At 47.8% G+C, this 53,618-nt stretch carries 41 protein-coding genes and 1 rRNA gene; 25 read left to right on the top strand and 17 right to left on the bottom strand.

Features of this window, described 5'->3' with window-relative positions; genetic code table 11:
- The 5 genes from T495_RS15995 to T495_RS0100840 form a co-directional block, all read left to right on the top strand.
- Positions 1–284: hypothetical protein (locus T495_RS15995; protein WP_197020315.1), on the top strand; the 284-nt coding region annotated here is incomplete at its 5' end.
- Positions 256–474, top strand: a complete 219-nt coding sequence (locus T495_RS15695; protein ID WP_073046360.1) for a hypothetical protein — start codon at positions 256–258, stop codon at positions 472–474. The genes T495_RS15995 and T495_RS15695, both read left to right, overlap by 29 nt.
- A gap of 49 nt (positions 475–523) precedes the next feature.
- Positions 524–838: a hypothetical protein gene (locus T495_RS0100850; protein WP_155993356.1), complete on the top strand. Its 315-nt coding sequence runs from the start codon at positions 524–526 to the stop codon at positions 836–838.
- 17 nt (positions 839–855) lie between these two features.
- Complete coding sequence (locus tag T495_RS0100845; RefSeq protein ID WP_033147274.1) at positions 856–1,482, top strand: hypothetical protein; 627 nt, start codon at positions 856–858, stop codon at positions 1,480–1,482.
- The gene (locus T495_RS0100840) at positions 1,479–4,142 is read left to right on the top strand and encodes a BT4734/BF3469 family protein (protein ID WP_033147273.1); all 2,664 of its coding nucleotides are present in this window, start codon (positions 1,479–1,481) and stop codon (positions 4,140–4,142) included. Before T495_RS0100845 ends, T495_RS0100840 begins: the two co-directional genes overlap by 4 nt.
- A gap of 337 nt (positions 4,143–4,479) precedes the next feature.
- On the opposite strand, the gene T495_RS0100835 is transcribed toward T495_RS0100840, so the two are convergent.
- Positions 4,480–6,921 carry a GH36-type glycosyl hydrolase domain-containing protein gene (locus T495_RS0100835; RefSeq protein WP_033147272.1) on the bottom strand — a complete coding sequence of 814 codons (2,442 nt, stop codon included), beginning with the start codon at positions 6,919–6,921 and terminating at the stop codon, positions 4,480–4,482.
- Positions 6,922–7,172: 251 nt separating this feature from the next.
- Between T495_RS0100835 and T495_RS0100830 the strand changes: the two genes are divergently transcribed.
- Together T495_RS0100830 and T495_RS0100825 are read left to right on the top strand one after the other, a co-directional pair.
- Entirely contained in the window at positions 7,173–10,445 is a 3,273-nt protein-coding gene (locus T495_RS0100830) for a SusC/RagA family TonB-linked outer membrane protein (RefSeq protein WP_033147271.1), read from the top strand.
- A 32-nt stretch (positions 10,446–10,477) separates the two neighbouring features.
- On the top strand, positions 10,478–12,004 hold the full coding sequence (locus T495_RS0100825) for a RagB/SusD family nutrient uptake outer membrane protein (RefSeq protein ID WP_028902595.1): 1,527 nt from the start codon (positions 10,478–10,480) through the stop codon (positions 12,002–12,004).
- Here T495_RS0100825 and T495_RS0100820 read toward each other — a convergent pair.
- Positions 11,961–13,148 (bottom strand): NAD(P)/FAD-dependent oxidoreductase, encoded by a 1,188-nt coding sequence (locus T495_RS0100820; protein ID WP_033147270.1) that lies wholly within the window; start codon positions 13,146–13,148, stop codon positions 11,961–11,963. The genes T495_RS0100825 and T495_RS0100820 overlap by 44 nt on opposite strands.
- A complete protein-coding gene (locus T495_RS0100815; RefSeq protein ID WP_028902597.1) occupies positions 13,145–15,226 on the bottom strand; it encodes an acetate--CoA ligase family protein in 2,082 nt (693 codons plus the stop codon). The genes T495_RS0100820 and T495_RS0100815 overlap by 4 nt, the downstream gene beginning before the upstream one ends.
- Before the next feature lie 124 nt (positions 15,227–15,350).
- Between T495_RS0100815 and T495_RS0100810 the strand changes: the two genes are divergently transcribed.
- Genes T495_RS0100810 through T495_RS0100790 form a run of 5 tightly spaced genes read left to right on the top strand, consistent with a single transcriptional unit; the run spans position 15,351 to position 24,456 of the window.
- The gene (locus tag T495_RS0100810; RefSeq protein ID WP_033147269.1) at positions 15,351–20,720 is read left to right on the top strand and encodes an alpha-2-macroglobulin family protein; all 5,370 of its coding nucleotides are present in this window, start codon (positions 15,351–15,353) and stop codon (positions 20,718–20,720) included.
- Between the two features lie 2 nt (positions 20,721–20,722).
- Positions 20,723–21,796 (top strand): DUF1573 domain-containing protein, encoded by a 1,074-nt coding sequence (locus tag T495_RS0100805; RefSeq protein ID WP_051651789.1) that lies wholly within the window; start codon positions 20,723–20,725, stop codon positions 21,794–21,796.
- A gap of 19 nt (positions 21,797–21,815) precedes the next feature.
- The gene (meaB, locus tag T495_RS0100800; RefSeq protein ID WP_028902600.1) at positions 21,816–22,910 is read left to right on the top strand and encodes a methylmalonyl Co-A mutase-associated GTPase MeaB; all 1,095 of its coding nucleotides are present in this window, start codon (positions 21,816–21,818) and stop codon (positions 22,908–22,910) included.
- The gene (locus tag T495_RS0100795) at positions 22,907–23,788 is read left to right on the top strand and encodes a 4-hydroxy-3-methylbut-2-enyl diphosphate reductase (RefSeq protein ID WP_028902601.1); all 882 of its coding nucleotides are present in this window, start codon (positions 22,907–22,909) and stop codon (positions 23,786–23,788) included. The genes meaB and T495_RS0100795 overlap by 4 nt, the downstream gene beginning before the upstream one ends.
- The gene (locus T495_RS0100790) at positions 23,788–24,456 is read left to right on the top strand and encodes a B3/4 domain-containing protein (RefSeq protein WP_028902602.1); all 669 of its coding nucleotides are present in this window, start codon (positions 23,788–23,790) and stop codon (positions 24,454–24,456) included. The genes T495_RS0100795 and T495_RS0100790 overlap by 1 nt, the downstream gene beginning before the upstream one ends.
- A 97-nt stretch (positions 24,457–24,553) precedes the next feature.
- Here T495_RS0100790 and T495_RS0100785 read toward each other — a convergent pair whose 3' ends face one another.
- The 6 genes from T495_RS0100785 to T495_RS0100760 are packed head-to-tail and all read right to left on the bottom strand — an operon-like array spanning position 24,554 to position 34,556.
- Positions 24,554–25,816 (bottom strand): hypothetical protein, encoded by a 1,263-nt coding sequence (locus tag T495_RS0100785; protein ID WP_033147268.1) that lies wholly within the window; start codon positions 25,814–25,816, stop codon positions 24,554–24,556.
- A 43-nt stretch (positions 25,817–25,859) separates the two neighbouring features.
- Positions 25,860–28,373, bottom strand: coding sequence for a TonB-dependent siderophore receptor (locus T495_RS0100780; RefSeq protein ID WP_033147267.1), 2,514 nt, complete (start codon positions 28,371–28,373; stop codon positions 25,860–25,862).
- Positions 28,370–29,188, bottom strand: coding sequence for a sensor histidine kinase (locus tag T495_RS0100775; protein WP_028902605.1), 819 nt, complete (start codon positions 29,186–29,188; stop codon positions 28,370–28,372). The genes T495_RS0100780 and T495_RS0100775 overlap by 4 nt, the downstream gene beginning before the upstream one ends.
- Positions 29,185–31,839: an ATP-binding protein gene (locus tag T495_RS14980; protein ID WP_051522940.1), complete on the bottom strand. Its 2,655-nt coding sequence runs from the start codon at positions 31,837–31,839 to the stop codon at positions 29,185–29,187. The genes T495_RS0100775 and T495_RS14980 overlap by 4 nt, the downstream gene beginning before the upstream one ends.
- Before the next feature lie 12 nt (positions 31,840–31,851).
- The gene (locus tag T495_RS0100765; RefSeq protein WP_028902606.1) at positions 31,852–33,393 is read right to left on the bottom strand and encodes a hypothetical protein; all 1,542 of its coding nucleotides are present in this window, start codon (positions 33,391–33,393) and stop codon (positions 31,852–31,854) included.
- Positions 33,390–34,556, bottom strand: a complete 1,167-nt coding sequence (locus T495_RS0100760) for a PP2C family protein-serine/threonine phosphatase (protein ID WP_028902607.1) — start codon at positions 34,554–34,556, stop codon at positions 33,390–33,392. The genes T495_RS0100765 and T495_RS0100760 overlap by 4 nt, the downstream gene beginning before the upstream one ends.
- Positions 34,557–34,819: 263 nt before the next feature.
- Here T495_RS0100760 and trmB point away from each other — a divergent pair, with 263 nt between their 5' ends.
- Positions 34,820–35,590, top strand: a complete 771-nt coding sequence (trmB, locus tag T495_RS0100755; RefSeq protein ID WP_028902608.1) for a tRNA (guanosine(46)-N7)-methyltransferase TrmB — start codon at positions 34,820–34,822, stop codon at positions 35,588–35,590.
- Between the two features lie 4 nt (positions 35,591–35,594).
- Positions 35,595–36,722, top strand: coding sequence for an Mrp/NBP35 family ATP-binding protein (locus tag T495_RS0100750; RefSeq protein ID WP_028902609.1), 1,128 nt, complete (start codon positions 35,595–35,597; stop codon positions 36,720–36,722).
- A 37-nt stretch (positions 36,723–36,759) separates the two neighbouring features.
- Here T495_RS0100750 and T495_RS0100745 read toward each other — a convergent pair whose 3' ends face one another.
- From T495_RS0100745 to T495_RS0100725, 5 genes are all read right to left on the bottom strand, one after another.
- Positions 36,760–37,293: a DUF805 domain-containing protein gene (locus tag T495_RS0100745; protein ID WP_028902610.1), complete on the bottom strand. Its 534-nt coding sequence runs from the start codon at positions 37,291–37,293 to the stop codon at positions 36,760–36,762.
- A 17-nt stretch (positions 37,294–37,310) separates the two neighbouring features.
- Positions 37,311–38,327: a branched-chain amino acid aminotransferase gene (locus T495_RS0100740; protein WP_028902611.1), complete on the bottom strand. Its 1,017-nt coding sequence runs from the start codon at positions 38,325–38,327 to the stop codon at positions 37,311–37,313.
- A gap of 88 nt (positions 38,328–38,415) precedes the next feature.
- Positions 38,416–38,607, bottom strand: a complete 192-nt coding sequence (gene xseB, locus T495_RS0100735; RefSeq protein ID WP_028902612.1) for an exodeoxyribonuclease VII small subunit — start codon at positions 38,605–38,607, stop codon at positions 38,416–38,418.
- A gap of 1 nt (position 38,608) precedes the next feature.
- Positions 38,609–39,913: an exodeoxyribonuclease VII large subunit gene (xseA, locus tag T495_RS0100730; protein WP_028902613.1), complete on the bottom strand. Its 1,305-nt coding sequence runs from the start codon at positions 39,911–39,913 to the stop codon at positions 38,609–38,611.
- A 6-nt stretch (positions 39,914–39,919) separates the two neighbouring features.
- Positions 39,920–41,371, bottom strand: a complete 1,452-nt coding sequence (locus tag T495_RS0100725) for a S8 family serine peptidase (protein ID WP_033147266.1) — start codon at positions 41,369–41,371, stop codon at positions 39,920–39,922.
- A gap of 235 nt (positions 41,372–41,606) precedes the next feature.
- On the opposite strand from T495_RS0100725, the gene T495_RS0100720 reads away from it, so the two are divergent.
- From T495_RS0100720 to T495_RS0100675, 9 genes are all read left to right on the top strand, one after another.
- A complete protein-coding gene (locus tag T495_RS0100720; protein ID WP_231495025.1) occupies positions 41,607–42,986 on the top strand; it encodes an MATE family efflux transporter in 1,380 nt (459 codons plus the stop codon).
- A 6-nt stretch (positions 42,987–42,992) separates the two neighbouring features.
- Positions 42,993–43,610 (top strand): AAA family ATPase, encoded by a 618-nt coding sequence (locus T495_RS0100715; RefSeq protein WP_028902616.1) that lies wholly within the window; start codon positions 42,993–42,995, stop codon positions 43,608–43,610.
- The gene (locus T495_RS0100710; protein ID WP_033147265.1) at positions 43,607–44,104 is read left to right on the top strand and encodes a metallophosphoesterase; all 498 of its coding nucleotides are present in this window, start codon (positions 43,607–43,609) and stop codon (positions 44,102–44,104) included. Before T495_RS0100715 ends, T495_RS0100710 begins: the two co-directional genes overlap by 4 nt.
- A 180-nt stretch (positions 44,105–44,284) precedes the next feature.
- Complete coding sequence (locus tag T495_RS0100700; RefSeq protein ID WP_028902619.1) at positions 44,285–45,421, top strand: dTDP-glucose 4,6-dehydratase; 1,137 nt, start codon at positions 44,285–44,287, stop codon at positions 45,419–45,421.
- Positions 45,408–45,713, top strand: a complete 306-nt coding sequence (locus T495_RS0100695) for a hypothetical protein (RefSeq protein ID WP_033147264.1) — start codon at positions 45,408–45,410, stop codon at positions 45,711–45,713. The genes T495_RS0100700 and T495_RS0100695 overlap by 14 nt, the downstream gene beginning before the upstream one ends.
- Entirely contained in the window at positions 45,710–46,915 is a 1,206-nt protein-coding gene (purT, locus tag T495_RS0100690; protein WP_028902621.1) for a formate-dependent phosphoribosylglycinamide formyltransferase, read from the top strand. The genes T495_RS0100695 and purT overlap by 4 nt, the downstream gene beginning before the upstream one ends.
- A 17-nt stretch (positions 46,916–46,932) precedes the next feature.
- A complete protein-coding gene (locus tag T495_RS0100685; RefSeq protein WP_028902622.1) occupies positions 46,933–47,346 on the top strand; it encodes an FdtA/QdtA family cupin domain-containing protein in 414 nt (137 codons plus the stop codon).
- Complete coding sequence (locus T495_RS0100680) at positions 47,334–48,269, top strand: GNAT family N-acetyltransferase (protein ID WP_033147263.1); 936 nt, start codon at positions 47,334–47,336, stop codon at positions 48,267–48,269. The genes T495_RS0100685 and T495_RS0100680 overlap by 13 nt, the downstream gene beginning before the upstream one ends.
- On the top strand, positions 48,266–49,369 hold the full coding sequence (locus T495_RS0100675) for a DegT/DnrJ/EryC1/StrS aminotransferase family protein (protein ID WP_028902624.1): 1,104 nt from the start codon (positions 48,266–48,268) through the stop codon (positions 49,367–49,369). Before T495_RS0100680 ends, T495_RS0100675 begins: the two co-directional genes overlap by 4 nt.
- Here the strand turns inward: T495_RS0100675 and T495_RS0100670 are convergent.
- The 3 genes from T495_RS0100670 to T495_RS0100660 are packed head-to-tail and all read right to left on the bottom strand — an operon-like array spanning position 49,356 to position 52,112.
- Positions 49,356–49,949, bottom strand: coding sequence for an LUD domain-containing protein (locus T495_RS0100670; protein ID WP_028902625.1), 594 nt, complete (start codon positions 49,947–49,949; stop codon positions 49,356–49,358). The genes T495_RS0100675 and T495_RS0100670 overlap by 14 nt on opposite strands.
- 23 nt (positions 49,950–49,972) lie before the next feature.
- Positions 49,973–51,343, bottom strand: coding sequence for a lactate utilization protein B (locus tag T495_RS0100665; RefSeq protein ID WP_028902626.1), 1,371 nt, complete (start codon positions 51,341–51,343; stop codon positions 49,973–49,975).
- A 31-nt stretch (positions 51,344–51,374) separates the two neighbouring features.
- Complete coding sequence (locus T495_RS0100660) at positions 51,375–52,112, bottom strand: (Fe-S)-binding protein (protein ID WP_028902627.1); 738 nt, start codon at positions 52,110–52,112, stop codon at positions 51,375–51,377.
- A 186-nt stretch (positions 52,113–52,298) separates the two neighbouring features.
- Here T495_RS0100660 and T495_RS0100655 point away from each other — a divergent pair, with 186 nt between their 5' ends.
- Positions 52,299–53,018 (top strand): Bax inhibitor-1/YccA family protein, encoded by a 720-nt coding sequence (locus T495_RS0100655; protein WP_028902628.1) that lies wholly within the window; start codon positions 52,299–52,301, stop codon positions 53,016–53,018.
- A gap of 401 nt (positions 53,019–53,419) precedes the next feature.
- Positions 53,420–53,618: ribosomal RNA gene (locus T495_RS15690) — 16S ribosomal RNA — on the top strand; the annotation flags it as partial.

The raw sequence follows: 53,618 nt of genomic DNA, 5'->3' as shown, positions 1-53,618 counted from the left end.
AGTTCCTGGTTAAGGCATTGCGACGCAAGCTAAGTCCAGAGTTGGTTAACCTGCTGATAGAGCAGATGCTGGGCTTTAACGAGTGGATGCAGCAGGAGATGGCCTACGACTTTGAACTGTTTATCAGAGAACATGAGGTTCGCACCACGGGATGCCCATCGGTGGATTATGTGCTGGATGTGTGCTATACGTGGATAGCTGCCGAACTGAAAGAACTGAAACCGAACAATAAGAAAAAGAAAGGAAAACCGAAGCATGAAGAACCTTTACGGTATAGAAATTAAGTGCTGCTGTGCATCGTGCGAGCATAAGGTGATAGACTACGAAGGGGAGCGCACCTGCAAGCTGATGGGACTGAAAGTACAACAAACTTTTAAATGCAGCAAGTGGCAGATAAGCTACGGTATGAGCAAAGCCGGAAGTGCTCAAGGTGTAGTACGCCACATCATAACTAAAGAGATAATCATAGATTAGTAACTAACCGAGTCAATGGGCCCAACGACTCACTAAAAACAAAAGAATTATGCGAAAATACATTGAGATTAACGAAGAGGTGCTTAAAAGCATCATGGAAGGAAAGTTTGTGCAGGGTTCATTGCACTATAACGAGCAGGCCAAGCGTATCGACTTTAACCACTATAAGCGTAAGAAACGCTTAAAGGATAAGGTAATAGCTATCCTGGAGCACGGCTGGCTGAAAGAGAGCCCTAAGAGAGTGAAGTACTACATCTCGCTGAAGAAATCCATCGGAACAGCGCGTATGATAGCTGCCATGGAACGTGAAAACCGCGTGGCCAGCAGTCATCTGATGGATCGTGAGATAGTAGATAGAGTTTAACTTAAAAATTGGAATACATGGAAAAGAATTTAGTAGTAGTATATGAATCGGAGGTGGGAACACCTTTCGTAGTGAAGCCTGTTGGTAATCAAGTGTTACTGCTGTCGCCTGGTATGGAACTGACAAGGCTTGATGTGAGAGAACAGAACTGGAACAATCCTGTTGGTATGCGCCCTCTCGAAGGCGAGAGTAGATTCTGCTACTTAGGCATGACTGGCGAGGAGGTGAGTGGCGAAACCATGTTTGCATTCTTAATCAAGCTGTTTGATGCGGATTGTTACGATAAGAGCAACTATAAGATACTGTTGGATACGTTCACGCTATGGGGTATCAGCTGCCCCTATGAGCCTTTGAATGTGAGGATTCTTCTTTATAAAAGAGAGAAAGACTCACTAACGAAGTACCATTTTATGGGCCACAATTTTAATGATTATATGTGTGGTAGTAGTGTAAATATGGCAATACTCTTGGGCGAAACGTTGCAGCTGATTGCTATGACAGGATTGTTCCCCGAGATAAATATCGAGGTGAGACAAGGCGATTTGGAATCCTACGAGTATGGGGGGGTAGAAACCATGCTTTCGGAAATGCTGGAGGATTATAAGTCGATAAGTTTGAACTTTATAAAAAAGGAGGTTGAATGAGTTTTTGTTATCAAGAAAATACACATTTCTCTCAGGCTGCTCAGTGCAGCCGAGAGAACTTCTGGAAAGAGATAAAAAAGAGCTCTACCAGATGGAAGATTGAAAGCCGCAGAAGCATACTGGAGGCTGTGGCCAAGCAAGACGAGGCTGCCATTAATAAATGGCTGAAGAATGAGGACTACCAGAAGTTCCTGGCTAAGAAGTGCAGCATGAAAAAGGAGGCTGCCAAGCAGAAGTTTATGGCTAAAAGCAACGAGGAGAAGTTGCTGGCCTATGCTCAGGAACTGAAGGATAACCTAACAGCCTTTATCTTCAGTTGTCGCGAATTTGATGCGAATGTAACGGCTAAAGGAACACCTTTCAGACATCGTAGATTGGCTGGCTGTCATCTGAACGGATTGGTGATGCTGGATATTGATCATGTAGAGAACCCCATGGAAGTGTGGGAGAAGCTACAGCAGAACGAGACGCTGATGGCAATCACCAAGATGGTACATATTACCAGCTCGAAGAAAGGTGTGCGCATTGTGTTTGCCGGCAATGCAAAGATTGGAAACCTTGCAGATAACCAGATTTGGTTTGTAAATGCCCTTGGTGGCTATAAACCCGATGCATCGTGCATCGATGCCACCCGAAACTCTTTTGCTCCCTTAGAGGAGGATATTCTATACATTGCTGACTCAATATTTGATTATTATGACGAAGAATTTGACAAGAAATACACAGCTGATTATCGCGCCAAAAAGACGCAACCCTTACATTATAAATTTCCTGTTGGCGATGGCACTGACAGCAGTAGTAACCCTGAAACTTCTGTTGTGGCCCACCAAGATGGCCAGCAAGCAGCTGAGCAGAGTGGGGACCTGGATAATCATGAAGTGGAAATAAAGTGGCGAGGGTATGATATACAGCGTATTATTGATGAGCGCTATCGTGCAAAGCTGCCCTGTGCAGACGATAGTAACAGACACAACGAGAGTCTTAAACTGGCAAGCGACCTGCTGGTACTGTTTGATGGCGACCGAAAGCTGGTGCAGCGGATACTGGAACGACAATCGTGGGTGCAGGAGATCATCGCGGAGCGCGACGAGAACGTGGCACAGACGGTGGCGTCGGCTGCAGAACGCATGTCGGAGCGCGAAAAGAAGTACCTCACCCAATGCCCCTCAAAGGCTATGCAGGAGGCAATTCTGCAAGCGTGCGGCCTGTCATGGAAACAAATCACGCAGGTCGAAGCGACCGACGCCGCCACCATAGGCGAGGAAGAGATAGATTGCTGGCTGCTGGACTGGGGCGAGAAGATCGAGGCGCTGTTTCCTTATTATCCTGCGCTGCAGGATGCCTGCAAGGGATTGAAGCGCAGCCAGTATCCTGCTGCGTTGATAGTATCAGGAGCCCTGATGATGACGTTGATGACACGTTGTACGTACCGCTTTTATCATCGCCCCTCAAAACTGCGACGCTTGAATGCATCGGCATTGATTATCGGCGATCCTGCTAGTGGAAAATCGTTCGCCACCCGCCTGTACGAGTTCTTAGCAGCGCCCATTGTGGCAGCTGACAAACTGGGCAAGGACACCATCAATCGCTACCGTGAGGAGATGAAGACCAAGGGTGCCAACAAAGAGAAACCTAAGAAACCTAAGGTTGTGGTGCGTGTTCACCCCTCGCGAACTAGTAATGCCCAGTTTATTCAGGACATGGTGAATGCTGTGGAGAATGTGGATGGGCGCGACATGCAGCTACACATGCTCACTTTCGATACCGAGCTCGACAACACCCTCGCCGTGCAGAAGGGTGGTAGCTGGATTGACAAGCAGAACCTGGAGCTGAAAGCTTTCCACAATGAGGAGGATGGTCAGGCGTACTCGAACATGGATTCTATCATGCAGGATTTTAACGTGACTTGGAACTACGTTTATACCGGTACGCCCATCGCACTCAAAAAGAAGGTGAACGAACAGAACTTCGGTTCTGGATTGGCAACCCGATTAACCTGCATCCCTCTGCCCAGCACGCACTTTGAAATGATGGACTTGGATGAAGAGGTAGATGAAGACAGCGACAATCGCCTGCTGGAATGGGCCAAGAAGCTGGATAAAACCAAGGGTGAACTATCCATTAAACGCATTGTTCGAACGATGTACGACTGGACGGCACGCCGCATGGCCGACGCCAAGGACAACGAGAGCAAGGCCGACGAGATGCTGCTGAAGCGCTGCGCCTACCACGGAATCAACTACTCGGCGCCCTTTATCGTGATGCGCCACTGGGGCGAGCTGCACCAAGAGGGTGAGTACTGGTGCGGTGAGTTTGAGACGGACGAGATCGACGACCAGTTGGCTGAGTTGATTGTGAACATTCAGTTCGCCTGTCAGCGCCACTACTTCGGATCATTAGCTGAGAAGTATTTCGACGATAAGTTGCGTGATGCATCAACCAATCGTCGCCATCATCAGCGAACGATTGAGGACTTTAACAGACTGCCCGAGGAATTCTCAATCGATGATGTGATCAAGGGCCTCCGCATGAATGTGAATACGGCTCGCTCGAAAGTAAAGCGTTTGTTGAAAGACGGTGCTGTAGAGAAGTGTGGTGAGTATGTGGAGAATGGTGTTTGTAAGCATCGCTACAAGAAAAGAGCCGTGCTTGTGTTCTAACGGTGGTGCAATGGTGCAATAGTGCATTTTGAAAAGTGAAAAAGTAAAAAGGTAAAAAAGCATGGAACCTATAGTACAGTTGAACAGTAAAGCAAATCTCTCCGAGCATTTGGCTTCGCCGAGTGAGGCTACGCTCGACAATTCAAGCAAGCTTGATTGCGCTCACTTATCGCCTCACTTTGTGCTCGGGGAGTTCACCAGGAGCAAATATCCTGGTTGCACTTTGCAGTGAGGCCGAAAGAAAACAGAAGAAAGGTTGCATTTATTATTGTTTAAAACAATAATCCCCGCTCAGTGATGGGCGGGGATTTGTTTGTATAGATGTATGTAATCCTGATTACATCGTAACCTCTACTACGTGCTTGCCGGGAGCGTAGGGGATAACGGTGCCATCGACGGGCTGGCCATCGAGGGTGATGCTCTTCACACCCTTCTGGGCGCCGTTAGGATGGATGGTAATCTCGTAGTCGGCATCGCGGAACTTGCGGCTTACGGTGTAGTCGGTTGCTGTCTCAGGCAGACAGGGATCAATGCGGATACCATCGTAGTCGGGCTTGATACCGAGGATGAACTCTGATACGGTGTACCACATCCAAGCGGCGGTACCTGTGAGCCATGAGTTCTTACCCTCGCCTGGCTTGAAGGCGTCCTTACCGGCTACCATCTGACAGTTGACGTAAGGCTCCACCTTATGTAGTGTCTGGTATTTCTCCTCCACATACGAGGGGAGAATCTTGGCATAGTGGCTCCAGGCATCGTTACCACGACCTGCGATACACTCGCCGATGATGACCCAAGGATTGTTGTGGCAGAAGATACCTGCATTCTCCTTGTAGCCCTCGGGGTATGAAGAAATCTCACCATACTCGTAGATGTACTTGGTGAAGGCGGGATTGTTGAGTACCATACCGTGCTCGCACTCCAGGTACTTCTTACATGAGTCGAGACTCTTGGCAACCATACCTTCCTCGGCACCAATCTCGGCCATGGTGCACCAGCCCTGGCTCTCGATGAAGATCTTGGCCTCCTCGCACTCGTTGCTACCAATCTTATTGCCATAGAAGTCGTAGGCGCGCAGATACCACTCGCCATCCCAGCCGTGCTTCTTCACTGCCTCGACCATGGCGTCGATGGCCTGCTGCATGCGAGCTGCCTCGGCATCCTTGCCAATCTTCTTGCAGAGGGCTACGTAGTCCTTACCAGTAACCACGAACAGTCCGGCAATCATGAGGCTCTCGGCCTTGGTACCCTCTGATACGTTCTCGGTGGTCTGGAAGCTCTCGTTAGGATCCCATGAGAAGCAGTTCAGGTTCAAGCAGTCGTTCCAGTCGGCACGACCGATGAGTGGCAGCATGTGGGGACCGAGGTTCTTGATGACGTGGTCCATCGAAATCTTCAGGTGCTCGAAGAGTGTTACCTCTGAGCCTGGCTGATTGTCGAATGGTACCATCTCGTCGAGGATTGAGAAGTCGCCTGTCTCCTTGATATAAGCCACGGTACCGAAGATGAGCCAGCAGGGGTCGTCGTTGAATCCACCGCCGATATCATTGTTACCACGCTTGGTGAGGGGCTGGTACTGGTGGTAGCAGCCGCCATCGGGGAACTGTGTCGAGGCGATATCGATGATGCGCTGACGGGCGCGTGATGGTATCTGGTGAACGAAGCCCACGAGATCCTGGTTGGAGTCGCGGAAGCCCATGCCACGTCCGATGCCGCTCTCGAAGAACGAGGCGGAACGCGAGAAGTTGAAGGTGACCATACACTGGTACTGGTTCCAGATGTTCACCATGCGGTCGAGCTTGTCGTTGCCTGTCTTCACCTTATATATATTGAGCAGAGCATCCCAGTACTCGCACAGCTCGGCAAAGGCCTTGTCAACTTTTTCGGTAGTGTCGAGCTCAGCGATGAGGGCGTGTGCCTTGTCCTTGTTGATAACCTGAGGTGCAGAGAATTTCTCCTCCTGCTTATTCTCGATATAGCCGAGGAGGAACACAAAGTCCTTGCTCTCGCCTGGCTGCAGGGTTACCTCGATATAGTGCGAGGCGATGGGGCTCCAGCCGTGGGCGTGGCTGTTGCGTGGCTTGCCGTCCATCACTACCTGTGGGTCGGCAAACTCGTTGTAGAGGCCTACGAAGGTCTCACGGTCGGTGTCGAATCCCTGAATATCAGCGTTTACGTGATAGAACGCATAGTGGTTGCGGCGCTCGCGATACTCGGTCTTGTGATAGATGGTAGAACCCTCGATTTCAACCTCACCTGTAGAGAAGTTTCGCTGGAAATTCTCCATATCTGTAGCGGCATTCCACAGGCACCACTCCTCGAACGAGAAGAGCTTCAGAGTCTTCACCTCATTGCTCTCGTTCTTCAGGGTAAGTTTCTGAACCTCAGCCCATTTCTTCAATGGTACAAAGAACAGTACGCTGGCTTCAACGCCATTCTTACGGCCTGTGATGCGGGTGTAGCTCATGCCATGACGGCACTCGTAGAAGTCGAGTGGGGTCTTGCAGGGCTTCCAGCCCGGGTTCCACACCGTGTCGCCATCTTTGATGTAGAAATAGCGCCCCCCGTTGTCCATGGGTACGTTGTTGTAGCGATAGCGGGTGATACGGCGGAATTTGGCATCCTTATAGAATGAGTAGCCACCAGCGGTATTAGAGATTAAAGAAAAGAAATCCTCATTGCCCAGGTAGTTGATCCAGGGCCATGGTGTCTGCGGGTCTGTGATGACATACTCACGATGTTGGTCGTCGAAATGACCATAGCGTTTCTGTTGTTCCATGATAAAAATGTGTATTGAGAGTTAGAAAAATACTAAATTGAGACTGCAAAGTTACAAAAATATCTGATACAACATCGGGTCAGAGCATTAAAGCGGCAAAAATGAGCATAATAATACCATATTTTTGAAAAAAATCTTGCAGATGTCAAAATATCTTCGTAACTTTGCCGCCCCATTTCGTGAGGAATGCTTAATTCTGGTTTTAAAAATTGATAGTAATTACTAATATTTATTTATACAGCATTAATTAAATGAAAAGACTCAGTATGATGTTGGCTGGGCTGTTCCTAAGTGTGGGGATGGCGCTGGCACAGACAACGGTTACTGGTACAGTGGTAAGTTATGAGGATAACGAGCCGATTATTGGCGCCACCATTCAGGTGGTTGGTAATGCCAACATTGGTACCATTACCGATTATGATGGTAACTTCACACTCGAAGTACCTGAAGGTATGAAAACACTGCGTATCACCTATGTGGGCATGGAACCACTGGAGGTGGCAGTAAGCACAAAAACTTTAAAGATTCAGTTGAGAAATGATGTACACACCCTCGACGAGGTAGTGGTTGTGGCCTACGGTACACAGAAGAAGACATCGCTTACCGGATCGATTCAGGAGGTGAAGAGCGAGGCCATTGAGCTGCGTCCTACCACTTCGGTAGCTTCGGCACTCGAAGGAACAGTGACCGGTGTACAGGTGAACAGCAGTGTTGGTGCACCTGGTTCCGATCCAAGTATCCGCATTCGTGGCGTGGGAACCGTGAATGGTAGCACAAGTCCGCTGTACATTCTGGATGGTGTGCCCTATAATGGTAACATCAGCGACCTGAACCCTCAGGACATCGAGAGCATGTCGGTACTGAAGGATGCTGCATCAGCCGCCCTCTATGGTAACCGTGCCTCGAACGGTGTTATCCTGATTACCACCAAGAAGGGTAAGCAGGGTAAGATGAACGTAACCCTGGACATTAAGCAGGGTACCTACAGCCGTGGTATCTCTGAGTACGATCGCTTGGGTGCTCGCGAGTGGATGGAGGCTCAGTGGCTGAACATGAAGAATAATAAGATGACCACAGGTGCCGATGCTGCTACCGCTGCTACCTACGCATCAGAGCATCTGATTGAGGACCGCGTGCTGCTCAACATATTCAATAAGGCCGACAACGCCTTGTTTGACGCCAATGGCAAGATGGTGAGCGATGCCCAGATGCTGGGTACCTACGGTGAGGATCTGGACTGGTACAAGCAGACCATCCGTAACGGCTACCGCCAGGAATACAACTTTAATGTGAATGGCGCCAGTGAGAAGAGCGACTACCTGATTTCGCTGGGTTATCTCGATGAGCAGGGCTATCTGAAGACTTCGGGCTTCGACCGTCTCTCAGCCCGATTGACAACCAATGTTAATCCCGCTCCTTGGTTCAAGGCTGGACTGAATATCAACGCCACCCACCAGAACTTTGATTCTACCTATGGTACGGGTGATGCCTACAGTAACCCCTTCAACTTCTGTCGTAAGATTTCGCCCGTATATCCTGTACATGCGCATAACATATATACTGGTGAGTATTATCTGGACAAATACGGAAACAAGCAGTACGACAGCGGTTCGTATACAGATGATAACGGGCAGGTAATGGCTACACGTAACCAGTATCAGAATCGTCATGTGATCTGGGAGAATGAGCTGAATCAGGATAAGACCACACGTAACACCGTGAATGGTATTGCCTACGCTAACTTTATACTGCCTTACAACTTCACTTTTACGTTGAAGGGTAACCTGAACCTGCGCAACAGCTCGGAGAGTGCTTACGATAGCGCTGTGATTGGCGATGGTAAGGGTAACAACGGTCGTGGTCGTCGTCGCGACTATCGCTATAAGAACTACGCATTCCAGCAGCAGCTGCACTGGAACCATGAGTATGGTGTACACTCTATCGACGCCCTGCTGGCTCATGAGAACTACGACTATACCGTAAACGAGCTTTATGTTACTAAGAATACTGAGATTGAGCCAGGCTTGAACAACTTGATCAACTTTGCTGAGCCTGTGATATCGAGAGACTACAACGAGACCTATCACACAGAATCGTATCTGGGACGTGTGCGCTATGGTTACGACAGTCGTTATAACATCGAGTTCTCGTTCCGTCGCGATGGTTCATCACGCTTCTCAAAGAAATCCCGTTGGGGTAACTTCTGGAGCACTGGTGCCAACTGGGTAGTATCGAACGAGAAGTGGATGAAGGAGTACCGCTGGGTGAACTACCTGAAGGTGCGTGCCGACTATGGTGAGGTAGGTAACGACTCTGGTTCGGACTACTATGGCTATATGGCCTTGTATAATCCTGCTCTGAACGACCACAAGGGTGCCTTCTACAATGCACAGCTGCCTAACGAGGACCTGAAGTGGGAGACCGGACAGTCGTGGGGTATCGCCATCGAGGGTCGCCTGCTGAACAAACTGAACTTCAGCGTGGAGTACTTCGATAAGCGCAATAAGGACCTGATCTTTAATGTTTATAATCCCCTCTCAGCAGGTGCTACCAGCACTTCTTCGGCAGAGAGTGTGGTTACCAGAAACCTGGGTACCATCTCGAACCATGGTGTAGAGCTCTCGGCTGATATGGACGTGCTGAAGACCAAGGAGTGGAAACTGAACGTGGGTGCCAGCATTACCTTCGAGAAGAATAAGGTGGTAAAGCTGCCTGAGCAGAATAAGGGTGGTATCATCGATGGTACCAAGAAGATTGTTGAGGGCATGGATCGCTATCAGTTCTATACCTACACCTGGGAGGGTATCAACACCAAGAACGGTTTCTCACTGTATAAGTTTAACGATGACGACTACTTCTTCACACTCGACGGCACTACCTATGGTAATACCGAAGGAACCCAGATTAAGGGTAGTAACTTGAATGCCGTAGTTGTGATCGACGGTGTGCCTTACTCGTATCTTACTACCTATGGTAAGCGCGAGTTCCAGGGGTCGGCCATGCCTACTGCCTTTGGTAGCTTTAACTTCAGCGTTAACTACAAGGATTTCCAGCTCTACACATTGTTTACCTATCAGTTGGGCGGCAAGATTATGGACAGCAACTACCAGACACTGATGACCTCGGGTGGTACGCCAACATCGCTGCACAAGGATGTACTGAAGGGGTGGACCAGCGAGCAGGCTACTGACCACGACGCTATCGATCGTAATGGTGTGCCCATGCTGAGCGATTCACCACAGATTGTGAGTGGTCTGGAGGCAGACTTGAACAGCACCTCTTCGCGTTGGCTGACCAGCGCCAGCTATCTGATTCTGAAGAACGTAAACCTCTCGTACAACCTGCCAAAGGATCTGGTGCGTAAGGCAGGCATGGAGAACGTGATGGTGACACTGACTTGCGAGAACCTGTTTACGCTGGCTGCTCGTAAGGGATTGAGTCCACAGATGAGCTTCAATGGTACTCAGTCGGCTACCTTCGTGACATCTCGTGTATTCTCAGCGGGCGTGAACGTGAAATTCTAAAGGTAAAAAGGTAAAAAAGTAAAAAGAAAATTATGAGAAAGTATTTATATATTTGTATCGCTGCACTGGGGCTTAGCGCTTGTTCGAGCGATTATCTGGATACCACTCCTGAGGCTCAGAAGGATAAAGAAAAAGTACTGGGTACTACCGAGAATATCGAACTGGCTGTGAACGGACTGTGCAAGGCTATGTCGTCACAGTATTTGAGCACACAGGGTCTGAACGGCGAGGGCACCATCCTGAACTGGTACGGCACATTCAATGGTAACGATGCCCAGAAGTGCGCTAATACCGGTTGGGCTAACGTATGGAACAACAACTACCACCTGCGTCCTACCTCGACTTATACCGTTTATCCTTGGTTCTACTATTATAAGCTGGTGAGCAATGCCAATGCCATTATCTGCCATGTGGATGATGCAGAAGGCACAGAGGCCGATAAGGCTTTCCTGAAGGCTCAGGCACTTACTTTCCGTGCTTACTCATTCTTCCGCCTGGCTCAGCTCTACACCTATCGCTGGAGCGACTATCAGGGCGACACCGATGGTATCGTGCTGCGTATCGACGAGAGTCTGGGTGCCCAGAAACTCGCTACTCAGGCAGAGACCTACGCTCAGATTTATAAGGACCTGGACGAGGCTATCGCTCTGTACAAAAAGAGTGGTGTAGAGCGCGAGAAGTTCTACCAGCCTGGATTGGATGTGGCTTATGCCATCTATGCCAAGGCCGCACTGAACCGTGAGGACTGGCAGACTGCTGCTACCTATGCCGCTTTGGCTCGTGAAGGCCATGCGCAGATGACGCTTGACGATTATATCAATGGTGGTTTCCATTCTGCGAATGATGAATGGATCTGGGGCGTGTATGAAGATGAATTACAGAACCTGAACTACTATAGTTTCTTTGCTTATATCGGTTGTAACTCGAGCACCACCAACTGTTGCAAGTATCCTGTGGCTATCAGTAAGGAACTGATTGACCAGATTCCTGAAACTGACAAACGCAGATACTTATATCTGGTTCCTACCGATGCTGAGTATGCCGAGTGTAATGCCGCTGGTCGCAGCCAAAAGAGTTTGTATAATCGCGCACGTAAAGACTATCCGGATTGCTTGTATAGCGAATCGCATGTATATGCCTATATGCAGTTTAAGTTTATGGTGGCCTTCTATCCTGGTGGTGGTTCGTTCCCACTCATCCGTTATGCCGAGATGCTGTACACAGAGGCTGAGGCTGACTGTCACCTGAACAAGGAGGCTGAGGCTCAGGAGCTGTTGTATGAGGCTGTGGCCCAGTACGATGATGCCTACACCAAGAGCACCAAGACTGGCGACGAGCTGATGGACGAAATCAAGTTGTATCGCCGCTTCGATCTGTGGGGCGAGGGTAACGACTGGTTCGACTACAAGCGTTGGGGTGACTCCATCGTTCGTAAGACCAATGCTCAGGGTGGTAGCTTCAAGTCAGACTTTGCCGTAACCATCAATCCTGAGGACGGCAATGCCTGGACATGGGTTATCCCTCAGAAGGAGACTGACTACAACGAGCTTGTTGACTAATGGCGCAGGCTACAGTATAAGCGGTGGTCCAAGCGGCCTGGAAATTAAAGCCGCCTGTGATACCATCGATATCGAGCACCTCTCCAGCGAAATAAACGCTGGGGAGGTGCTTGCTTTCTAAGGTGTTGGAATTGACGTTCGCCAAATCGATGCCGCCACAGGTCACAAACTCGTCCTTAAAGGCTGAGCGACCTGCTATCTGGTACTGATCATTGCACAGGGCATTGGTCAGGCGGTTCAGCTCCTTCTGGTTCAGGTTCTGCCAACGGTTCTGGGCACGCTCGCCAAGGGTCTTGGCCACGAGGTAATCCCACAAACGGCTGGGCAGACCAAAAGGACGGATGGTGGCTATCTGCTTCTGTGGATGCTGGGCGATGATGGTGCGCAGCTCCTGCTGGATGTCGGGCTCCTTGAGCGAGGTCCAGTTCACAGCCAAAGGCATCTGATAGTTGTGCCCGTGCAAGTCGCGAGCGGCATAGCTGCTGAGCTTCAGAATGGCTGGTCCGCTCATGCCCCAGTGGGTGATGAGCAGTGGTCCGTTACTACGGAACTTGGTGCCAGGGATAGAGGCTGTGGCATCTTCGACCACGGTGCCCATCAAGGCGCGCAAGGCTTCGTCGTTGATGGTGAAAGTAAAGAGCGAGGGTACGGGCTCGATGGTTGGAACACCAGCCATAGCTGCGGTACCGCCACCTGTGGTGATGACCTTGAAATCGAAATCGCTCAGCTCTTCGAGGCTCTCGATTTTGCGCTGCGTGCGGATGTCGATGTGCTTTCTGCGTGCTTCGGCTAAGAAGAGATTAATGATGGTGTGCGAATCCTGCGAGGCGGGGAATACGCAGTGATCGTCCTGGGTGGTGAGCTTTATCCCGTGGCTTTCAAACCACTGGTAGGCATCACGGTAATCGAAGGTCTTGAAGAGGCGCTTCAATAATCGGTGCCCACGTGGATATACCTGTTGCAGGTCGGTCACACCCTCGAACGAGTTGGTGCAGTTGCATCTGCCACCACCTGACACCTCGACCTTGGCCAGCACCTTCTTCGATTTCTCGAAGATGGTGATGTCCATATCGGGGCACATCTCTTTGAGGTTAACGGCTAAGAAGAATCCAGCCGCCCCTCCGCCTACTATCGCTGTTCTCATTTCTCAATCAGTATTCTTGCGTCGACGGCTACTACGTCGTTCTCGTCAGCCAACAAGGGGTTGATGTCCATCTCTTTGATCTCGATGGCGAAACGCAGCAGGGTAGAGAGTCGTACGATAATCTCGGCAAACTTCTGCTCGTTGATACCCTTCTGTCCGCGTGTACCTTTCAGGATCTTATAACCCTTCAGTGAGTGAATCATCGAGTAGGCCTCGTCGTAACTCAATGGGGCCAGACCGCTTGATACGTCCTTCAGCACCTCGACAAAGATGCCGCCTAAACCGCAGAGGATGACATGGCCGAAACGGTTCTCGTATTTAGCACCGATAAACAGTTCGGTACCCTTCATCATCTTCTGTACCATCACGCCTGTGGCATCCTTGATTTTCATCATACGGTCGAACTCAAGAGCCAGGTGCTCTGGGGTGCGGATGTTCAGGGCCACACCACCCACATCGCTCTTGTGGATAGGACCAACCACCTTGGCCACCACAGGATAGCCTACGTTCTCGGCAAAGGCAATCAGCTCATCCTTCGATGTGCTGACCATCTCGGGTACCAGGGGGATGCCTGCACACGACAGAATGTCGCGTACGGTTTGTGGCGAAACATAACCGTTATCTGTAACACTGCTGATAATCTTATAGAGTCGGGGAAGGTCGATACCATAAAGCTGCACCTCGGGTGGTGCTGGCTTTGGCGTGCGCATGATCTGACTGAGGGCTGTGGCAAGGGTCACCTCGTCGCTGAAGTTCACATGGCCGCGTTTCAGGAATTCTGCCACCTCAGGACCTGCGGTATGCAGACTGGGCAGAACTGGGAAGATAGGTTTCTTACATTCCTTGATTTTCTGATCGAGCACATCGTAGGCCTCGTAGAGCTGGGTGAGTCCTGGGGTGCCGTAGATAACGGCAATGGCGTCGATATTATCAAACTTGTTTTCGCAATAGTCTATCACCATGCCTAATTGCTCAGCTGTTCCTGTGGCTAAGAAATCAATAGGGTTGGCTACCGATGAACCAGGGAAGAGCTTGGACTTCAGTTCCTCGGCTGCTGCTTTTATCTCGTCAGACACATCGCTGGTGAGCGAGGGAACGTTCAGACCGCCTTTCGAAAGGGCATCGGTCAGCATCACACCTGGGCCACCTGCATGGGTGACGATGGCAAAGTTCTTACCCTTCAGTTCTGGAAGCGTAAAGATACAGCCTACGGTGGTCAGCTCCTCGCGCGAGAAGCAACGTACAATGCCTGCCTTGCGGAACAGGGCTTCGACAGCAGAGTCGCTGGAGGCTATGGCACCCGTATGCGACGAGGCGGCACGACTACCACTCTCGCTCGAACCAGCCTTGATGGCAGCAATCCTACAACCCTTGCGGATCAGACTGCTGGCGTGGAATAAGAGCTTGTCGGGGTTCGAAATATTCTCGATATAAAGCAGCTTGACCTTCGAATCTGTTTCGGCATTAAAATGCTCGTCCATATACTGTAGTACATCTTCGATACCAATCTGCTTGCCATTACCAATGCTCCATACGCTGTTGAACTGCAGACCCTTGATGACCGCACTCTCTAAGATGAAAACTGCGGTGGCACCTGAGCCCGAAACAAAATCCACACCCTGAGGGTTCAGGTTGGGAATGGGGAGCGTGAACACGCTATGATGGTTGCGGTTCAGCAGTCCGATACAGTTAGGGCCGATGAGGGCTGCTCCGAACTTCTTGCACGTATCCAGAATGCGCTGCTCTAATGCCGCACCCGCCTTGGTCTCCTCGCCGAATCCGGCTGAGATGATGACAAAGGCACGTACGCCTTTCTCCGCGCACAGATAGTCCACGTAGTCAGGACAGAACTTAGCGGCAACTACCAGCACGGCCAAATCCGTTTCGGGTATGTCCTTTACGTCATGATAGGCTTTGATCCCCTGCACTTCATCTTCCTTGGGGTTTACGATGTGCAGAGGACCATCGAAACCACCATTGATAATATTACGCACGATAGACCCACCGGGCTTATGCACGTTGTTAGAGCCGCCTATGACGACGATGCTCTTCGGATTCAATAATTGTTGGTTAATCATAGGTGCAAAGTTACAAAAATATCTTCAAACGAAAATCAAAGATAATATAATAATTCATAATTTCCAAAGGAAATTGGAAAATAATCGCTACCTTTGCATAGTTAAACCAATTAAAACGGGCTTTATGAGAAAGATTTTATTGATTACTATAGCTTTGATCATACCAATGTTCATCTTCGGACAGTCGTATGCTTCACTTTGGAAGAAAGTGTCGGATGCTGAAGAGAAAGACCTGCCCAAGACCCAGTACGAGGTACTGCAGCAGATAGTGACCAAGGCTCAGAAGAAGAAACAATACGGACAGCTGCTGAAGGCTGAGCTTATGGGAGCTCAGACTATGGCTGCCATCGCTCCCGACTCGCTGAAGCCTGAGATCAATCGTATAGTAAATCGCTATAACGCTGCTACCGATAAGGTGCTACGGATGGTATATCAGGCCGTATTGTGGCAGATTTCTGACGAGAACTATAGTCTGGCACTTGGATATAAGAAACCCGTTCTGACACCTGAACTGTGCCAGATGCTGGCCAAGACGAAGGATAAGAGTTTTGAACCGTTTGTGATACTGGGTACTGACGCATCGGTGTTTGGTAACGACATGCTGAGCGTGATAGGTGCTGAATTGGAAGACTATCAGTTGATGCGCGACTATTATAGCAAGGTGGGCAACCAAAAGGCTGTGAGTTTGCTCGATGCAAAACTGGCTGTAGAGCGCTATCATACCCTGTCGTATGCCACACCTGCGGCAGAGAGGATCACCTATATTGATGACGCAGTAGCAAAGTGGGGCAAGTGGTCTGTTATCAATGAACTGCGCAACGAGAAGACACGACTGACTAACCCGCAGTTCCGATTGCAGTACGAACTGCAGGTGGTTCGTCCTATGCAGGCACAGAAGGTGGAGCTGAAGGACCTGCGCAATCTGTCGCAACTCACTATGACGGTATATCCCGTGAAGTGTGAGGGCGATTTTGAGTATTCGCCGCAAAACGAGAAGGGGTGGGTTAAGATTAAACCACTGTTGGGGCGGCCTGTAATCAACAAGACAATCAAGTTTGCTACCCGCCCTGCTTATGAGGAATTTGACGATTCGCTGATGCTTGACGGACTGCCAGTGGGCATGTATATGGTGGAGTTTAAGAGTAACCCCACGACTGAGGTGGTGCGAACAATGTATCATGTGTCTAACGTTTACACTATCGCCGAGACGCAGCCCAATAACCGCATACGCTATGTGGTAGTGAATGCCACAACAGGTCAGCCCATAGCTGGTGCACACCTCAAGATAAAGGAGCGCAGAAGCTATCGCGACGAGAAAACATACATAGGCGAGACCAACAGCAAGGGTGAGTATATCTTCTCGACAGAAGATGTGACACGCACCCGCACGGTGTTTGCCTATACGAATGATGACAAGGCAAGTGCTGTGTTGAGCGGCGCTAATCGCTATGACTACTACGAGGCTGACGGTGTGCGCAAGCAGACGGCCATATTTACTGATCGCAGCATCTATCGCCCTGGTCAGACCCTTCATGCTTCAGCTTTGGCCTATCAGGTGATTCACGGCACAGAGCAGACGGTATGTATAAAGCAGGATATGACGTTTACACTGCGCGATGCCAACTATAAGGTGGTGGCTGAGAAGAAGGCTGTGACTGATGAGTTTGGTGTGGCTGCTGTCGACTTTACGCTGCCATCAAGCGGACTGACAGGTATGTTCACCATTCAGGTAAACAACAACTCACTACGTGTGCGTGTAGAGGAGTATAAGCGTCCCACATTCCATGTAGATTTTGCTGATTACAAGGAAGTCTATAAGGCAGGTGATACAATCGACGTGAAGGGTACTGCACTAAGTTATGCAGGTGTACCTGTTCAGGATGCCAAAGTGGCTTATAAGGTAATGCGTCGCACAGCCCTCTGGTGGTGGTCGTATAGTCGCTATTATGACGAGGGGGCCTTTGGTTATAGCAATCAAGGCAAAGTGATATTTGCTGGCGAGGCTACCACCGATGCTGATGGTAACTTTACAGTAAAAATGCCACTGACGATGCCTGAATCAGAGCATCCGATGTTCTACAACTTCGTGGTTGAGGCCGATGTGACAGACGTGGCTGGCGAAACACATCATGGTCAGCTGTCGTTGCCTCTGGGCAATCGCCCAACAGCACTGAGCATCGACGTGGCAGAAAAAGTGTTGGTTGAGGATCAGCCCACAGCTACATTCCATCTGCGCAATGCCGCAGGGCAGGATATCGATGCAGAGGTACGCTATCGCATAGATAATGGCGAATGGATTAATGCCAAGACCAATCAGCAGATAACATTGGCTAAGTTGGCTTCAGGCAAGCATTGTGTGGAGGCTAAATACGACGATCAGACAGTAGAAAAGACTGTTGTCATCTTCTCGCTCAACGATGAGAAACCTGCTACTGATACTGACGATTGGTTCTACCAGTCGGCAGGGCAGTTCCCCAATGATGGCACACCTGTTACTATCCAGGTAGGCTCGTCTGCTCAGGATGTACATATCGTATATAGCATTTTCTCGGGCAAGAACCTGATAGAGCAGGGGAGTGTGGATCGTAATAATCAGTTGATTAATCGCAAGTTTACATACAAGGATGCGTACGAAAACGGACTGCTGCTTACCTACGCATGGGTGAAGAACGGCAAGTGCTATACCCACTCAGCGCAGATTCAGCGCCCAATGCCTGACAAGAAACTTACCTTGGAGTGGGCCACCTTCCGCGATCGACTGACACCAGGACAGCAGGAAGAGTGGACGCTGACCATCAAGGATGCAGAAGGCAAACCCGTTGACGCCAATCTGATGGCGACACTCTATGATCAGAGTCTCGACCAGATAGCTAAGCATCAGTGGTCGTTCAGTCCATATCTGTGGGTTCCACTGCCAAGTACCAGTTGGAAGTATCAAGCCACTCGCAACTTCTATGAGAGTTGCGCTCGTTCGTGGAACATGCTTGATGAAAGCGGAATACGTTTCAGTCGTTTCGACCGCGATGTTTATCCCAATGGTTATCGCGTGTACAGTATTCGTGGTTCAAGAATTAAGTTGGGACGTTCGATGGGACTTGAGGCAGCGGATGAAATGATGCTGATGGATGCTGCTCCTGCAATGGCTAAAAATACGGTGGAGTTTGCTGCTCCTGTAGTTAAATATGATATGGAAGACGCCAAGGAGGCTGTCGAGACTTCGAGCGCTGGTAGTGCTGATTCTGATGAAAATCAAACAGAAGATGTACAGATGCGTGAAAACCTGAACGAAACCGCTTTCTTCTATCCACAACTCACTACGGATATGGATGGTAGTGTGGCCATCAAGTTTACTCTGCCTGAGAGTCTGACTACTTGGCAGATGCTTGGTTTTGCTCACACGCGCGAACTCTATTATGGTAACATCGAGGCTGAGACTGTAGCCAAGAAGGATGTGATGATTCAGCCCAACATGCCTCGCTTCATCCGCGAAGGCGATAAGGCTACCATCTCAGGTCGCATATATAATACAGGCGCTAAGAACCTGCAAGGCAAGGCAACACTGAAATTGATAAATGCCGAGACCAATGCGGTAGTCTACGAGAAGACTCAGCAAGTATCGCTAAAGGCTGGCGAGACCACATCAGTAACATTCGATGTGGAAAGTTCAAACTTCAAACTTCAAAGTTCAATGTTAATCTGCAAGATGAGCGTAAGCGGCAAGGGATTCAGCGATGGCGAGCAGCACTACCTGCCCGTATTACCTGCCAGCGAGCGTGTAACTATCGCCCTGCCTATCACCCAGCATCAGACTGGTACAGAGACTATCGACCTCTCGAAGCTGGTTCCTGCTGGTGCCAAGAATACAAAACTCACACTCGAATACACCAATAATCCTGTTTGGCTGATGGTGCAGGCGCTGCCTACGCTGGGGGCACCCCGCGATGACAATGCCATCTCGTTGGCAGCCTCGTTCTATGCCAATGGTATCGGTAAACATACCATCGACCATAATCCACAGATCAAGCCTGTGTTTGAGGCTTGGCAACAGGAGAAGGGCCATGAGACATCGCTCACATCTCAACTTGAGAAGAACCAGGAACTGAAAGATGTGGTTCTGAATGAGACACCCTGGGTGATGGATGCTGACAACGAGACAGAACAGAAACATCGTATGGCAGACTTCTTCGACGCGAACCTGATGAATAATCGTCTGGACAAGTGTGTGGAGAAACTACAGAAACTACAAAATGATGAGGGCGCTTGGACATGGTATCCTGGTATGCCTGGCTCGTTCTATATGACTGTGGCAGTAAGCGAGATGCTGGTACGACTGAATGCTCTCACTGAGAAACAGAGTGCCACAAGTGATATGCTTAATAATGCCTTTAGCTTTATGGGCAACGAGATAGTTGACCTGGTGAAGGAACTGAAGAAGTTCGAGAAGAAGGGCGAGACAGTCAGCTTCCCCAGTTACAAGGCTTTGCAGTGGCTCTATCTGGTTACTCTTGATGGTCGCACACTTCCTGCCGATGTACAGGCTGCTAACGACTATCTCATCGAGTTGCTGAAGAAGGATATCAAACGTCAGAGTATCTACGACAAAGCTCTCTCGGCTGTCATCTTCTCAAAGGTTGATACGCAGCGCGCAAAGAAATATGCCCAGTCGTTGAAAGAGTACACCGTGTTCCGCGAGGATATGGGGCGCTATTACGACACGCCACGTGCTGGTTACTCATGGTTCGACTATAAGATACCAACTCAGAGTATTGCTATCGAGGCGCTTCAAATGATAACGCCTGATGACTTCCAGACCATCGACGAGATGCAGCGCTGGTTGCTTCAGCAGAAGCGCACTCAGGCATGGGATACACCTATCAACAGTGTTAATGCTGTATATGCCTTCCTCAAAGGACAGGAGTTCCGTTTGGTACAGAACCAGCCAAAGGCTACCATCAACCTCGATGCACGCACGGTGGCTCAGCCTAAGGCTACGGCTGCTCTGGGCTACGTGAAGACCCAGTTGCCCAAGGGCAAGCGCCTCACCATCCGCAAGACCAGTGATGGTACATCATGGGGTGCTGTCTATGCCCAGTTCTTCCAGAAGACGGAAAATATCGCTGATCACGGTAACGGATTGACCATCAAGAGAGAAATCCTGAATAAGGATTTGAAGGTTGGTGATCGTGTGAAGGTACGTATCACCATCACTGCCGATCGTGACTACGACTTTGTTCAGGTGGTAGACAAGCGTGCTGCATGTATGGAACCAATCAAACAACTCAGTGGTTATCATCATGGTGGTTACATCACTCCTCGTGATAACACCACATGCTACTTCTACGATATGCTATCGAAGGGTACCCATGTGATTGAAACAGAATACTACATAGATCGTGCAGGAACCTACGAGACAGGTACTGCAACAGTAGAGTGCGCCTACTCGCCTGAGTTCCGTGCTGTAACCCATTCGCAAACAATTAATATTACTAAATAAAGATGAGAATTCCAAAGTATATCTATTTATCATTGTTCTTTGTACAATGCTTCGTGTGCGACGCGCAGGCGCAGCGCCTGACAGTCAAGACCACTACTATCGATGTAGGGGCTACGGGCTACGAACAGCCTGTCACTGCCACGTTCGAACTGCGTAATAAAGGTCTGCGCCGACTGGTTATCGAGAGTGTAAAGCCTGATTGTGGCTGTACGCGTATCGAGTATCCTAAGGAGGTGGGTGTGGGTGACAGGTTTACCATCAGGATGACCTACGATGCACGACAGTTGGGCCATTTCCAAAAGATGTGCCTGGTGAAGAGCAACGGTACTAAAAAACCGTTCTACCTCACCATGAAAGGTGTGGTGAAGTCGGACTACAGGGATTATTCGGGCGACTATCCCATTGCTTTGGGCGACCTGCTGATGGATGCCGATGCCATCGAGTTTGATGATATCAATAAGGGCGATGTGCCAGTGAAGGAGATACACCTCTTTAATAATGGTAAGAAAGCCTTGCGACCTAACCTGATGCATCTGCCACCGTATCTCTCGGCCATTACCAGTCCTGATCATCTGCTGCCTGGTCGTTCGGCCACTATCACTGTGAAGTTGCTCTCTGACAAGCTGCGCGACTATGGCCTGAACAAGACCACGCTCTATATGGCGCATAACCCTGGTGACAAGGTGAAGCAGGAGAATGCCATCGAGGTGGTGACCGTATTGCTGCCCGATATGAAGCAGTTTGAGAAGGGCAATAAAGACTTGGCACCACAGCTACAGATGTCGAGTACCGATGTTGACTTTACTGATTTCGGAGGTAAGAGCAAGAAGTCGGCTACTGTGGCGCTATCAAATATGGGACATTCATCACTGAAGATTACTTCGCTTCAGCTCTTTACCGGTGGTCTGAAGGTAACCCTTTCTAAGAGTGTTATTGAACCAGGACAGAGTGCCCATCTGAAGATTACGGGCTATGCCGATGAACTTCAGAAGCTTCGCACACGTCCGCGTATCCTCATGATTACCAACGATCCTGACCATGCTAAGGTGGTGGTCAATATCAACATTAAGAAATAACCCCTTTATTCTTCATTGTATGGAACATCCGGAAAACAGTTCAGAATATGCAGGTCTGCAGGTGAACAGTGGGGTCAACCAGCCTCCTATTGTCAATCCCTACCTCAAGCGCAATCGTCGGCGAGAACTCTCGGTAGGCGAAATGGTTGAGGGAGTGCTCAAAGGCGATGTTACTATCCTCTCACAGGCTGTCACCCTTATCGAAAGTACGAATCCTGATCATCAAGCGCGGGCGCAGGAGGTCATCAATAAGTGTCTGCCCTATAGTGGTAACTCCGTTCGTATTGGAATCAGTGGTGTGCCAGGTGCTGGTAAAAGCACATCGATTGATGAGTTTGGGATGCATGTGCTCAAGGAGAAGGGCGGAAAGTTGGCTGTGCTGGCTATCGACCCCAGTAGTGAACGTTCTAAGGGCTCTATTCTGGGGGATAAGACTCGTATGGAGAAGCTGGCGCAGCATCCGTCGTCGTTTATCCGTCCCAGCCCATCGGCAGGCTCGTTGGGCGGTGTGGCGCGCAAGACGCGTGAGACTATCATCCTTTGCGAGGCTGCAGGATTTGATAAGATTTTTGTCGAGACCGTAGGCGTGGGACAGAGCGAGACCGCCTGCCACTCGATGGTGGATTTCTTCCTGCTCATTCAGGTGGCGGGTACGGGCGACGAGTTGCAAGGCATCAAGCGTGGTATCATGGAGATCTCGGATGGTATAGTTATCAATAAGTGTGATGGTGATAATGTGGACCGTTGCCAGATGGCTGCTACCAACTTCCGTAATGCACTTCACTTCTTCCCTATGCCTGATAGTGGCTGGACACCACAGGTGCTCTGCTACAGCGGTTTCTATGGCACGGGTATCAAGGAAATCTTTGACATGATCTACCAGTATATCGACTTTGTCAAGGCCAATGGCTACTTCGACTATCGACGTAACGAGCAGTCGAAATACTGGATGTATGAGAGCATCAATGAGCAGCTACGCCTTAACTTCTACAACAATCCCGCCATCCGTGCTCAGTTGCAACCTGCTGAACAGTTGGTGCTGGCTGGGCAGAAGACAAGTTTTGTGGCTGCGCAGGATTTATTGGATATGTATTTTGACTTATTAAAGAAATGATTCAGATTGAGATTGATAACGGCAGTGGCTTTTGTTTCGGAGTGACCACCGCCATCAAGAAAGCCGAGGAGGAGCTTGCCAAAGGCGAAAAGCTTTATTGTCTGGGCGATATTGTACATAACGGTATGGAGTGCGAGCGCCTACGTGAGATGGGGCTTATTACCATCAATCACGACGAGATGCGCCAGCTGCATCATGCCAAAGTATTGCTGCGTGCCCATGGCGAACCTCCTGAGACCTACGAACTGGCTCGTCAGAACGACATTGAGATTATCGATGCCACTTGTCCTGTGGTACTCAAACTTCAGAAACGTATAAAAGAACAATATGACTCCAATACGTTTGCGGGTGAGGTACAATCCCCTGCCCAGATTGTCATCTTCGGCAAGAAAGGTCATGCCGAAGTGCTTGGGCTTGTTGGACAAACCCAGTCGAGAGCCATTGTTATTGAGAGTAGTGACGAGGTGACTAAACTGGATTTCTCGCGCGACATCTATCTCTATTCGCAGACTACTAAGTCGCTCGACGAGTTCCGTTGTATTATCGACTATATTAAGACGCATATCTCGCCAACGGCCACTTTCAAGAGCTTTGATACCATCTGTCGTTCGGTGGCCAACCGCATGCCCAATATCTCGCAGTTTGCTGCCAAGCACGACCTTATCTTATTCGTGTGCGGACGTAAGAGCTCAAATGGAAAAGTGCTCTACAATGAGTGTCTGAGTGTTAACCCTAATTCTCACCTTGTCGAAGCCCCTCAGGAGATTGACCCTTCGTGGCTTGATGGTATCCATAGCGTAGGTATCTGTGGAGCCACCAGCACCCCTCGTTGGCTCATGGAGCAATGCCGCGACGCTATTCAGGAGATGCAGCAATGATACAGGTTAGAGTTTCTGATGAGATTTCCAGCGTGTGCCCCGAGTTTGTAGGTGCCTGCGTTGAGGCTCAGGTGGTCAATACGCCATATAACGACCGCCTTTGGAATGCCATCCACCAAGTGGAACAGCGCCTGCGTAGCGAACTGACTACCGAGAGCGTTAAGTTGCAACCCAGTATTGCTGCCACCCGTGCAGTTTATAAGCGTTGTGGCAAGGATCCTTCGCGCTATCGTCCAGCCAGCGAACAGCTCATCCGCCGCATGTTGCAGGGCAAGGAGTTGTATCAGATTGATACGCTGGTCGACCTCGTAAACCTTGCTTCGATAGCCTATGGCTATAGCATTGGCGGTTTTGATGCCGATAAGTTCGTGGGAGGTGAACTTGTGTTAGGTGTTGGCCGCGAGGGCGAGCCTTATGAAGGTATAGGGCGTGGTCCTTTGAATATAGCCGGTCTGCCCGTGTACCGTGATGCAGAGGGTGGGGTAGGCACGCCTACCAGTGACCATGAGCGTACCAAGATGACGCTTAGTACCACTCACCTTGTAGTGCTCATTAACGGCTATGATGGTGACGAGGCCCGTGTATTGGCTAATGCCCAATACATTCAGCAGTTGCTTATCGACTATGCCCAAAGCGATGGTGGTACCGTCACTATCTACAAAAAATAACCAGGGAAATCCATTTCTTACCCTAACACTAACCCCGCGATAGTATCATACTATAGCGGGGTTAGTGTTATACTAAAGCAGAGTTAGTGTTAGGGTATCATTTGTTGCAACGCTGGGTATAGAATTGCAGGAAGTCGGACCATTTATAATAGGGATAGCTCTGGGTTGGAACAGGCAGCTTGGCCTCGTTGCCATTGAGTAGGCATTTCACTAAGGTGTCGGCACCAGGCTTGTTGCTGCGGTAGAAGATGAGCTGGATGTTAGAAGCCTTGCAGGTTTCCCAGTTTTGATAGATGTTCTTTACCTCGTAGGGGTCTTCGGGGTCGAGGTCGGCACCATTGATGCCCATGAGCACGGTAAGCGGGCCGATGCAGGTGTCGTGCCCGAAACGCAGGTCGGCCACATGGTCGCTACTGCCATCGATAGCAGCAGAGGCTTTCTGCAGAATATCCTGCAAGATAGGAATCATCTGATACTGCGGACCGAATACCCATGAGTAGGCCCCCAGGTTCCCGCCTTCCCACTCAGAGGCAATTTCCTCGTCGCTCACAATACCCTCCATCATGCCCTCGTGGCCAATGCTGGGCAGCGAGGTGTAGAGGTTGATAAGGTTGCTGGTGATGTGGTGGATGTTGCCAGGCAACCCTTCGGTGCTCACGAACATGCGTTTGGCAATCTTGTCGCGTAGCCCGTGCTCGCGCTTAAAGTTTTTCATGTTCTTCTCGTAGCGGGGCTTGACGTATCTGGGGTAGTTGTGCTTCACTGGATTCTGTCCGTCGGTAGGCACTACAGCATCAAGTGTGAAGCGCGATGACTGCTCGCGGATTTCAAGTTTGGGATTGCATTGCACCAGCTCCTGACAGAAGGCCGACATGCTGAGCACGCAACGGCCTACCAGCGACGATATGGCCAGCACATTGCCGCCCTTCTTGAAAACCTCGGGGAAGTTGTTGTACATGATGCGGGCGATGCCCTGATGCTGTTGCCATCCCAGTTCGGTGAGTTCGCTGACACCTGTTTGTAGTTCCTGTTTGGCTGCCATGAACTTCTGGCGGAAAGTCTCGCCCACGGGAGTGAGCAACTGTTTCTGATGAGCAGTAGTAAGCAGGGTGTCGAGTTCTTTGTAGAGCGAACTGCTCCAGTAGTAGCGTGAGCCATGCCGTGCGTAGTGACTGATGTAAAAGGGCTTGTAGCCACTTGGTGCCTTTGTGAGTCGAGGAATTGCCAACTGGTACGGATAGTCGTTGCCGTATGCTTTACGAGGATCGGCCTTCAACTGGTCGATAGCTGATGTTGGCTGCCCCCAGACAGCTGTCGCTGAAAGGAGTATGAAAACAACTGAGAAAAAGACTTGTTTCATGTTTATAATGAGTTGATTGTATTTATTGTTTAACAAATGAGAATCATATCTTGATACCTATGCTGGCTGTGAACCAACGTCCTTGCTGAGGGATGATGTTGGTGTTCATTCCGCTACGGTAGTAACGTGTGCCCAGCAGATTGTGGATGTTCAGCCCGAAGGTGATGTTCCCTAAGGCATACTCGCCACCGAGATTCAGAATAGCGCGGGCCGACATCTCTTTGTGCAGGGTGACGTATTTGACGGTAGAGAGCGCTTCTTTCCAGGCGGCATCAGCCTGTTCTGTCATACCCATGCTCTCGTACGTCAAATATTGGTAATAGCTTACATAGCTGTGGATATACTTCTCAAGGTCTGCATTAAAGGATTCTTGGCGTCCCTCAAAGCATAGATGCGTATGAAGTTTCAGCTGAGGCGTTGCCTGCCAACCGAGTACGAGATTTGACATGATAGCTGGCGTATTGTTGTTGGTGTCAATAATATTGGAATAGTCAGCTGATAAGGCTTCTGGAAGTCCCAGATCTATGAGATTCGACCTAAAGGTATGCGTCCAGGTCAGATTCCAGTTGGCGCTGAATTGTGGCTGCTTGTAACTGGCCATCAACTCTACGCCGCAGGTCTTGTTCTGGCTGGCGTTACTATAGTCAAGGAGGCTGGTCAGAATCAAATCGGTAGCACGGTTGTAGAAACCGTTGATTTCGAAGTCAAATCCCTTCTTCCAGTTGTTTCCTGCAAAGGAAAGCTGGAACGAATGTACGCGCTCTGGCGATAGGGGGATTGGATCTGCACTGCTTTCGCTCATTAGTGTTGTCATCACGTTGGCCTTGCGATAGATATAAGGCGCATCGACAAACGATTTTGAGTAGCTGAGTCGGACGCTCCATTTGGGACGTAGCAGGATGAGGGCTATGCGAGGCGACAACTCACGTATCTTCGAATGGTCGTAGCGACTCTTATAGTCGTATCGCATACCTGCGTTGAGGATGAACGAACGCCACTGGTGTTTCAGCTGTAGGTAGGCATCGGCACTGTTCTCTCTACCTATTCCTGCATCGCGCAGGGTTGGAGATTCTGGGATGGCTTCTTCAAAATTGTAGCCTATTTGGTAGCGGAAATCATCGAGTTGGAAGTGGTCGAACTCGGCACCGAAACCGATATTGCCTTTATGGTCATCGCCCAAGGTATAGGCATAGTTACCTTTTAGCTGGAAACCATAATCCTGTTCCTGCCCGTTGACGTAGCGCGACAGACCACCACTATTTGTGAACATGTCGAGCATCGCCTCAGGCAATGGGAGAATCAAACTAAGGGTGGGAACAGCTGCATCGCTGACAACCTGATAGCGTGTCAGGTCCGATTTGTCGTATGTGGCTGATACTTTTAGACTGAGGTCGCCTAATTTGTGGCTGTAGCTCAGGTCGGCATGATGTGAATAGACACTGAAACAGGGAGCTAATCCGTTGAATGTGCGATAGCGGTCGTAATCGTACGAGAGGGCCAGCGATGCTAATGTAAATGGGGATACAATCTGTGAGAAATGCGTGTCGTACATGAACTGTATGCCCTTATAACCCAGTTGAAGACCGAAGTCGTAGGTCGGATGGTCACCGACACGGCCGATGCGGACATAGTCAACTGGCATACTAACCTGACTCTCACCTTTACGTTCGTTGGTCACATTGTATTTCTCGCCGCTGTTGCGATACACACTGCCCCAGATGAGCATGTCGATATCGAAATAGCGCTTGCCGAACAGGGCATCAACTTTGATCTGCCCGTGGTTACCAGTGGTAGCTTTAGCTTGCATGCCGTCAACATCGGCGCCTTGCTTGGTGATGATGTTGACCACAGCGGTTAGTGCTACGCCACCATAGAGCGAAGAGGCTGGGCCACGCAGAACCTCAATCTGTTTTATTTTCTCTAAAGATACGCTGTAGTCAGGGGCGGAAGTATTAGTGGCAAAGCTATTCATGCGGTGGCCGTTAAGCATGATGAGAATTTTCTCCTGGGTATTACTGTAGATGCCACGCATGGCGATGTTGATATCGTCGTTACAGTCAATGATATTCATACCTGGCACATAGGCAGCCAGCACTTCCTGCAGGTTGCGTGCGCCACTGAATTCAATCATCTCTGCAGTGATAAGTGTTGTGGGAACAGGTACCTCGGCCAGACTCTCAGCCTGGCTGGATGCTGTGGTGATAGTGGCTGTCATACCAGCCTTAATGCTGTTGATGATATCTACAAAAGCAGCTGGGTCGTTCGACGATGGGGTATAGTAGGGATTTTCCTGCAATAACTGCTTGGCGTACTGTTCTGTCTGTTTGATGTCGTAGCTTGCCAGATGGCTGAGGGCAATGAGATGGAGGGCGTTCTGTCGCAGGTTACCATGAAATGAACTGAGATTCTCCATTAATGCCTCGCGCGCCTGTTCTATACGTCCTACTTGGTAGTCGCTCTCAGCCTGGACATACACCTCACGCATCCTTGTATCGTTCTGTGCATGTACCAAACTGGCGCTGAGTAGGAAGAGTAATATGGTGATACTTTTTTTCATTTCTTGATGGGGATTGTGAAGGTGAAGGTGGTGCCCTGACCTAAGGTCGTATTGAATGTGAGCTTTCCACCATGTTTGTTCTCAATAATGTCGCGCGTAATACTCATGCCAAGGCCTGTACCATGACCTATCGGCTTGGTGGTGAAGAAGTTCTCAAACAGCCGTTGTTGCACTTCGTCGCTCATGCCTTCGCCATTATCAGTAATACTAATTACCAGGTTGTTGTCTTGGGTGGCTACATTGATGCTGATTTCAGGAGTATAATCATTGCCTATCTCCTGTGCCTTTCTCCATACCGCATAGCAAGCATTATTCATTACGTTTAGTACAGCGCGGCTCAAGTCCTGTGGTATAACCATCATCTGTGGCATATTGTCCTGATACTGTTCGTGGATAGTGACATTAAATCCCTGATAGTTTGCGCGCATGGCATGATATGAGAGGTGAGTGTACTCCTTAACGATATGGCAGATGTCGGATGGCAGAAACTCGTTCTCTTTGCCGCGCGATACGAGCAGGATGCCTTGGATAATGCTTACAGCCCGTTCGCCATTCTCCTTGATCTGAGTCATATTTTCCTTGATGTCGGCTACAATGTCGTAGAGATCCTCTCGATCGCTTTCTGGCATATGGTCAGCATTGTCTTCCACAACGGCGGTCAGATCGTCTAGCAACTTGTTGGTCATCTTAGAAAAGTTGATGACAAAGTTCAATGGGTTTTGTATCTCGTGTGCAATGCCTGCACTCAGTAAACCGAGTGAAGCCAACTTCTCCTGTTTTTGTAGTTGCTCTTTTAATTGCTCAATCTCATTCATACCGATTTCGTTTTAGGTAATATGATCGTAAACTCTGTGTATTCGTCCTTAACTGACGCTACGCTGATTTCGCCACCATGGTTCTGCACAATCTCACGACTCAGGTACAGACCCACGCCTGCTGCCTCGCCAGTGGTCTTTGTGGTGAAGAATGGATCGAAGACCTTGGGGAGAATCTTCTCTTCGATGCCGATACCGTTGTCGCAGATCTTTAGTACGTACTTGTTTCCGTCATCGCTAACGTTGAGCTTAACCTCTGGTTGATAGGATGTGCGCTGTGCCTTTTTTACAACAGCATAGATGGCATTACCTATCAGGCTCATCATAGTTTTGCTCAGCATATCGGGGTTACCATGTAAGGGCATAGCACTTGTGGGCAGGTTGAAGGAAATATGAATGTTGTATTGCTCCTGCTCCTTGGCAAAATAGTTGCGTACCATCTTCTCATCCTGCTGCAGTACAGGCAACATATCCATATCCACATAACCGCCAGTACGGTCTTTCAACATCTCCTCCATGGCTTTAAGTGTGCGCGTGGTGTTCTGACCATATTGATCGACCGACGTGAGATTCTCTGTCAACATGCCGAGCACGTCGAGCGTGTCTTCGTAGTCGTCGGCATTCATATTGTCTTTATTGTGGTCGATGTTCTCTTTCAAATCTTTCAGCAGATCGTTCGACATCTTTGAGAAGTTGATGATATAGTTCATCGGATTTAATATACGGTCAATCAGTCCTTCTGTCAGTTTACCCACCGTTGCCATCTTCTCTTGTCTGATCAGCTCGCTCTGTGCATTGCGCAGGTCGGCAGTACGTTCCTCAACGATATGCTCCAACTTGATCTTATCTTTCTGCAGTCGCTTAAGTCGGTAGCGAAATAGTAGATACATCAGATAAAACAATGCGAGGCAGTAGAGTACCACCATGTACCAGCGCATTAGCAACGGATAGGCGATACTGAAATTGATGGTGGTCACATCCGATAGCTCGCCATTAGCCAGCTGAGCCTGAACGCTTAGGGTGAATGAACCGTAGGGCAGGTTAAGAAATTCAATATCCTGCTTTTCTGTCCAAGAACTCCATTTGTTATGATTCAACTTATATCGGTACAGAGTCTTTCCGGATAGTGGTACACTGTTGAGGGTGTAATAGAAATGCAGATGTCTCTCGTTGCTACCAAACTGTTCGAAACTCTGGGGCATCTTGCCGTAGCCGCCCCATAACACGCTGTCATTACCCATGGTGATGGCGCTGAAGCGTACGGTGCGGCAATCGGTGAGTTTTGCCAGTTCTTTCTTGTCGGTGTCGATAATAGCTAGGATTTCATCGCCACCTATCCATATTTGGTTTCCGTAGCGGTATTGGGCTTTGATTTCAATGTCGCTGAGTGGCATAAGTAGATTCTTGGGCAGCTCGTCAATGGGAGCTCTTTGTTTTCCGGGGTATTTACCAATGGTTTTGCCGTGGACATTCATGAACCAGAGATCGCCTTGCGCATTTTTACGGATGTCTGTCACCAATGGTAAGTCGTTTTCTTTCGCCTTCATTTTGAAATCTTGCTGATAACACCATACACCATCAGGTTCGCCAGCGTACACCTTGTTGCCATCGACCAGCATGGAGGTGGTTGAGTTTGTGGTTAATCGACTTACATTCCCGCCTCGTGTAATGCGGTAAATGCCACTCGATGTTGCTGCTAACAGTTCGTCGCGGCTTTTGCATAGTGTCCAGCAGATATTGCTGATCTCAGGCATGCGTTTGCATTGTCTTTGAGCCATTGTGAATAGGCCGTTGCTGGTTCCTACATATATCTTGTTGTTGAAGGCTATGATAGTGTGAACCTCTCCTGTTAACCCATCTTTTGGCAGGAAATAGCTGTATACTGATGGCAGTTCTATCGAGAAAATTCCGTGAAGGGTTGCCCCCCAGAGTCTGCCGTGTCCATCGTAGGCCAGATAAGCCACCTGATTAGAGCAGAGACCGTTGGCTTCGGTGATAGTGTAGAGCTCGTGGCCTTGACTATCGGCAATAATCAGACCTTTGTTCTTCTTGACTTTAACCTGAAGGCCTCCGCCAATATCTTCTGTCTGAGTGATATCTTTGAGTAGTGCGTCTTTACTATCGGCTTTCAGAGCCTCGAGTGATACGATGTCCGACTCCACACCAATCCTGAAATTTGCATTGGTGTGCTTGTGCAGTACAAAAGAGTTGTTGCGTACCTCGTAGATATTGTTGTCACTGGCCACGAACTGTAAGCGCCCTTCGTCTTCGAAAATCTCCATTACTTCACCGTTGAACATTCCGTCGTTACCGAAGGTTTGCATCATTAGTTCACCGTTGGCGCGTTTCTGCAAACGAGCAAAGAAGTTGTAGCCGCCTACCCAGATAGTATTGTTGCTGTCGCGGTAAATTACTGTGACGCGACTGATACCTGGGGTGTGGATCATACGCCATTGGGCGTGATCGTAGTACAGTAGTCCTTCAAAGTTTGCTATATATATGGTGCCGTCTTCTCCCGTCTCGATGTCGTAGCATCGATTGTGTCCGCCATATTCGGCAGCTGTGTAGTTTCTAATCAGTGGTAATCCCTGTGCTAAGCAATGGATAGTTGATAGCAGGCAGATAACGAGTATTTTGATGGTCTTAATCATAGTTCTTAATGCTTAATTCTCAACTATCAGTTTTTTGTATGGAATACCCTTTCCTACGTAATAGTTCCACTCCTCCTGTGTTAGATTGCGGTTGACTTTCTGACGTATGCGTTGGGCAATCTGCTTTAGCGAGATGAGGTATCGGGTCATGGTACCGTTGTAATTACCTGTCCAGATGTAATCCTTGTCGTTGCTAAAGGTGAAATTGGTCAACCAACTGCCCGACTGGAAAAGCGTGATGGGGGTTATCTGCGTATCACCTGTCATCCAAAATAGCAGCTTGCCATCATAACTGGATGAATAGAGACGTCTCCCGTTGATTTTCATTTTGGTGATTTTTGAGAGATGACCCGCCAGCTTGTGCATCTTGCCGTGTTTGTCAACCAGCCAGATGATTCCGTCATTCATGCCATAAGCGCTCAGGTGTTCGTTGGCACTGCTGGCAAAGGCTGTTACTAATCCTTGTACAGGAACTTTCTCGTTGGTCATTTTGTCGAGACCGTTCACAAGATGCATGTAGCCCTTATTATCGAACAAAAGAGGCTTATTGTCTCGTCTGCCTGTGCAGCTCACACGGAAATTCAATTGACGCATGCCAATTATTCTATCTGTTGTTATATCTAATAAGGCTAAGCTGTTTTCGCTGATAATCAGTAACTGTCGTCCATTGTTCATGAGTTTAAGACTGAAGGGGCGTTCCATGTTTTCCAGCGTGACGATGCGTGGATGATTCTGTTCAATCACCACTAAATGACCTGTATGACTGATGACGTAGTCTTTGCCGTTTTTTGAAGAGAAAGCATCGCGGAAACAGTAGTGCTTGTCGCTCATTAACCGTGTGGTCTGCATCTGATTTCCCTGCATTTTGTGAGCGTATATTTCGCCATAGGTACTTACTGTCAACAGACGGTCGTTATTCGGCGATGTCTCGATACACGTAATGCTGCCATTATGGATGTTGAAATTTTGGCGACCTCCTGCTGATTGTATCAAAGCTTGAAATACCGCGGGAGCATATAAATCACCATTGTAGTCTTTGGTATATTGATATGAGGCATAGGCCAGAATGTTACCTAACTCCGTATCGCCAGTTTGGAAAATGGCGTACGATTGGGATCCAAGCGTGCGTCCTAACGAAATGTAGTTCAGCGTGTCGGTCACCTGCTTTGCGTGTTCAGCCTGGCGGCGCTGTGATTCGGCCATCTGGTAGGCATCAATAGCTTCCTGAGCTGATAGTTCGGCGAAACCCTGGGCTTGGATAGCCTTTTGTCGTTCAGCCTCCGAGCGGAGTGTCATCTTTTGGGCTATCTCCGACTGGAGGATGGCCTCGCGACTGCGCTCCTCAGAGAGAACTTGCTGGCCGTAGGCTATCTCCTCCATTTGCTTGCTTACTCGACGGTCAACTTCCGACTGCTTCTCCTTTTTGCGCAATGCGTTTATCTGCGACTCCAACTCGCTGATGCGCTCGTTGTCACTATGATGCATATAGAGTCCAATTGCTATTGCTACCACTAATAGCATGCTCAGACTACCTATGATGATATTTCTAATCATTTTCGTTTGAGTATCAACATGGTGATATCGTCGCTCTGTTCCGCATCCTCTACAAAGGTCTTGATGCCTGCTTTAATAGATTCTACCATCTGCTGGCAACTCTGATGGGGCATACTAACCAATATCTGGTTTAGTCGTTCCCTGCCGAATTCCTCGTAAGCCGGATTCATTGCCTCAGTCACGCCATCTGTGTACATTACCAGTGTGTCGCCATGTTCCAGTTGTAGTGTTTCTTCTTGGAAGTCTAAACCATCCAAGGCCCCCACGATGGTATTCTTGGATAGGGGCAATCCCTCTATAGTGCCGTTGGCATGTAATAGGTGTGGGGGATTGTGGCCTGCATTGCAATAATTGATGAATCCCGTCTTTGTGTTGTAAATGGCGTAGAATACCGTTATAAACATGCTGTCCACAGAATAGGCGGCCAGTAGCCGATTTGATTCAGTCATGCATTCACGGGCACTATCGCATTGCTTACCTTTCGAGTGAATCATTGTACGACTCACAGCCATAAATAAGGCTGCGGGTATGCCTTTGCCACACACGTCGGCAATGACCAAGGCTATGCGATCATTGTCAATGCGGAAGAAATCAAAGAAGTCGCCACCTATATCCTTGGCAGCTTCCATTGAGGCGTAAATATCCAGTTTGTCGATGTCTTCGGGGAAGGGCGGGAAAACCTGTGGTAGAATATACTGTTGTATATCTCTAGCTATTGTCAGGTCTTTTTTCAGTGATTCCAATTGAGTGTGCTCCTTCTGTGTTTCATGTACAAAACGAATCTGCTCGATAGCCTTCTCGATTGTCAGACTTAGGTCGTCCATGTCTATTGGTTTCGTGGCAAAGTCAAAAGCACCGTTGTTCATGGCCTGTCGAATGTTTTTCATGTCGCCATAAGCACTCACCATTATCACGCGTAAGGCGGGATTGTTCATCTCGTTTACCTTGGCCAACAACGTCAGTCCGTCCATTTCTGGCATATTAATGTCGCTCAGGATAATCTCGATGTCAGGGTGATTATATAGTATGGCAAGTGCCTCCAAACCATTGTGGGCAAAATAGAATTCATATTCGCCGTTTCGTATCTTGCGTCTGAAGTATTGTTTCATCAGCAACTCCAATGGTGCCTCGTCGTCTACACTCAGAATCTTTATTGTAGCCATATCAAAAGTTTTTTGTTTTTAGTAAAGAATGGTACAAAGGTACAATTTTTCTACATAATTTAGATAGAAAAACATTTTTTTTTTTAAATAATTATGCTTTAATAGTTGTTTTTAGGTGTTGTTATGTTACAAAGAATGCCTCACTATGATGTGGGCATCCTTTGGCTCTGATTGTATATACGTACCTCGTTCTACACAATGTTTTTGGAGAAAAATTTGGATATTTGCGCGCTTATTCGTAACTTTGCAGCACAATTTTAATTATGGGAAAAGGAAAGTTAGCTAAATTTGCGGACATGGAAACGTACGGGAATGTGTTCCAATATCCGTTTTCGGTGATTGAGAATGTGCCCTTTGAAATGAAGGGGCACTGGCACGAGCAGTATTTCCACAACAATAGCCCGATAGTACTGGAACTTGGTTGCGGTAAGGGAGAGTATACAGTGGAACTGGCCAAATTGTATCCCGATATGAATTTTATTGGCGTTGACATTAAGGGCGCACGAATGTGGACGGGAGCGACACAGGCCTTGAACGAGGAACTGAAGAATGTGGCTTTTCTGCGTACGAATATTGAAATAATTGAACGTTTCTTTGCTGAGGATGAAGTGCAGGAGATCTGGCTAACATTCAGCGATCCGCAGATGAAGAATCCGCGTAAGCGATTGACATCTACCTATTTTATGAACCGCTATCGTAAATTTCTGGTGGATGGTGGCGTGATACATCTGAAGACAGACTCGAACTTCCTGTTCACCTATAGTAGCTATATGGTAGAGAAAAATTCGTTGCCCGTGATTTTCCGTACAGAGGATCTGTATCACGATGGGCGTATCGACGATGTTACGAAGAAAATCCTGGCTATACAGACTTATTACGAAGGAATGTGGATAGCTCGCGGATTGAATATTAAATATATGAAATGGAACTTGCCTCGTACAGGCGAACTGGTAGAGCCTGAGGTGGAGATTGAACTGGATGACTATCGCAGCTATCACCGATCGAAGCGTAGCAGTTTGGATAAAGCAAAATAAGAAGATGGAAAACGTAATATATCCCAAAATGGTGATGGATGCCTTGGCTACGGTAACGTATGCTGGCACCAAGAAGAATCTTGTAGAGAGCGGTATGGTGGCTGATACACCGGCGGTGGCTGCTCCACAGCAGGATGGTGAAAACTGGAAAGTAAAGGTGGTTCTGGAGTTCCCACGTGATACAGATCCGTTCCTTAAGTCTACTGTAAAGGCTGCTGAGGCGGCTGTTAAATACTACTGTGGTAAGGATGTAGAGGTAGATATTGAAACAGAATTCAAGTCAAAGCCACGTCCAGAGGTTGGCGAGATGCTTCCTGGTGTGAAGAATATCATTGCTGTGAGTTCTGGCAAGGGTGGTGTAGGTAAGAGTACTGTATCGGCTAACTTGGCTATTGCTTTGGCCCGACTGGGTTATAAGGTTGGTCTGCTGGATACTGATATTTTCGGTCCGTCGATGCCAAAGATGTTTCATGTTGAGGACGAGCAACCTTACGCTGTGAAAAAGGATGGCAGGGATTTGATCTGTCCGATTGAGAAATATGGGGTAAAACTTCTGTCGATAGGTTTCTTTGTATCACCTACTACAGCCACGCTTTGGCGTGGTGGTATGGCTACGAGTGCGTTGAAGCAGTTGATAGCTGATGCCGATTGGGGTGAACTGGACTACTTTATTCTGGATACACCTCCAGGTACCAGCGATATTCACTTGACATTGCTACAGACATTGCCTATCACAGGAGCGGTAATCGTGTCAACCCCACAGCAAGTGGCACTGGCTGATGCACGTAAGGGTATTGATATGTACCGTAATGAGAAGGTTAACGTGCCTATATTGGGACTAATAGAGAACATGGCATGGTTTACGCCTGCCGAACTGCCAGAGAATAAGTATTACATCTTTGGTAAGGAGGGCTGTAAGCAGTTGGCCGAGGAAATGCAGGTGCCGTTGCTTGCTCAGATCCCGTTAGTGCAGAGTATTTGTGAGAATGGTGACAAGGGTGAGCCTGCTGCACTTAGTAGCGACACTGCTACTGGTTTGGCTTTCATTAACCTGGCACAATCGGTTGTTACAGTAGTGAATAGGAGAAATAAAGAAAAACCTGCGACGAAAATCGTTGGCATGAATAAATAAGAAAAGCCTCGCTCAACATTCGAGCGAGGCTTTTTCTTTAAGCTTCTGTTTCGTTGATATATTTTGGCGATTCACCGTATTGGTTGGGCTCTGGTTTGCTGTCGAACAAACACATGATAAACACGATGAGTGCCATGAGTCCGTGGATGAAGGAAAGGAGCCCAATGCATGCCATCTCACCCATGCCGTTCTCAACAATCTTCTCCATGGCGTGCTGGCTTATAGAGCCGTAGCTTGCTTCTTCCATGAGCTTGTTCATGGTTGTGGATGTTGAGAAATAGAGATTGAATAAACATCCTAAGGCATAACTAATGTAAACCCATAGTGCACTCTTTCCAGAGTCGTGCAGTCGACGAGCAGTTGCTGCCAGACCGAAGAACATGGAGATGATGGAGGTGATGGCATTAACCAGCAAGTTAGAGGTGAACATATCGAGAATCCATCCCGCAACTATAACCACCAGCATCCACCACCAGAATTCTGAGCGACGGCTACGACCTTTGAAATCCAAAATGCGGCTTGAGGCCAGTTTGATGGCCTCTACAAATCCGAGTGTAGGTAGCTCTTTCATACTTGCGAATTCTCGGATTAGTCGATGACAATAGTTGTCCAACCGTGCTTGTCTTCAATCTCTCCGTACTGGATGCCACGCAGAGTGTCGAACAGTTTCTTTGACTGTGGTCCTGGTTTTTCGCCGAATGAATAGCGTTTGCCGGTGTCCAGGTCGTCAATGTATGAAATAGGTGAAATCACTGCTGCAGTTCCGCAAGCACCTGCCTCCTCGAAAGTCTCAAGTTCTTCCTCAGGAATAGGACGACGTTCAACCTTCATGCCTAAGTCCTCAGCAACCTGCATCAGACTCTTATTAGTGATAGAGGGTAGGATAGAGGTCGACTCAGGGGTGATATAGGTATTGTTCTTGATACCAAAGAAATTGGCTGCGCCGCACTCGTCAATGTATTTCTTTTCCTTGGCGTCGAGATAGAACTCGCATGCATAGCCCTTCTCGTGAGCCAGATTGTTGGCAAAAAGCGAAGCAGCGTAGTTTCCGCCTACTTTATACTTACCTGTGCCCAGAGGGGCTGAGCGGTCGTAATCACGAACGATGACGTAAGGATTGCTTGAGAAACCTCCCTTGAAGTATGGGCCAACTGGAGTGACAAAGATGAGGAAGCAGTATTCCTTAGCAGGGTGAACGCCTACCTGTGCGCTGGTGCCGATGAGTAACGGGCGAATATAAAGTGTGGCGCCACTTTCGTAGGTTGGAATCCATTCCTGGTTGAGGCGGACTACTTTCTTGACCATTTCTGTAAACAGTTCGGTTGAAACCTCTGGCATCATGATTCCTCGACAGGTGCTTTGCAGGCGCTTGGCGTTCTCATCAACACGAAAGACGCGCACCTTGCCGTCTGGGCAGCGATAGGCTTTCAGACCCTCGAATGCCTCCTGACCGTAATGCAGGCAGGTTGCTGCCATGTGCAGTTTCAGATACTCGTCGGAGCAAACTTCTATTTCTCCCCATTCCCCGTCGCGATAGTAGCAACGTACATTGTAGTCGGTCTTCATGTAGCCAAATGACAGACTACCCCAATCCAAATTCTTCATATTTCTATTTTTTTTCTATGTTAAAGTTTCAAATTTGCACGCAAATGTACGTAATAAATATCAAATCAAAGAATTTTTATTCGAAAAATTACTGATCTGTAAGTATTTTCTTGATTTCTGCGTCAGTTTTTGTCAATTTGGCCTTGCAAAGCTTAATCAATTCCTGGGCGCGTTTCAATTGTTCTGCCATCTGGTCGATGTCGAATTCGTCATTCTCCATTTTACGAACGATGGTTTGCAGTTCGGCTATGGCAGCCTCGTATTTTTGTTCTTTTTCCATATTATGATGATGTTGTGACTATTGAATGTATGGTTCCGTGGGCTACACGTGTTTCTATGTCTGTGCCTGGTTTGAGGACAGAGGCATCCTTAACAGCCTTGCCATTGTGGAGGGTTATACTGTAGCCGCGAGCCAGCAGTAAGGTGGGATCAAGTGCTTTTAACTTCTCTTCCATCAGCTGCAGGCGGTAGCTTTCGCTGGTGAATCGGTGCTCCAAAAGGATTGGCATCTTTGATTCGAGAACTGATAGTTGATGGTTGGCATCTGATATCTTTTGTTGCATCATACTGAGCAGTCGGTTGTTTAGAGAATCGACTTTTGCATCCTGACGTGTTTTGACCAGTGAGAACAACCTGGAAATGGTTTCGGAGAGAACTAACAACTGATTGCGGGTGGAAGCACTTTTCTGCTGAGCGTAATGCATGATGAGGCTTTGGGTGCCCTCAATGGTTTCGAGAACGCCTTTCAGATGGTCGATAAGTGAGGTGGCAGCTGCAGTAGGTGTTTTTACGCGTGCGTACGATATCATGTCGAGTACGCTCTCGTCGCGGTCGTGACCTATACCCGTAATAATAGGTATAGGGAAATTGGCTACATGCTCGGCCAGGGCTAATGTGTCGAAGCCGCTCATGTCGCTGGTGGCACCACCGCCTCGGATAATCACAGCACAGTCAAATGGCTCATCGTAAATGCATTCTAGTGCCTGGATAATGCTTTGTTCTACACCTTCTCCTTGCATGATGGCGGGAAATAGTTGGATGCAGAACTGAAATCCGTAAGGATTGTTGTTGAGCTGTTTGCAGAAGTCGCCATAACCAGCAGCAGTCTGGCTGGAAATTACAGCAATCCGTTGACAGAATGTAGGTAGTCGAAGGCTTTTCTGTAAGTCGAACACGCCTTCGGCCTTCAGCTGTCGGATAATCTCCTGGCGCTTACGCGCCATATCTCCGAGGGTGTATGTGGGGTCTATATCCGTCACTATCCATGAGAATCCATAAGCTTCGTGGAACTGCGGATAAACTAGCAGTAGAACCTTCATGCCTGCGTGTAGTTGCTGACCTGTGGTTCGCTCGAAATAGGGGCGGATGGTGAGCCACTTGTTGGCCCAGCATTTGGCTGAGGCTTTGGCTATAGGGGTGGCAGTCTGTTCATCTTTTTGTATCAGTTCCATATAACAATGTCCACGGCTCTCGCGGCATTCGCTCAATTCTGCTTCTACCCAGTATTCCGTGGGCAGCGCATCTTCGATGATCTCTCGTACCAGCCGATTTAGTTCGAATAATGTTATATGTTGTGCTTGATTCATGCTTTATTATTCGTTTGCGTAATGCCCTATCATATAGGCACGCCAGAAGTTAGGCACACCATAGCCGTAGATATTGTCAGGTTTCTGGTAGTTGCTGCTATGCTGACGTACTAAATCAATGATGTCGAAAGCTGACTTTTCAGGGAGCGCTTGCCAAAGGCAAGCCACCAGACCTGCCACGATGGGGGTGGAAAACGATGTGCCCATATCGCGGATGACGGAACCGCGCCCCGATAGCAAGTGGGCAGGACTGCCTAAGGCCATGATATCTGGCTTGACGCGCATGTCTTGTGTAGGTCCAACACCACTGAACGGGGCATTAGTGCGCTCTACATTAAGGGCACCAACGGTCAGTATGTCATTGGCATCGGCAGGAAAGGTGATTTTTTTCCATGGCCCCATGCCACTATTACCTGCCGAGTTGACTAGAATGATTCCTTTATGTGCTAGCATTGAAGCTGTGCGCGAGATGAGGGCTGTGTGCCCGTCAAGGTCGTGCTGGTGGTAATAGCCTGGCCGATTGTCGTATTCGGTGTATCCCAAACTCGAGGTGATGATGTCGGCTCCCAATGAGTCGGCAAATTCAGCTGCCATCGCCCAGTAATCCTCTTCTACAGGCTGTTCGGTCTGTTGGTCTTCGCAACGGAGTAGCCAATAGCGTGCCTCAGGAGCTGTTCCAACAAGTACTTCGGGCTCATTGGTAGCCATTGTCGAGAGGACTTTTGTGCCGTGGTCGGTTTCTTGATAGAAATGTGGACTTTGTGGATATACAAAATCCTTGGCACCGGCAATTAGTATATGTTGGAAAGCTGGAATTTGATCGCAATTCATGAATCCGCCATCGAGGATTGCAATGGTGATGCCTTTGCCACGAAAGCCGATGTTGTGCAGGCGCTGGCCGTTCAGCATCTCTATTTGATCGCGACCATGCCCATAAAAAGTGCCCTTAACACTATCCCATGGATTGAATTCAAAGTTGGGCTTGGTCTTGATCTGTCGCTCAATACTGTCAGGTGCTTCCCATACTTGTTCGCAGTGTTTTACATAAGCTTGCTCACCTAATTTCTTAAGCAAGGTAGTGTCGGCTGAACGAACCAAAACAGTGTTGTTCCAGCGGCTGGTGCCTATTACCAGCGATGGGACGCCCGATCGTTTGATGTTGCGATTGGCCTCGTTGGTCAGGTGCTCAATAGCTTTCAGATAGCCGCTACTGATGGGGAGGTCGGTGGAATCTAAGGCTAATCCTTGTTTCCGGCGGCGCTCAATACTCTTGTTTGAGAGCCAGCGTTGCGGCCGGTCGAGCGTGTAGCTCGATTCGCGCTTATCCACCAACGTGTAGCGCCAGATAAAGCACTTGCCCCCAGGATACTTTTTCTTGGGGGGCGTGGTTGCGCTAAGGGATAAACAATAGGTCAGTGCAACTGTTATCAACCAGAATAATAGCAAGGCTTTTCTCATAACGACTGCAAAGTTAGATAAAAAAAACGAAAGCACCAAGACTTTTGTATGTTTATTCAAACTCTAAATCCGTTTTTTTTGAAAAGTACCTAAAGAATTTTTGCACGTTAACTACTTTGCATGTGAAAAGTACTTAGAGAAAAATACGTTCTAAACAGACTTCTCCTTAAAGATTATGAAAAAGTCATAGTGTAGTAATGTATGTTGCATTTTTTTTTGTATCTTTGCACACGAAATGATGAATAGTAAACAGATGAGTGATAATAAACAAGCCACATTGGCGCTGGGCACGAAACCTGTAGGACAATTACTGTGGCAATATGCATTGCCGGCTATTGTGGCCATGTCGGCTTCGAGTCTCTATAATATCATCGACCGTGCTATGATCGGTCAGATTGTAGGCCCCGAGGCTATTGCGGGCTTAGGCATTACCTTTCCTTTTATGAACCTGAGTGCAGCCTTTGGTGCAGCAGTAGGTGTGGGGGCGAGTGCCAGCATTAGTGTAAAGCTGGGGCAGAAGGATTATCCTACGGCTCAGAATCTGTTAGGAAATACCCTGACGCTGAACCTGATTATCGGTTTCTCATTCATGGTTATCTGTCTGATGTTCCTGGATCCTATCCTGTATTTCTTCGGTGCCAGCGAAGTCACATTGCCTTATGCACGCGAGTTTATGACGGTTATTCTGCTGGGTAACGTAATGACCCACATGTATTTTGGTATGAACGCTGTGCTGCGTGCTGCAGGTAAGCCCAAATATGCCATGTACTCGGTGCTGTTTACTGTGGGCATGAACATATTGCTGGTGCTGGCGTTTGTATGGTGGTTCCGTTGGGGCATTCGTGGTGCAGCTTTGGCTACCGTAACATCACAGACCATTGCTATGTGCTGGCAGTTGTGGCTTTTCTCGAACAAGAACGAGATATTGCACCTGAAGCATGGTATCTATAGACTGAAGAAACGATTAGTAAGTAATATTATTGCTATTGGTATATCGCCATTCCTGATGAACGTTACATCGTGCGTGATCGTGATTTTCATGAATAACCAGTTCGTACGCTATGGTGGCGATATGGCAGTGGGTGCCTATTCGATAGCCAACTCGGTGGTGATGATGTTCTTTATGTTTGTGATGGGTGTGTGCCAAGGCATGCAGCCTATCGTGGGCTATAATTACGGTGCCGAGAAGTACGACCGCATGTTGCGATGCCTTTTTATGGCTATCGGGTGTGCTACGACAATCCTGCTGGTTGGTTGGATACTGTCGATGCTTTTCCCCCGCGAGATAGCCCGTATCTTTACCACCGACGAAACACTTATAGAACTGTCGGCCACGGGTATCAAACTGGATATGCTGGTGTTCTTCGTGGTAGGCGCGCAGGCTACCATCACACATTTCTTCCAGAGCATCGGAAAAGTAAAGGTTTCTATATTCCTCTCGCTGTCGCGACAGCTGTTCCTGTTGCTACCGATGGCGTATGTGTTCCCGTTGATCTGGGGGCTCGACGGTGTGTGGTATTCGATGCCAGCCAGCGATTTTCTGTCGTTTGCGATGACAATACCCATGCTGATGTGGTATATGAAGAAATTTAAAGTAGCGAAAGCGAATAACTAAAGAATAATGAATCATATTATTATTAACGTAGGTAGGCAGGTTGGTGCTGGCGGACAGGAAATAGGACGCATGCTGGCAAAGGACTTTGAAGCGAAGTATTACGATCGCGAGTTGCTGAATCTGGCTGCTAAAGAGAGTGGCTTCTCGGAGAAGTTCTTTAAACAGAATGATGAGAAGAAAGGCTTTTTGCGTGGATTGCTGAATGTACAGACACCACACTTTATGGGTGGTAACTTGTATGGTTCGAACTTCTCGCAGGAGAGCCTTTTTAAGTTTCAAAGTGATGCTATCCAAAAGGCCGCCAGCGAAGGCAGTTGCGTGTTTATGGGGCGTTGTGCCGACTATATTCTGCGAGATTTCGAGAATGTAGTGAATGTGTTTATTACCGCCTCGATGGACTTCCGCGTAGATATCGTATCAAAAGTTAAGCAGTTGGATGCCGAGCAAGCCCGCAAACTGATTGAGCATGTGGAAGCCCGTCGTGCGCAATATTATAATTACTATACTGGTAAGAAGTGGGGTGCTGCCGAGAGCTACGACCTGTGCGTGGATGCCAGTTTGCTGGGGCTTGAAGAAACCGAAAAACTGATTGCCGACTTTATTCGCAAGCGTTTTGGATTATGAAGAGAATAGGCATACTGAGCGATACTCACAGCTATTGGGACGATAAGTACTTACACTATTTTGAACCCTGTGACGAGATTTGGCATGCTGGCGATATCGGTAGTTTAGAGGTGGCCGAGAAGTTGGCTGCCTTCCGTCCCTTCCGAGCTGTATGTGGTAATTGCGATGGGGGCGACTTAAGACTGATGTATCGCGAGCTGAATCGATTTAAGTGCGAGGATGTTGATGTGCTGATTAAGCATATAGGTGGCTATCCTGGCAACTACGATCCCAGTGTTCGCTCTACACTCTATGCCATGCCGCCACAATTGTTTGTGGCTGGTCATTCGCACATACTGAAGGTGAAGTTCGATAAGACACTTAATCTTTTACACATCAACCCAGGTGCGGCAGGTATTCAGGGGTGGCATAAAGACAGAACCTTGATACGACTGACTATCGACGGGAAGGATTTTAAAGATTTAGAAGTTATAACATTAGGAGATTATGTATAGATATACGGTAATGGCAGTGTCGACGGCAATTGTTTTTGCTGTTGTTCACATTATACTCACTCTGATTTTCGGAACTACAATCGATTGGAGTGGACTTTTGTTTGAGTCAGTTGCTTTTGGAATTGTTATGACTGTAGTACAGTATTATAGAGAAAGAAATAAAAATAATATAGAAAAGGTATGAAAAAAACTATCGTTATTACTGGAGGGGCAGGCTTTATCGGCTCACACGTAGTCCGCCTGTTTGTGAACAAGTATCCCGAGTATCACATCATTAACCTCGACAAGCTTACCTACGCTGGTAACTTGGCTAACCTGAAGGACATCGAGAACAAACCAAACTACGAGTTCGTTAAGATGGACATCTGCGACTTCGACGCATTCTACAAACTGATGCAAGATAAGAAGGTTGACGGTATCATCCACCTGGCTGCTGAGAGTCATGTTGACCGGTCTATCAAGGACCCATTCACATTCGCAAAGACCAACGTGATGGGTACTCTGAGTTTGCTGCAGGCTGCAAAGTTGTATTGGGAGAGTCTGCCAGAGAAGTACGAGGGCAAGCGCTTCTATCATATCTCAACAGATGAGGTTTATGGCGCACTGGAACTGACACACCCAGAGGGTATCGAGCCTCCATTCACAACTACCGCTTCAAGCTCAGAGCATCATCTGGCTTATGGCGATAAGTTCTTCCTGGAGACAACAAAGTATAATCCTCATTCACCATACTCAGCATCAAAGGCATCGAGCGACCACTTTGTTCGTGCATTCCACGATACATACGGAATGCCTGTGGTAGTGACCAACTGCTCAAACAACTATGGTCCTTATCAGTTCCCTGAGAAGCTGATTCCGCTGTTTATCAACAATATCCGTCATCACAAGCCTCTGCCAGTATATGGTAAGGGTGAGAACGTGCGCGACTGGCTGTATGTAGAGGATCACGCTCGTGCCATCGACGTTATCTTCCACGAGGGTAAGATTGCTGATACATATAATATCGGTGGATTTAACGAGTGGAAGAACATCGATATCATCAAGGTGGTAATCAAGACCGTTGACCGTCTGCTTGGACGTAAGGAAGGCGAGGATATGGACCTGATTACATTCGTAACAGACCGTGCCGGACACGATCTGCGCTACGCTATCGACAGCTCTAAGCTGCAGCGTGAGCTTGGCTGGGAGCCATCACTCCAGTTCGAGGAGGGAATAGAAAAAACAGTTCGCTGGTATCTGGACAATCAGGAGTGGCTGGACAATGTGACCAGTGGCGACTACCAGAAATATTACGATAACATGTATGCCAACAGATAATCTTTCAAAAGAGCTACACTCGTATCTGGTGCGTATTGGTATCAATCCCACCAGCGTTACTCCCCAGATGGAGCACTATCTGGAGCATCTGCTCTACCTGTTGCCACCTGAGGAAGAGGAGGCTGTGACGCATTACTACGGACTGTTGGGCTGCGAGCGCAAATCGCTGCAGGAGATAGCCAAGGGATTCGGCATGTGTCAGGAAGACGCAATGGCACGTATAGACCAGTGCATAAGAAAGTTGGCAGTGACACCAGAGTGGCAAATGTTGAAACAAACCATAGAGAAATGAAAAAGATACTATTACTAGGCTCAGGTGAACTCGGTAAGGAGTTCGTGATAGCCGCTATGCGTGCAGGACAGTACGTGATAGCCTGCGATCGTTATGACAATGCGCCAGCTATGCAGGTGGCTGATGAGCGCGAGGTGTTCTCAATGCTCGACGGAGATGCTCTGGAGGCTGTGGTAAACAAGCACAAGCCCGACATCATCGTGCCAGAGATTGAGGCTATCCGCACAGAGCGACTCTTCAAGTTTGAGGAACAGGGCATACAGGTGGTTCCATCTGCTCGTGCCGTGAACTTCACCATGAATCGTCGTGCTATCCGCGACTTGGCATCGAAGGAACTGGGACTGCGTACAGCAAAGTATTTCTATGCCAAGACCTTCGATGAGTTTAAACATGCTGCTGATGAAATCGGTTTTCCATGTGTGGTTAAACCTCTGATGTCATCGTCTGGTCACGGCCAGAGCTATGTACACAATGACGACGAATTGGAGCAGGCCTTTAAGGAGGCGATGGAAGGTAGTCGCGGCGATGTGAAAGAGGTAATCATCGAGGAGTTTATCGACTTTGATTCGGAGTTTACCCTACTTACGGTTACGCAGAAGAATGGTTGGCCAACACTGTTCTGTCCGCCTATCGGACACGTACAAAAAGCTGGCGACTACCGTGAGTCGTGGCAGCCATACAAGATATCTGATGAGGCCTTAAAGCAGGCTCAGATAATGGCCGACAAGGTAACCAAGGCGCTTACTGGTGCTGGTATCTGGGGCGTTGAGTTCTTCCTTACCAAGCAGGGTGAAGTTATCTTCAGCGAGTTGAGTCCACGTCCACACGATACCGGAATGGTAACACTCGGACATACCACCAACCTGAGCGAGTTTGAACTACACTTCCGTGCAGTAATGGGAATGCCTATTCCCGCAATCCATCTTGAGCATGCTGGCGCATCGGCTGTGATTCTCTCACCAAAGGAGGCTTCAACACCTGTTGATCGTTCATTGCTCGACTACAACTTTGACGAAGCTCTGAAGGAGGATCGCACACGTATCCGTATCTTCGGTAAGCCCGAGGCTCACAAGGGGCGTCGTATGGGTGTAGTACTCTGCTACGGCGAGGTTGGTGACGACGTAAATGCGCTGCGTGACAAGGCTAAGCGACTGGCTAAGACCGTGCTGGGAACTGATCCTTACACAAAGTTTGAACACTAATAGAGGATTTCTGGATGATGAACCGCTTGGATGTCAAGATCGTAGATTTGCCAAGAATCACTGATCCGCGTGGCAATCTGACCTTTGCTGAGGCACTGTCGATGGTCCCCTTCGATATAAAACGGGCCTATTGGGTTTACGATGTACCTAGTGGCGAGTGTCGAGGTGGACATGCTCATAAACGTTTGCGTCAGTTTGTCGTCGCTCTGAGCGGTTCATTCAATGTAACATTGGATAATGGCTTCGAACGAAAGACCGTCCTTCTGAATCATCCATGGCAAGGCTTGCTGATTGATACCAATATCTGGCGAACACTTGATGATTTTTCTTCTGGTGGTGTGTGTCTTGTTCTAGCTTCGGAACACTATGATGAGGAAGATTATATATACGATTATGATGAATTTCTAAAATATGTAGGATGTTCGAAATAAGGCGATATTCACCTGAGCTGGTCGACGAATGGAATGATTTCGTGGCATCATCGAAGAATGGCACATTTCTTTTCGATCGCCGCTATATGGATTACCATGCTGATAGGTTCAGAGACCACTCGTTGATGATTTATCGTCGCGGACGACTTTATGCCTTATTGCCTGGAAATGTGGATGGTGATATATTCTATTCCCATCAAGGACTGACTTATGGCGGATTGCTAATGAACGAAAGAAACACGGCTACTGATGTGGTGGAAATAATCAGGATGATTAATGCAAATCTGCGTGCGGAGGGTTTAAAAGAGGTTGTTTATAAGCCTGTGCCATGGATTTATCACCAACAGCCATCCGAAGAGGACCTGTATGCGATTAATGAGGTGTGCGATGTGCGTATCACACGTGGATTGTCATCTACAATTACTCGTGAATACCAGAACGAGTGGTATCGTATTAGAAAGAATGGTGCAGAAAAAGCCAGAAAAGCTGGAGTGAGGATAGAACAAACAGAAGATTATCGTCAGTTTTGGATGATTCTCTCGAATAATCTTCGTGAGCGATATAGCCTGAATCCGGTTCATACCGTTGAAGAAATAGAATTGCTTCATAATCGTCTGCCAGAGCACATACTACTGTTTGTGGCGAAAGAGGAACATCAGACGATAGGTGGTTGCGTGCTTTATGTCACTAAACGTGTAGTACATTCGCAATACATTGCTGCCAGTCCAAGAGGTAGAGAACTACATGCTCTCGATTTGTTGTTTGAGAAGGTGATTGCTCAATCGCTGAAGAGTCATGCCTATTTCGACTTTGGTATATCGACAGAAAAGCAAGGTACGTACCTCAATCAACAGTTGATTTATCAGAAAGAGGGTTTCGGTGGGCGTGGCATATGTTACGATTGGTATAAATGGGCGTTATGATAAAGTATCTCGATCTGAAAGCTCTCAATGATTTACACGACGATGAGTTGCATTTGGCTGTGAATCATGTGATGGAAAGCGGTTGGTATATAAAGGGGGAGGCAACAAGAAAATTTGAGGAACATTTTGCTGAGTACATTGGTACTAAATACGCTATAGGATGTGCTAATGGATTGGATGCATTGAAACTGATTATGCGTGCTTATATAGAGATGGGAGTGATGCAGAAGGGGGATGAAATCATCGTACCAGCCAATACCTATATCGCCTCTATTCTCGCCATTACTGCATGTGGTTTGACCCCCATTATTGTGGAGCCGAATATCAATACACTCCAAATTGATGAAACAAAGATAGAATCAGCCATTACGCCTAAGACTAGGGCTGTCATGATTGTTCATCTGTATGGTCGTTGCGCCTATTCTTCAATGATAGGTGATATCTGTTGTAAATATGGGTTGAAACTTATCGAGGATAATGCTCAGGCACATGGTTGCCTATTTGGTGAAAGACGAACAGGCTCGCTTGGTGATGCTGCAGGTCATAGTTTCTATCCAGGCAAGAATTTAGGTGCGTTGGGCGATGCTGGTGCTGTGACTACCAACGATGAAGTATTGGCACGCGTGGTTACTTCTTTAGGGAACTATGGCTCTGGTAGGAAATATGTATTCGACTATCAAGGTTATAACTCGCGTATAGATGAAATCCAGGCAGCCATGCTCGATGTGAAGCTGAAATACCTCGACGAAGAAAACCATTGCCGTAAAGAGATTGCTTCTTTATATATAAATAAGGTGAAAAATCCGTTTTTGTCTATCTATACATGTGATGAGCGGGATTGTGTTTGGCATATATTTCCTGTTTTTTGTGAATATCGAGATCAATTGCAACAATATCTTCGTGAGCATGGTGTAGAGACTCAAATACACTATCCAATACCGCCTCATAAACAGCAATGTTATCGTGAGTGGAATAATCTCTCGTTCCCCGTTACCGAGCAAATTCATGCTATGGAACTTAGTATCCCCTGCCATCAGGCTATGACAAAAAAGGAGGTTGATACGATTATCAACCTCTTGAATAGCTTTATTCCGGCATAAGTAAAATCGTTGCGGTTCTAGCTGCTTGTGCTCCCATTACTAATACTTGAGCAATGTCTGCGGTCTTCGATGGGCCGCTGATAAATGTACCATAGCCATCGTACTCCTTATCAAACTCGATGCGTTTGTAAGCCTCGTGCATGTTGTTTACAATCTTACTTTTGGGGAGCAAGATAATCAGATTTTCGGATATAAAGCAAATTGCTTTCTCCTTCATGGTTTGTGGAATCCATATGCACGCGTTTTCTGCTATACCAAACTTTCCTCGGATAATGCCAACATCTGTTCCGTTCAGATCGCGGGCTCTGCCAACCGTATCAGGATTTCTGGTGGCGATGGTTATCTCTGGCAGATTTGAGGCAATCTCCTTGGCATCAGGAAACAGTTCCTTGATAAGCAGATTGATATCGCGGCCAGGATCTACTTCTATCACTTGTCCGCCCACCATCTCTGTCATCTTCACAAACTGAACCAGTGGGTTGGGGTAGGTGGTAGCTTTGATATCACTCAAATCGGGCATGTCGAATTTCTCTCTCACATTTGTCCTATATCTTTTCAGAATATCATCTTTGTTACTCATAACTTAATGTTCAATGTTTAAAGTTATTTTACTTTTCCTTTCTTCCATAGCGAGTGGAATGTTTCCTTTGGAAATTTCATCATCTTATGCCCCTCGGCCCATGGATTCATGCCGCAGTTGATAAGTGGAGATGGAATGAGGTTGGCCCAATGAGCCAGAGCCGTACCGATATTGTAAACGCCCTCATTACCATATACCATACTCATGCCCTTGCACATCATCTTCTTTTGCGGGTTAGCAGTACCGAACTCGTCTAACTGCTGACGCCACATGTAAATCTGGTCGCCTAAGTTTACCTTGGCAGGGCAGAGCGTCTGGCATGAGTTGCACAGAGTGCAAGCACTTACATTACCAGAATGCTTTTGTGGATCGCGAAGCATGCCAAGGTTTATGCCAATGGGACCTGGTATGAAGTAGCTGTACGAATAGCCACCACTACGGCGATATACGGGACAGGTGTTCATGCATGATCCGCAGCGTATACACTTCAGTGCCTCCCAGTGGTCTGCGTTGCCAATCCAATCGCTGCGTCCGTTGTCTACCAGTACAATGTGCATAGGGTTGGCTGTAGGACGTGCCTTACGGAAATGTGAGGTGAACGTGGTAGTGGGTTGTCCTGTGCCAGCTCTACAAAGCATGCGCTGGAATACGGCCAAGCAATCATAATTAGGAATAATCTTCTCTAATCCTATCGCTGCAATGTGCAGTTTGGGGCACGAGGTCGACATGTCGGCATTACCTTCATTGGTGCAAACTACAATATCGCCTGTTTCTGCGATTCCAAAGTTGGCGCCTGTCATGCCTGCATCTGCAGTAAGAAACTCGTTGCGCAGACTCAATCGGGCTACATAAGTAAGGTACGTGGGGTCGTGGTTGCCCTTTTCGCTGCCAAGTTTCTCCTCGAATAGTTCGCCAACATCGTCGTGATTCAAGTGGATAGCTGGCATCACAATATGGCTTGGTGCCTGACCTTTCAACTGGATGATACGTTCGCCTAAGTCGGTTTCGACCACTTCGATACCATGCTGCTCGAGGTATGGATTCATCTCACACTCTTCCGTCAGCATCGATTTCGATTTAACAAGTTTCTTAACATTGTGGTTCTTTAAAATGCCAAACACAATCTCGTTGAATTCGTGCGCATCCTTGGCCCAATGCACAATACAACCGTTTTCTTCCGCTTTAGTTGCAAACTGGTCAAGATACTTGTCTAAATGGGTGATGGTGTGGCGTTTGATGTCGCTGGCCTTCTCGCGTAGCTGTTCCCATTCGTCAAGTCCGTATGCCATATTGTCACGTTTGGTGCGTACCGCCCAGAAAGTGGCATCGTGCCATTTTGCGTATGTTTGGTTCTTCAAGAACTCCTTCGCTGCGATACTATGTGCTGTACTCATAATGTTTATTCTTTAATGTTTAATGATAATCTCACAGCTCTGCTGCTAAGATTTCTACCACATGCTTGAACTCCACATCCAAGCCTCGTTTCTTGGCAACACCTGCCATGTGCATCAGGCACGAACAGTCGGGACCTGTTACAAATCGCGCACCAGTCTTCATATGGCGCTGCACTTTATCTATACCCATCTGCTCGCTAATGGCTGTCTCCTCAACCGAGAACATACCGCCAAAACCGCAACATTCGTCGGGGCGTTCAGGCTCTAATACCTGTATGCCCTCTACAAGGTTCAGCAAGTCCTTGATTTTGTTGAACTTCGGAATACTCTCCTCGCTTGGCGAACTCAAGCCCAATTCTCTCACACCATGACAAGAGTTGTGCAAACTAACTTTGTGGGGAAAGGTACCTAATGGATGGTTGACCTTCACTACATCATGCAGAAACTCAACAACGTCCATCGCTTTCTTGGCTGTCTCGCACTCTGTTTTACCTTTTAGTAGGCGGGGATAGTTTAACTTAATAAACGCAGTACAACTAACCGAGGGTGATACCACATAGTCGAAACCTTTGAATTTGTCTTCAAACTTTTCGGCAAGTGGGATAGCTTGTCCCTCAAATCCGGCATTAGCCATCGGTTGTCCGCAGCAGGTCTGGTTCAGTGGGTATTCCACATCCAGCCCCAGATGCTTTAATAGTTTGTAAGTGGCTACTCCTACATGAGGATAAACCACGTCAACATAGCAGGGAATAAATAAACCGATCTTCATTTTCGTTAGTGTATTATTATATTTGCATTTTAGTTGTTCATGGGTACAAATATAGTGAAAAATTTCCAAAAATACTAATAAAACGGTATTTTTGTTGCTTATTTATGTTTTATTAAAAGTAAATGCTTACCTTTGTGGCATTAAATTTGCAGTATTATTAATGAATCTCGAAATAAAATAATGAGTATGAATTATAACGAATTTAACTTTGATGGTCTGACACGTGAGCGAGAGCTCTCTATGTCGGCTGCTTTTCCCGCATTGATACGGAAAGTGTATGTGTGGATGACGCTGGCCCTTGTGCTTACAGGTGTTACAGCGTATGGCGTGGCTACTAGTCCAGGCGTTCTTGCCGCCTTGTATTCTAACAGTGTACTCCTTTGGGGGCTGGTAATAGCTGAGTTCGCCATCGTATTTGGCGTAAGTGCTGCTATTAACCGGTTATCGCTTACTACAGCTACGTTGCTGTTTGTATTGTATTCGGTTATTAATGGTGCATTGTTCTCGTCTATCTTCATTATCTATACAATGTCGAGTATCGCCAGCGTATTCTTTATCACTGCTGGTACGTTTGCAGTAATGGCACTCATCGGTTATACTACCAAGATCGATCTTTCGTCGATGGGAAAGATTCTCTTCATGGCGTTGATTGGTATTATTATCGCTACTGTTGTGAATATCTTCCTGAAGAGTTCTGGTCTTGAAATGATTGTAAGCTATCTGGGCGTTTTGATATTCGTGGGTCTTACTGCTTACGATTCTCAGAAAATCAAAAATATGCTTTTGATGGCACCCGATGCAGGAGAGGCTGCTCAAAAGATGGCACTTTTGGGTGCTTTGACCCTCTATTTGGACTTCATTAACCTCTTTATTTATCTGTTGCGTATTTTTGGACGTCGAGAATAGGCTTCTCGCGTACATTATATATAATAAGAGGTGAAAAATTCAAATATGTAAACATTCCCGAAAACTTTCATGTTTTTGGGAATTTTTTTGGGAAAATATTTGGTGGAAAAGAAAAAATACCGTACCTTTGCACCCGCTTTCGCTCAAAAACGATAGCACACTAAGAAAGAGTTCTTTGAAAGATTTACATAGACAGAAGTAGTACAAGAAGCAAGAGTAGAAATACTCTTGGGTAACAAGAAACAAACCGTTTCAATTCTTTGAAAAAAGAATCTTGGATAGTCGTTCTGAAACAGATAATGATTAAATTTACAAGGCTTCTAGGAGCGAGAGAAATGAAAGCTTGCTTTCAATTTCCGAGCGACGACGAAGACTCGTAGAAAATATCGAAGATATTTTATACAATGAAGAGTTTGATCCTGGCTCAGGATGAACGCTAGCTACAGGCTTAACACATGCAAGTCGAGGGGCAGCATGATCGAAGCTTGCTTTGATTGATGGCGACCGGCGCACGGGTGAGTAACGCGTATCCAACCTTCCCTATAGTAGAGAATAGCCCGGTGAAAATCGGATTAATGCTCTATGTTATTCAATGCGGAC

The sequence above is a fragment of the Prevotella sp. P6B1 genome, assembly GCF_000702825.1.
Taxonomy (GTDB): domain Bacteria; phylum Bacteroidota; class Bacteroidia; order Bacteroidales; family Bacteroidaceae; genus Prevotella.
This window is presented reverse-complemented; position numbering and strand designations above follow the sequence as displayed.

Coding starts and splice junctions, on each gene's coding strand:
- T495_RS15695 (WP_073046360.1), top strand. CDS start 256: ATGAAGAACCTTTACGGTATAGAAATTAAGTGCTGCTGTGCATCGTGC.
- T495_RS0100850 (WP_155993356.1), top strand. CDS start 524: ATGCGAAAATACATTGAGATTAACGAAGAGGTGCTTAAAAGCATCATG.
- T495_RS0100845 (WP_033147274.1), top strand. CDS start 856: ATGGAAAAGAATTTAGTAGTAGTATATGAATCGGAGGTGGGAACACCT.
- T495_RS0100840 (WP_033147273.1), top strand. CDS start 1,479: ATGAGTTTTTGTTATCAAGAAAATACACATTTCTCTCAGGCTGCTCAG.
- T495_RS0100835 (WP_033147272.1), bottom strand. CDS start 6,921: ATGGAACAACAGAAACGCTATGGTCATTTCGACGACCAACATCGTGAG.
- T495_RS0100830 (WP_033147271.1), top strand. CDS start 7,173: ATGAAAAGACTCAGTATGATGTTGGCTGGGCTGTTCCTAAGTGTGGGG.
- T495_RS0100825 (WP_028902595.1), top strand. CDS start 10,478: ATGAGAAAGTATTTATATATTTGTATCGCTGCACTGGGGCTTAGCGCT.
- T495_RS0100820 (WP_033147270.1), bottom strand. CDS start 13,148: ATGAGAACAGCGATAGTAGGCGGAGGGGCGGCTGGATTCTTCTTAGCC.
- T495_RS0100815 (WP_028902597.1), bottom strand. CDS start 15,226: ATGATTAACCAACAATTATTGAATCCGAAGAGCATCGTCGTCATAGGC.
- T495_RS0100810 (WP_033147269.1), top strand. CDS start 15,351: ATGAGAAAGATTTTATTGATTACTATAGCTTTGATCATACCAATGTTC.
- T495_RS0100805 (WP_051651789.1), top strand. CDS start 20,723: ATGAGAATTCCAAAGTATATCTATTTATCATTGTTCTTTGTACAATGC.
- meaB (WP_028902600.1), top strand. CDS start 21,816: ATGGAACATCCGGAAAACAGTTCAGAATATGCAGGTCTGCAGGTGAAC.
- T495_RS0100795 (WP_028902601.1), top strand. CDS start 22,907: ATGATTCAGATTGAGATTGATAACGGCAGTGGCTTTTGTTTCGGAGTG.
- T495_RS0100785 (WP_033147268.1), bottom strand. CDS start 25,816: ATGAAACAAGTCTTTTTCTCAGTTGTTTTCATACTCCTTTCAGCGACA.
- T495_RS0100780 (WP_033147267.1), bottom strand. CDS start 28,373: ATGAAAAAAAGTATCACCATATTACTCTTCCTACTCAGCGCCAGTTTG.
- T495_RS0100775 (WP_028902605.1), bottom strand. CDS start 29,188: ATGAATGAGATTGAGCAATTAAAAGAGCAACTACAAAAACAGGAGAAG.
- T495_RS14980 (WP_051522940.1), bottom strand. CDS start 31,839: ATGATTAAGACCATCAAAATACTCGTTATCTGCCTGCTATCAACTATC.
- T495_RS0100765 (WP_028902606.1), bottom strand. CDS start 33,393: ATGATTAGAAATATCATCATAGGTAGTCTGAGCATGCTATTAGTGGTA.
- T495_RS0100760 (WP_028902607.1), bottom strand. CDS start 34,556: ATGGCTACAATAAAGATTCTGAGTGTAGACGACGAGGCACCATTGGAG.
- trmB (WP_028902608.1), top strand. CDS start 34,820: ATGGGAAAAGGAAAGTTAGCTAAATTTGCGGACATGGAAACGTACGGG.
- T495_RS0100750 (WP_028902609.1), top strand. CDS start 35,595: ATGGAAAACGTAATATATCCCAAAATGGTGATGGATGCCTTGGCTACG.
- T495_RS0100745 (WP_028902610.1), bottom strand. CDS start 37,293: ATGAAAGAGCTACCTACACTCGGATTTGTAGAGGCCATCAAACTGGCC.
- T495_RS0100740 (WP_028902611.1), bottom strand. CDS start 38,327: ATGAAGAATTTGGATTGGGGTAGTCTGTCATTTGGCTACATGAAGACC.
- xseB (WP_028902612.1), bottom strand. CDS start 38,607: ATGGAAAAAGAACAAAAATACGAGGCTGCCATAGCCGAACTGCAAACC.
- xseA (WP_028902613.1), bottom strand. CDS start 39,913: ATGAATCAAGCACAACATATAACATTATTCGAACTAAATCGGCTGGTA.
- T495_RS0100725 (WP_033147266.1), bottom strand. CDS start 41,371: ATGAGAAAAGCCTTGCTATTATTCTGGTTGATAACAGTTGCACTGACC.
- T495_RS0100720 (WP_231495025.1), top strand. CDS start 41,607: ATGATGAATAGTAAACAGATGAGTGATAATAAACAAGCCACATTGGCG.
- T495_RS0100715 (WP_028902616.1), top strand. CDS start 42,993: ATGAATCATATTATTATTAACGTAGGTAGGCAGGTTGGTGCTGGCGGA.
- T495_RS0100710 (WP_033147265.1), top strand. CDS start 43,607: ATGAAGAGAATAGGCATACTGAGCGATACTCACAGCTATTGGGACGAT.
- T495_RS0100700 (WP_028902619.1), top strand. CDS start 44,285: ATGAAAAAAACTATCGTTATTACTGGAGGGGCAGGCTTTATCGGCTCA.
- T495_RS0100695 (WP_033147264.1), top strand. CDS start 45,408: ATGCCAACAGATAATCTTTCAAAAGAGCTACACTCGTATCTGGTGCGT.
- purT (WP_028902621.1), top strand. CDS start 45,710: ATGAAAAAGATACTATTACTAGGCTCAGGTGAACTCGGTAAGGAGTTC.
- T495_RS0100685 (WP_028902622.1), top strand. CDS start 46,933: ATGAACCGCTTGGATGTCAAGATCGTAGATTTGCCAAGAATCACTGAT.
- T495_RS0100680 (WP_033147263.1), top strand. CDS start 47,334: ATGTTCGAAATAAGGCGATATTCACCTGAGCTGGTCGACGAATGGAAT.
- T495_RS0100675 (WP_028902624.1), top strand. CDS start 48,266: ATGATAAAGTATCTCGATCTGAAAGCTCTCAATGATTTACACGACGAT.
- T495_RS0100670 (WP_028902625.1), bottom strand. CDS start 49,949: ATGAGTAACAAAGATGATATTCTGAAAAGATATAGGACAAATGTGAGA.
- T495_RS0100665 (WP_028902626.1), bottom strand. CDS start 51,343: ATGAGTACAGCACATAGTATCGCAGCGAAGGAGTTCTTGAAGAACCAA.
- T495_RS0100660 (WP_028902627.1), bottom strand. CDS start 52,112: ATGAAGATCGGTTTATTTATTCCCTGCTATGTTGACGTGGTTTATCCT.
- T495_RS0100655 (WP_028902628.1), top strand. CDS start 52,299: ATGAATTATAACGAATTTAACTTTGATGGTCTGACACGTGAGCGAGAG.